The 44,243-nt window shown below is 69.9% G+C and carries 48 protein-coding genes and 1 tRNA gene (1 of these 49 running past the window's edge); 12 read left to right on the plus strand and 37 right to left on the minus strand.

The features are described 5' to 3' along the window. From gltX to ABMQ42_RS13995, 6 genes are all read right to left on the minus strand, one after another. On the minus strand, positions 1–888 hold the 5' portion of the coding sequence (gene gltX, locus ABMQ42_RS13970; protein ID WP_349723595.1) for a glutamate--tRNA ligase. 633 nt of this gene lie to the left of the window's left edge; 888 of the gene's 1,521 nt are visible here — the first part of the coding sequence; it begins with the start codon at positions 886–888; its stop codon lies beyond the left edge, outside the window. A gap of 10 nt (positions 889–898) precedes the next feature. Beyond that, a complete protein-coding gene (locus ABMQ42_RS13975; protein WP_349723596.1) occupies positions 899–2,164 on the minus strand; it encodes an MFS transporter in 1,266 nt (421 codons plus the stop codon). Beyond that, the gene (locus tag ABMQ42_RS13980; RefSeq protein ID WP_349723597.1) at positions 2,161–2,928 is read right to left on the minus strand and encodes a fumarylacetoacetate hydrolase family protein; all 768 of its coding nucleotides are present in this window, start codon (positions 2,926–2,928) and stop codon (positions 2,161–2,163) included. Before ABMQ42_RS13980 ends, ABMQ42_RS13975 begins: the two co-directional genes overlap by 4 nt. Before the next feature lie 25 nt (positions 2,929–2,953). After that, the gene (locus tag ABMQ42_RS13985) at positions 2,954–4,051 is read right to left on the minus strand and encodes a branched-chain amino acid aminotransferase (RefSeq protein ID WP_349723598.1); all 1,098 of its coding nucleotides are present in this window, start codon (positions 4,049–4,051) and stop codon (positions 2,954–2,956) included. A 39-nt stretch (positions 4,052–4,090) separates the two neighbouring features. Then, positions 4,091–5,143: a 3-isopropylmalate dehydrogenase gene (locus ABMQ42_RS13990; protein ID WP_349723599.1), complete on the minus strand. Its 1,053-nt coding sequence runs from the start codon at positions 5,141–5,143 to the stop codon at positions 4,091–4,093. A gap of 82 nt (positions 5,144–5,225) precedes the next feature. Then, positions 5,226–6,770 (minus strand): MFS transporter, encoded by a 1,545-nt coding sequence (locus tag ABMQ42_RS13995; RefSeq protein WP_349723600.1) that lies wholly within the window; start codon positions 6,768–6,770, stop codon positions 5,226–5,228. Positions 6,771–6,826: 56 nt separating this feature from the next. On the opposite strand from ABMQ42_RS13995, the gene ABMQ42_RS14000 reads away from it, so the two are divergent. After that, a complete protein-coding gene (locus ABMQ42_RS14000; RefSeq protein ID WP_349723601.1) occupies positions 6,827–7,369 on the plus strand; it encodes a TetR/AcrR family transcriptional regulator in 543 nt (180 codons plus the stop codon). A gap of 15 nt (positions 7,370–7,384) precedes the next feature. Here the strand turns inward: ABMQ42_RS14000 and ABMQ42_RS14005 are convergent, their stop codons facing one another. From ABMQ42_RS14005 to ABMQ42_RS14060, 12 genes are all read right to left on the minus strand, one after another. After that, the gene (locus ABMQ42_RS14005) at positions 7,385–8,932 is read right to left on the minus strand and encodes a 5-oxoprolinase subunit B/C family protein (protein ID WP_349723602.1); all 1,548 of its coding nucleotides are present in this window, start codon (positions 8,930–8,932) and stop codon (positions 7,385–7,387) included. 6 nt (positions 8,933–8,938) lie between these two features. After that, positions 8,939–9,703, minus strand: a complete 765-nt coding sequence (locus ABMQ42_RS14010; RefSeq protein WP_349723603.1) for a LamB/YcsF family protein — start codon at positions 9,701–9,703, stop codon at positions 8,939–8,941. A 72-nt stretch (positions 9,704–9,775) separates the two neighbouring features. Further along, positions 9,776–11,380, minus strand: a complete 1,605-nt coding sequence (gene serA, locus ABMQ42_RS14015; RefSeq protein ID WP_349723604.1) for a phosphoglycerate dehydrogenase — start codon at positions 11,378–11,380, stop codon at positions 9,776–9,778. Positions 11,381–11,519: 139 nt separating this feature from the next. Next, complete coding sequence (locus ABMQ42_RS14020) at positions 11,520–11,873, minus strand: hypothetical protein (protein ID WP_349723605.1); 354 nt, start codon at positions 11,871–11,873, stop codon at positions 11,520–11,522. After that, positions 11,870–12,385, minus strand: a complete 516-nt coding sequence (locus ABMQ42_RS14025; RefSeq protein WP_349723606.1) for a DNA polymerase III subunit gamma/tau — start codon at positions 12,383–12,385, stop codon at positions 11,870–11,872. The genes ABMQ42_RS14020 and ABMQ42_RS14025 overlap by 4 nt, the downstream gene beginning before the upstream one ends. A 9-nt stretch (positions 12,386–12,394) precedes the next feature. After that, entirely contained in the window at positions 12,395–13,132 is a 738-nt protein-coding gene (locus tag ABMQ42_RS14030) for a copper homeostasis protein CutC (RefSeq protein ID WP_349723607.1), read from the minus strand. A gap of 80 nt (positions 13,133–13,212) precedes the next feature. Then, positions 13,213–14,289, minus strand: coding sequence for a ketol-acid reductoisomerase (gene ilvC, locus ABMQ42_RS14035; RefSeq protein ID WP_349723654.1), 1,077 nt, complete (start codon positions 14,287–14,289; stop codon positions 13,213–13,215). Continuing rightward, entirely contained in the window at positions 14,286–14,795 is a 510-nt protein-coding gene (gene ilvN / locus ABMQ42_RS14040) for an acetolactate synthase small subunit (protein ID WP_349723608.1), read from the minus strand. The genes ilvC and ilvN overlap by 4 nt, the downstream gene beginning before the upstream one ends. A gap of 12 nt (positions 14,796–14,807) precedes the next feature. Beyond that, positions 14,808–16,607 carry an acetolactate synthase large subunit gene (locus ABMQ42_RS14045; RefSeq protein ID WP_349723609.1) on the minus strand — a complete coding sequence of 600 codons (1,800 nt, stop codon included), beginning with the start codon at positions 16,605–16,607 and terminating at the stop codon, positions 14,808–14,810. Between the two features lie 45 nt (positions 16,608–16,652). Beyond that, on the minus strand, positions 16,653–18,353 hold the full coding sequence (ilvD, locus tag ABMQ42_RS14050; protein ID WP_349723610.1) for a dihydroxy-acid dehydratase: 1,701 nt from the start codon (positions 18,351–18,353) through the stop codon (positions 16,653–16,655). Next, positions 18,346–19,146 carry a trehalose-phosphatase gene (gene otsB / locus ABMQ42_RS14055; protein WP_349723611.1) on the minus strand — a complete coding sequence of 267 codons (801 nt, stop codon included), beginning with the start codon at positions 19,144–19,146 and terminating at the stop codon, positions 18,346–18,348. The genes ilvD and otsB overlap by 8 nt, the downstream gene beginning before the upstream one ends. Then, positions 19,143–20,549, minus strand: coding sequence for an alpha,alpha-trehalose-phosphate synthase (UDP-forming) (locus ABMQ42_RS14060; protein WP_349723612.1), 1,407 nt, complete (start codon positions 20,547–20,549; stop codon positions 19,143–19,145). The genes otsB and ABMQ42_RS14060 overlap by 4 nt, the downstream gene beginning before the upstream one ends. A gap of 98 nt (positions 20,550–20,647) precedes the next feature. On the opposite strand from ABMQ42_RS14060, the gene ABMQ42_RS14065 reads away from it, so the two are divergent. Next, complete coding sequence (locus ABMQ42_RS14065; protein ID WP_349723613.1) at positions 20,648–20,902, plus strand: hypothetical protein; 255 nt, start codon at positions 20,648–20,650, stop codon at positions 20,900–20,902. A gap of 21 nt (positions 20,903–20,923) precedes the next feature. Here the strand turns inward: ABMQ42_RS14065 and ABMQ42_RS14070 are convergent, their stop codons facing one another. The 3 genes from ABMQ42_RS14070 to ABMQ42_RS14080 are packed head-to-tail and all read right to left on the minus strand — an operon-like array spanning position 20,924 to position 23,540. Beyond that, the gene (locus ABMQ42_RS14070; RefSeq protein ID WP_349723614.1) at positions 20,924–22,108 is read right to left on the minus strand and encodes an acetyl-CoA C-acetyltransferase; all 1,185 of its coding nucleotides are present in this window, start codon (positions 22,106–22,108) and stop codon (positions 20,924–20,926) included. Beyond that, the gene (locus tag ABMQ42_RS14075) at positions 22,105–22,758 is read right to left on the minus strand and encodes a CoA transferase subunit B (RefSeq protein ID WP_349723615.1); all 654 of its coding nucleotides are present in this window, start codon (positions 22,756–22,758) and stop codon (positions 22,105–22,107) included. The genes ABMQ42_RS14070 and ABMQ42_RS14075 overlap by 4 nt, the downstream gene beginning before the upstream one ends. A gap of 2 nt (positions 22,759–22,760) precedes the next feature. Next, on the minus strand, positions 22,761–23,540 hold the full coding sequence (locus ABMQ42_RS14080) for a CoA transferase subunit A (protein WP_349723616.1): 780 nt from the start codon (positions 23,538–23,540) through the stop codon (positions 22,761–22,763). Positions 23,541–23,656: 116 nt separating this feature from the next. Here ABMQ42_RS14080 and ABMQ42_RS14085 point away from each other — a divergent pair, with 116 nt between their 5' ends. After that, complete coding sequence (locus tag ABMQ42_RS14085; RefSeq protein ID WP_349723617.1) at positions 23,657–24,442, plus strand: IclR family transcriptional regulator; 786 nt, start codon at positions 23,657–23,659, stop codon at positions 24,440–24,442. Here the strand turns inward: ABMQ42_RS14085 and ABMQ42_RS14090 are convergent. The 9 genes from ABMQ42_RS14090 to ABMQ42_RS14130 are packed head-to-tail and all read right to left on the minus strand — an operon-like array spanning position 24,411 to position 32,980. Continuing rightward, positions 24,411–25,322, minus strand: coding sequence for an alpha/beta hydrolase (locus ABMQ42_RS14090; RefSeq protein ID WP_349723618.1), 912 nt, complete (start codon positions 25,320–25,322; stop codon positions 24,411–24,413). The genes ABMQ42_RS14085 and ABMQ42_RS14090 overlap by 32 nt on opposite strands. Then, positions 25,319–26,071 (minus strand): 3-hydroxybutyrate dehydrogenase, encoded by a 753-nt coding sequence (locus ABMQ42_RS14095; protein ID WP_349723619.1) that lies wholly within the window; start codon positions 26,069–26,071, stop codon positions 25,319–25,321. Before ABMQ42_RS14095 ends, ABMQ42_RS14090 begins: the two co-directional genes overlap by 4 nt. Further along, positions 26,068–26,757: a TetR/AcrR family transcriptional regulator gene (locus tag ABMQ42_RS14100; RefSeq protein ID WP_349723620.1), complete on the minus strand. Its 690-nt coding sequence runs from the start codon at positions 26,755–26,757 to the stop codon at positions 26,068–26,070. The genes ABMQ42_RS14095 and ABMQ42_RS14100 overlap by 4 nt, the downstream gene beginning before the upstream one ends. Further along, entirely contained in the window at positions 26,741–28,327 is a 1,587-nt protein-coding gene (locus ABMQ42_RS14105) for a class I adenylate-forming enzyme family protein (RefSeq protein ID WP_349723621.1), read from the minus strand. The genes ABMQ42_RS14100 and ABMQ42_RS14105 overlap by 17 nt, the downstream gene beginning before the upstream one ends. Then, entirely contained in the window at positions 28,324–29,433 is a 1,110-nt protein-coding gene (locus ABMQ42_RS14110) for a branched-chain amino acid ABC transporter permease (RefSeq protein WP_349723622.1), read from the minus strand. The genes ABMQ42_RS14105 and ABMQ42_RS14110 overlap by 4 nt, the downstream gene beginning before the upstream one ends. Then, positions 29,430–30,308 (minus strand): branched-chain amino acid ABC transporter permease, encoded by an 879-nt coding sequence (locus ABMQ42_RS14115; protein WP_349723623.1) that lies wholly within the window; start codon positions 30,306–30,308, stop codon positions 29,430–29,432. The genes ABMQ42_RS14110 and ABMQ42_RS14115 overlap by 4 nt, the downstream gene beginning before the upstream one ends. Continuing rightward, complete coding sequence (locus tag ABMQ42_RS14120; RefSeq protein WP_349723624.1) at positions 30,305–31,018, minus strand: ABC transporter ATP-binding protein; 714 nt, start codon at positions 31,016–31,018, stop codon at positions 30,305–30,307. Before ABMQ42_RS14120 ends, ABMQ42_RS14115 begins: the two co-directional genes overlap by 4 nt. Continuing rightward, positions 31,015–31,779: an ABC transporter ATP-binding protein gene (locus ABMQ42_RS14125; protein ID WP_349723625.1), complete on the minus strand. Its 765-nt coding sequence runs from the start codon at positions 31,777–31,779 to the stop codon at positions 31,015–31,017. The genes ABMQ42_RS14120 and ABMQ42_RS14125 overlap by 4 nt, the downstream gene beginning before the upstream one ends. A 1-nt stretch (position 31,780) precedes the next feature. Then, the gene (locus ABMQ42_RS14130; RefSeq protein ID WP_349723626.1) at positions 31,781–32,980 is read right to left on the minus strand and encodes a substrate-binding domain-containing protein; all 1,200 of its coding nucleotides are present in this window, start codon (positions 32,978–32,980) and stop codon (positions 31,781–31,783) included. A gap of 134 nt (positions 32,981–33,114) precedes the next feature. Here ABMQ42_RS14130 and ABMQ42_RS14135 point away from each other — a divergent pair, with 134 nt between their 5' ends. From ABMQ42_RS14135 to ABMQ42_RS14160, 6 genes are all read left to right on the plus strand, one after another. Next, a complete protein-coding gene (locus tag ABMQ42_RS14135; RefSeq protein WP_349723627.1) occupies positions 33,115–33,549 on the plus strand; it encodes a MarR family winged helix-turn-helix transcriptional regulator in 435 nt (144 codons plus the stop codon). Further along, positions 33,546–34,775 (plus strand): MFS transporter, encoded by a 1,230-nt coding sequence (locus ABMQ42_RS14140; RefSeq protein ID WP_349723628.1) that lies wholly within the window; start codon positions 33,546–33,548, stop codon positions 34,773–34,775. Before ABMQ42_RS14135 ends, ABMQ42_RS14140 begins: the two co-directional genes overlap by 4 nt. Before the next feature lie 160 nt (positions 34,776–34,935). After that, positions 34,936–35,343 carry a class Ib ribonucleoside-diphosphate reductase assembly flavoprotein NrdI gene (nrdI, locus tag ABMQ42_RS14145; RefSeq protein WP_349723655.1) on the plus strand — a complete coding sequence of 136 codons (408 nt, stop codon included), beginning with the start codon at positions 34,936–34,938 and terminating at the stop codon, positions 35,341–35,343. 166 nt (positions 35,344–35,509) lie between these two features. Next, positions 35,510–36,331 carry a histidine phosphatase family protein gene (locus tag ABMQ42_RS14150; RefSeq protein ID WP_349723629.1) on the plus strand — a complete coding sequence of 274 codons (822 nt, stop codon included), beginning with the start codon at positions 35,510–35,512 and terminating at the stop codon, positions 36,329–36,331. Between the two features lie 33 nt (positions 36,332–36,364). Beyond that, complete coding sequence (locus tag ABMQ42_RS14155; protein WP_349723630.1) at positions 36,365–36,622, plus strand: hypothetical protein; 258 nt, start codon at positions 36,365–36,367, stop codon at positions 36,620–36,622. Between the two features lie 68 nt (positions 36,623–36,690). Beyond that, the gene (locus ABMQ42_RS14160) at positions 36,691–37,173 is read left to right on the plus strand and encodes a hypothetical protein (RefSeq protein WP_349723631.1); all 483 of its coding nucleotides are present in this window, start codon (positions 36,691–36,693) and stop codon (positions 37,171–37,173) included. Between the two features lie 108 nt (positions 37,174–37,281). Here the strand turns inward: ABMQ42_RS14160 and ABMQ42_RS14165 are convergent. Then, a tRNA-Lys gene (locus ABMQ42_RS14165) sits at positions 37,282–37,353 on the minus strand. Positions 37,354–37,451: 98 nt separating this feature from the next. Here ABMQ42_RS14165 and ABMQ42_RS14170 point away from each other — a divergent pair. Together ABMQ42_RS14170 and ABMQ42_RS14175 are read left to right on the plus strand one after the other, a co-directional pair. Then, on the plus strand, positions 37,452–38,264 hold the full coding sequence (locus ABMQ42_RS14170; RefSeq protein ID WP_349723632.1) for an inositol monophosphatase family protein: 813 nt from the start codon (positions 37,452–37,454) through the stop codon (positions 38,262–38,264). Beyond that, positions 38,261–38,830, plus strand: coding sequence for a DcrB/PsbP domain-containing protein (locus ABMQ42_RS14175; protein WP_349723633.1), 570 nt, complete (start codon positions 38,261–38,263; stop codon positions 38,828–38,830). The genes ABMQ42_RS14170 and ABMQ42_RS14175 overlap by 4 nt, the downstream gene beginning before the upstream one ends. Here the strand turns inward: ABMQ42_RS14175 and ABMQ42_RS14180 are convergent, their stop codons facing one another. Further along, the gene (locus ABMQ42_RS14180) at positions 38,831–39,988 is read right to left on the minus strand and encodes an SLC13 family permease (RefSeq protein WP_349723634.1); all 1,158 of its coding nucleotides are present in this window, start codon (positions 39,986–39,988) and stop codon (positions 38,831–38,833) included. A gap of 454 nt (positions 39,989–40,442) precedes the next feature. Here ABMQ42_RS14180 and ABMQ42_RS14185 point away from each other — a divergent pair, with 454 nt between their 5' ends. Further along, positions 40,443–40,721 (plus strand): hypothetical protein, encoded by a 279-nt coding sequence (locus ABMQ42_RS14185; protein WP_349723635.1) that lies wholly within the window; start codon positions 40,443–40,445, stop codon positions 40,719–40,721. Here ABMQ42_RS14185 and ABMQ42_RS14190 read toward each other — a convergent pair. From ABMQ42_RS14190 to ABMQ42_RS14210, 5 genes are all read right to left on the minus strand, one after another. Next, positions 40,718–40,984, minus strand: coding sequence for a hypothetical protein (locus tag ABMQ42_RS14190; protein WP_349723636.1), 267 nt, complete (start codon positions 40,982–40,984; stop codon positions 40,718–40,720). The genes ABMQ42_RS14185 and ABMQ42_RS14190 overlap by 4 nt on opposite strands. Before the next feature lie 417 nt (positions 40,985–41,401). Then, entirely contained in the window at positions 41,402–41,896 is a 495-nt protein-coding gene (locus tag ABMQ42_RS14195) for a holin (RefSeq protein ID WP_349723637.1), read from the minus strand. A gap of 2 nt (positions 41,897–41,898) precedes the next feature. Further along, positions 41,899–42,354, minus strand: a complete 456-nt coding sequence (locus ABMQ42_RS14200) for a hypothetical protein (RefSeq protein WP_349723638.1) — start codon at positions 42,352–42,354, stop codon at positions 41,899–41,901. Continuing rightward, positions 42,351–43,514 carry a glycoside hydrolase domain-containing protein gene (locus ABMQ42_RS14205; protein ID WP_349723639.1) on the minus strand — a complete coding sequence of 388 codons (1,164 nt, stop codon included), beginning with the start codon at positions 43,512–43,514 and terminating at the stop codon, positions 42,351–42,353. Before ABMQ42_RS14205 ends, ABMQ42_RS14200 begins: the two co-directional genes overlap by 4 nt. A 64-nt stretch (positions 43,515–43,578) precedes the next feature. Beyond that, positions 43,579–44,243, minus strand: a 665-nt coding sequence (locus tag ABMQ42_RS14210; protein ID WP_349723640.1) for an alginate lyase family protein, incomplete at its 5' end; no start/stop codon positions are given.

Raw genomic sequence — 44,243 nt, forward strand, 5'->3', positions numbered from 1 at the left:
CGCCAGGTAGTTCAGCAGACCCTCGTGGATGAACCCCTTCTCGCGCTGCAGGAAGAGGTCGGCCTTCGGGTCACGCTTGGAGAGCTTCTTGTTGCCGGTCTCCCCCAGCACCAGCGGCATGTGGCCGAAGCGCGGCATGAAGGTCGTGACACCGGCCTTGATGAGGGCGTCGTACAGCACCAGCTGGCGGGCCGTCGACGGCATGAGGTCCTCGCCGCGGATCACGTGCGTGACGCCCATGAGCGCGTCATCGACCGGGTTCGTGAACGGGTAGAGCGCCTTGCCGCCCGCACGCACGAGCACGAAGTCGGGGAACGATCCTGCCGGGAACGTCACCTCGCCGCGGATGAGGTCCACATAGGTGAGGTCTTCGTTCGGCACCCGCAGACGCCACGCCGGCTCACGGCCCTCGGCGCGGAAGGCCGCCTTCTGCTCGTCGGTCAGATCGCGGTCGTGGTTGTCGTAGCCGAGCTGCTTGGCGCGGCCGTTGGCCTCGTTGCGGGCGTCGATCTCTTCGGCCGTCGAATAGCTCTCGTACACGAGACCGGCGTCCATCAGCTTGGCGAGCACATCCGCGTAGATCTCGGTGCGCTGCGACTGACGATACGGGCCGTGCGGCCCGCCCTTCTCGACGCCCTCGTCCCAGTCGATCCGCAGCCAGGTCAGCGCATCGACGAGCTGGCGGTAGCTCTCCTCGCTGTCGCGGGCGGCGTCGGTGTCTTCGATGCGGAACACGAGCTTGCCGCCGGTGTGGCGCGCGTAGGCCCAGTTGTACAGCGCGGTGCGCACCATGCCCACGTGCGGCAGGCCGGTCGGCGACGGGCAGAAACGGACGCGGACGTCGGAGCCGGAAGCGGTCGTGGTCAGAGGATGGGGCGATGCAGGCACGCCCTCCAGTCTATGACGCGGGCCGTTCCTCCCCCACTGCCGGCGGACGCGTGCGACCGAGCGGTGCCAGCGCCGTGACGACGGCGACGATCGCCAGGGCACACAGTGCCAGCCCGCCGTAGCCGATCCATGACAGCACGAGCCCGGCGACGATCGCACCGATCGCCCCGACCAGGCTCATCACGAAGTCGTTGCGTCCCTGCCGGCGCGTGCGGCGGTCTTCGGCCGACGCCTCGGTCAGCAGCGCCGCACCCGACACGGTCGTCGCACTCCAGCCCAGCCCCAGCAGGATCAGCGCCACCGTCACCGCGGCGGCCGAATGCTGACCCAGAGCGGCGGTGACGAGGGATGCCACGAGCAGCGCCTGCCCGACGAGGATCGTCGCGACGCGGCCGAGTCGGTCGGCGAGGATGCCGAAGACCGGCGACAGCGCATACATCCCGGCGATGTGCAGGCTGATGGTGAGCCCGATGATCTCGAGCGTGGCGCCGGCGTGGATCAGGTGCACCGGCGTCATCGCCATCACCGACACCATCACGCCGTGGGCGCCGGCGATCGCCAGCATCGCGTACCGCGCGGCGCCGGGCCGGTCGGCATGCGCGACCCGCGCGCCCGCGGCGCCGTGATGGGCGGTGATGCGCTGGGCGAGCCGCAACGGGTCGGGGCGCAGCAGCGCGAGATACAGCACGATGCCCAGCGCCTGGGCGACGATCGTGAACAGGTACGGTCCGGTCAGCGACGGCATGCCCAGCGCATCGCCGATGACCTCGCCCGGCCCGACCAGGTTGGGTCCCAGCACCGCGCCGATCGTCGTGGCCCACACCACGATCGACAGGTCGCGGCCGCGAGATGCGTCGGTGGCGAGGTCGGCGGCGGCGAACCGCGACTGCAGGTTGGCGGCCTGGCCCGCACCGACGAGGACGAACGCGATGATCAGGAGCGGGAAGCTGCGCGCCCCGGTGGCGAACACGACGAGCACGACGCCCACGATGGCCACCAGCATCCCGCTCGCCAGAGACGGCCGCCGGCCGCCGCGCCGCGCGAGAGCCGCCAGCGGCACCGCGGTCAGCGCCGTGCCGAGCGTCACCGACGCGGTCGCCCAGCCGGAGAACGCCTCGTCGCCCGAGATGTCGGCCGCCAGCACGGCGCCGAGCGACACCGTCGCACCGAAGGCCAGGCCGCCGAGGATCTGCCCGAGCGAGAGGATCCAGATCGTACGCCGTTGGACGCCGCGCAGTCGCTCCGCGTCGGGGATGCCGACGGCCGCGGCGCTCACGCCGAGCGCACGGTGTTGCGCAGCACGCCGAGTCCGCTGATCTCGACCTCGACGGTCTGCCCGCTCACGATCGGGCCGACGCCGGCCGGTGTTCCGGTGAGGATCACGTCGCCGGGAAGCAAGGTGAACGCCGCCGACGCATACGCGATGATCTCGGCGACCGAGTGCACCATGTCGCTGATCGGGCCGCGCTGGCGCACCTCACCGTCGACGCGGGTGATGATCACGGCGTCGCCGGTGGGATCGAAATCGGTCTCGATGGCCGGTCCCAGCGGGCAGAACGTGTCGAAGCCCTTCGCGCGCGACCACTGCCCGTCGCTGCGCTGCAGGTCGCGCGCCGTGACGTCGTTGGCGATCGTGTAGCCGAAGACATACTGCAGGGCGCGCTCGGCCGGCACATTCTTCGCGATCGTGCCGATGACCGCCGCGAGCTCGCCCTCGTGCTCGACGCGCTGCGACTGCGGCGGCAGCACGATCGCATCGCCGGGGCCCACGACCGAGGTGTTCGGCTTGAGGAACAGCATCGGCTCTTCGCTGACCTCGTTGCCGAGCTCGGCGGCGTGGTCGCGGTAGTTGCGCGCGATGGCGACGACCTTCGAGCGCGGGATCACCGGCGCGAGCAGGGCGGCGTCGGCCAGCGGCACGCGGTCGCCGGTGGTCTCGAATCCCGCGAACATCGGGTCGCCGGCGAGCACGACCAGGTCGGTCTCGTCGACGATGCCGTAGCGGATGGCGTCTCGGTGGCTGAAGCGTGCGATCCTCACCGCACCAGCCTACGGTCGCGCGGGTCTACGCGTCGAGGCGGACCAGCCAGCCGTGCTTGTCCTCATGACGGCCGTACTGGATGTCGGTCAGCTCTTCGCGCAGCGACAGCGCCAGTTCGCCCAGCGGCTGCGCGTCGGTGAAGTCGTGGCCCTTCAGCGTGCCGATCGGAGCCACCACGGCGGCGGTCCCGCAGGCGAACGCCTCGACGATGTCGCCGGACGCCACACCCTCGCGCCATTCGGTCAGCGTCACCGGGCGCCGCTCGACGGTGTGGCCGCGGTCCTTCGCGAGCTGCAGCAGCGACAGGCGCGTGATGCCCTCGAGGATCGAGTCGGACTCGGGAGTGACCAGCGTGCCGTCCTTGCGGACGAAGACGATGTTCATGCCGCCGAGCTCTTCGACGTTGCCCTCGGCGTCGAGGAAGACCACCTGATCGCAGCCCTGCTCGTAGGCCTCGGCCTGCGGCAGCAGGCTCGCGGCGTAGTTGCCGCCCGTCTTGGCCGCACCCGTGCCGCCCTTGCCGGCACGTGCGTAGTCCTCGCTGAGCCAGATCGAGACCGGCTTGGCGCCGCCCTTGAAGTACGCGCCCACCGGGCTCGCGATCACCAGGTACTCGACCTGGTTCGCCGGCCGCACCCCCAGGAACGGCTCGGACGCGAAGACGAACGGCCGCAGGTACAGGCTCTGATCGTCGCCGCCGGGCACCCACGCGCCGTCGACGGCGATGAGCTCGCGCAGCGACTGCGTGAAGTACTCGACGGGCAGCTCGGGCAGGGCGAGCCGGTGCGCGCTGCGCTGCAGACGGCCGCCGTTCTGGTCGGGCCGGAACGTGTGGATCGACCCGTCGGCATGGCGGTACGCCTTGATGCCCTCGAAGATCTCCTGGCCGTAGTGCAGCACGGCCGCGGCGGGATCGAGCGACAGCGCACCGTAGGGACGGACCACCGGGTCGTGCCAGCCCTCGCCCGCCGTCCAGGTCACCTGCACCATGTGGTCGGTGAAGACGGTGCCGAAGACCGGGTCGGCCAGCAGCGCGTCGCGCTCTGCGGCCGTCTTGGCTTCGGGGTTGCGGGTCACGGCGAACTCGAGCGGGGCGAGTGCGGTGTCTGTGGTCATGTCCATTCCAGTCTTCGATGCGCGGGCGGCGCTGCCGCCTTCAGATTACGCCTGGACGCGGGCGACGATGTCGTCGCCGATCTGCGTCGTGGTGCGGGATGCCGCGCCCCGGGCCGCGATGTCCTGTTCGACCGCCTGCGCGATGCGGGCGGACTCGGCCGTCAGCCCGAGGTGATCGAGCATCAGCGCGATGGAGAGGATCGCGGCGGTGGGATCGGCCTTCTGCTGACCCGCGATGTCGGGAGCCGAACCGTGCACGGGCTCGAACATCGACGGGAAGGCGCCGTCGGGATTGATGTTGCCCGAAGCGGCGAGACCGATGCCACCGGTGACGGCGCCGGCCAGGTCAGTGAGGATGTCGCCGAAGAGGTTGTCGGTGACGATCACGTCGAAGCGACCGGGGTTCGTGACCAGGAAGATGGTCGCTGCATCGACGTGCAGATAGTCTACGGCAACGCCCGGGTGCTCCCCTGCCACCTCGTCCACGATCCGCTTCCACAGCGAACCCGCATTGACCAGCACATTCGTCTTGTGCACGAGGGTGAGCCGCTTGCTCCGCCGCTCGGCGAGGTCGAACGCGTAGCGCACCACGCGCTCGACACCGAAGGCCGTGTTCACGCTCGTCTCGTTGGCGACCTCGTGCGGCGTGCCGCGGCGGATCGACCCGCCGTTGCCGACATACGGGCCCTCGGTGCCCTCGCGCACGACGACGAAGTCGACATCGCCGGGGTTCGCCAGCGGTCCGGGGGCGCCGTCGAACAGCTTCGAGGGCCGCAGGTTCACGTAGTGGTCGAGCTCGAAGCGCAGCTTGAGCAGAAGCCCGCGCTCGATGTTGGCGTCCTTCAGCCGGGCGTCGCCGGGGGTGCCGCCGACGGCGCCGAGCAGGATCGCGTCGTGCTCCTTGATCGCGGCGAGGTCGTCGTCGGTCAGCGTGTCACCGGTCGCGAGGTAGCGGGCGGCTCCGAGAGCGAAGCGCGACTTCTCGAACGTCACCTCGCTGCCGGCGGTCGCGGCATCCAACACCTTCTCGGCCTCGGTGATCACCTCGGGACCGATGCCGTCACCGGGGATGACGGCGAGCTTCACGACACGCGACATGGCACTCCTCACAGGCTCCGGCGCCGCGTCACAGCGCTCACGGCGCGCCTCCCCCAGCCTATCGACCGCGCGACGGGTGCTTTCACCGCATGTCGCCGCGAGACCTGCCCAGCGTCGTCGCCGCGACGACCGCGGCGGCCACCACCAGCACCGCCCCGATCGCTGCGGCGATCGACACGCCGTGGTCGAAGGCGACGGCGGCGGCCGTGCGCACCGCCTCTCCCACGGTGCCGCCCACCTGCTCGGCGACCGCCACCGCCCCGGCGAGCGTCTCGCGCGCGGCATCCGCCAGCGACGGAGTCAGCGATGCGGGCAGGTCGATCGTGGTGCGGTAGACCGCCGTGAGAAGACCGCCGATGATGGAGGTGCCGAGCACCGTTCCCACCTCATAGGCCGTCTCCGACACGGCGCTCGCCGCTCCCGCCTTGTCAGCGGGCGCCGCCGAGAGGATGAGCTCGTTCGACACCGTCTCGGCCGCGCCCACGCCGATTCCCAGACTCACCGAGGCGAGGATCGTGGGCAGAAGCGTGTCAGGACCGGTCGTCAGCGCGATGCCGATGTACCCGGCGGCCGAGAAGGCGAGTGCCACGGGGATCACGATCCGCGGCGAGAACCGCGAGGCGACAGGCACCACGAGCAGGCCGGAGAGGATCATGGCCGCCAACGACGGCACCAGGGCCAGCCCCGCCTCCATCGGCGAGAGCCCGATGATCAGCTGCAGATGCTGGGCGACGAAGAAGAGGAACCCCACCAGCGCGAGCACGCTCAGCAGGTTGACCAGCAGCGCACCGGTGAAGGCGCCTCGCCGGAACAGCCCCATGTCGAGCATGGGTTCGTCGGCACGCAGCTGCCGCCGTACGAAGAGCACGCCGAACACCGCGCCGACGACCAGCAGCGGCACGACCGCTCCGCCCAGGCCCACGACCGCCATCTCCTTGATCGCATACACGGTCGGCAGCATCAGGCCGACCGAGAGCAGGATGCTGATCGGGTCGACGCGGCCGGGCTTGGGGTCACGGCTCTCGGGAACGAGCAGCGGAGCGAGGATCAGCAGCGGGATCAGCACCGGAACCGCCATGAGGAACACCGAGCCCCATGCGAAGTGCTCGAGCAGGAACCCGCCCACGATCGGCCCGAGGGCCGCCCCGGCGGAGAACATCGCCGCCCACACGGCGATCGCCAGGCGCCGCTGGTCGCGGTCGGTGAAGATGCTGCGGATCAGCGAGAGCGTCGACGGCATCAGCATGGCACCGAACACCGCCATGCCGGCACGGCCAGCGATCAGCCAGGCGGCCGACGGCGCGAACGACGTCACCGCCGAGACCACGGCGAATCCGGTCGCCCCGATCAGCAGCATCCGGCGCCGTCCGAACCGGTCGCCGAGGGTGCCCATCGTCACGAGGAGCGCGGCGAGCACGAGCGGATACGCATCGATGATCCACAGCTGCTGGATGCCTGTCGGCTCGAGGTCGAGGGCGATCGCCGGCAGCGCGAAGCTGAGCACGGTGTTGTCGACCGACACCAGCAGCACCGGCAGCATCAGCACCATGAGCGCCGCCCACCCGCGCCATCCCACCCGCGCCGGGCGCTCGTCGTGCACGGGTGCGGTGATCTGTTGTGTCGTCATCTCTTCCTCCAGCAGTACGTAACTGTACCAGCCAGACGGTATAGTATCATGGCGGGATGAGCCGTCCTCCCCGTGCCCGCGACCTCGTCCTCGATGCGTACGAGGAGATCCTCATCGCCGGCGGCGAGCGTGCGGCGACGATGGATGCCACGGCCCGCGCCGCGGGCGTGTCGAAGGGCGGCCTGCTCTACCACTTCGCGTCGAAGGAAGCGCTCGAGGAGGGGCTCATCGAGCGTCTCCGCGCGCTCGTCGACGCCGACGTCGCACAGATCGCGGCGGCACCCGAAGGACCGGTCGCCTATTTCCTGCGCACATCGGTGACGGACGGCAGTCCCCTCGATCGGTCGATGCTCGCCGTCTCGCGCCTCGCGCAGACCGGCAGCCCTGCCGCCGGCGCCGCGCTCGCCGAGGTGCGCGCCCGGTGGGCCGCGTCCGTGCGGCCGCACGTGCGGGACGAGGCATCCCTCGCCCTCGTGCTGCTGGTGTCGGACGGCCTCTACTTCAACAATCTGCTCGAGGAGGGCGCGGTCTCCCCCGTACCCACGGACGCCGAACTCGAGGCGCTCATCGCTCTCGTGGAGAGCGCCACCGGCCACTGACCGAGCGCGTCCGGATCAGCCGGCAGAACCTGCGACCCGGAAGCGCACGCGTGCGCCCGGCGGGATCTGGCCGGCCAGATCCCGTGCACGATCGGTGAGGGCCGCGATGATCGGATAGCCGCCGGTCAGCGGATGGTCGGGCAGGAACACGACGGGCTGCCCGTCGGCAGGCACCTGGATCGCACCGGTCACCGCGCCTTCGCTGGGCAGTTCACCGGCCACGGCGCGCTCGAGCGGACGGTCGCCGCGCAGCCGGATGCCGACACGATCGGACTGCGGCGTCACCTCCCACTCCTGCTGAATGAGAACCGCCAGCGCGCCCGCGGTGAACCAGTCGTCACGCGGACCCAGCGTGATCTCGAGCTCGACGAGCGCGCCGGGTGCGGGGAGCGCGCGATGCGACGGGTACGGGTCGACGGCGCCCTGCACGTCCTCCCCCACCCGGATGAAAGCGCCGACCTCGAGCGGATCCGGCCCCAGCCCGGCGAGCGTGTCGGTCGAGCGACTGCCCAGGGTGCGTCCGACGTCCAGACCACCGCGCACCGCGACGACCCGCCGCAGGCCGGCCGTCGGAAAGCCGAGGTGCAGTTCGTCGCCGTCGAAGGTTGCGAACGGCGCATCGGCCTCCGCCGCACGCGGGGCGCCACCGGCGCCCACCAGCGCAAGATCGCCGCGCGCGCCGGTGACGGCGGCGACCCCGTCGCCGTGGAGACGCAGCACCGCAGCCCCCACGATCTCGAGAACGGCCGCACCCGGTGCGTTCCCGACGGCGCGATTCGCGTCGCGCAGCGCGACGCGGTCCGCCGCCCCGGACGCGGTGACGCCGATCGCGGCGTGACCGGTGCGTCCGGCATCCTCGATCACGGTCTGGAGCCCGGGCTGCACCACCTCCACGGCGCGCGCCGTCGCGGTCGGCACCGCGGTCGCGGGTACCGGCGGCACCGCGCTCACCGCCAGCCGTTCAGCGCGTTCGAAGCGCACCGCCACACCGGGCACCAGCAGCGCCGCGGGGTCACGCGAGGCATCCCACAGGACGGCATCGCTGCGCCCGATGAGCTGCCACCCGCCGGGCGTCTCGCGCGGATACACGCCGGTGAACCGACCGGCCAGAGCGACCGAGCCGGCCGGCACGCGGGTGCGCGGCGAGGAGCGGCGCGCGACGTCGAACAGCGGATCGTCGCCGACGATATAGCCGAACCCCGGGGCGAACCCGAAGAACGCGACCTGCCAGCGCGCGGCCAGGTGACGCGTGATGAGGGCCTCCGCCGAGACCCCCAGCTGCGCCGCGACATCGCCCAGGTCGTCTCCGTCATAGCGGACCGGGATGACCACCTCACCCGCCGGCTGCTCCGACACCGCCGCCACCTGCGTCTCCCGCAGCCGCGCCGCGAGTTCGGCCGCCGACACGTGCAGCGGGTCGAATTGCACGAGGACCGTCCGTGCGCCGGGCACGCGCTCGATGATTCCGGTCACGTCGCTCCACGCGCGGTTCAGGCGCATCGCCTCGTCGAGATCGGCTGCCTCGACCAGCAGCGCCCGGTCGGACGCACGGAGGATGCGCATACGGGCTCACGCCCTCGCGAACGGGGCGATCTCAATGCCGGCCGCCTGCAGCCGCCGCTTCGTCTCGGCCGCCATCTGCACCGCACCGTCACTGTCGCCGTGCACGCAGATCGAGTCGGCCACCACCCGCACATCGGTGCCGTCGATCGCCTGCACCAGACCGTCGGAGACGAGTCTCACCATCCGCTCCGCCACGATGGCCGAGTCATGCAGCACCGCGCCGCGCTGCGTGCGCGGCACGAGCCGCCCGTCCGGGAGATAGGCCCGATCCGCGAACGCCTCCGCCGCCGTGCGCAGCCCCGAGGCCTCCGCGATATCGAGGACTGCGCTCCCGGCCAGCCCGAGCAGGATGAGCTCGTCGTCGACGGCCCTGATCGCCGCGACGACGTCACGTGCACGACGCTCGTCGTGGGCGATGGTGTTGTACAGCGCGCCGTGGGGTTTGACGTAGGCGACGCGGCCGCCCACCGCCGAGGCGAGACCCATCAGGGCGCCCAGCTGATACTCGACGTGCGCCTGCAGCGTCGCCGAGTCGATGTCGACGTCCACCCGCCCGAAATTGTCGTAGTCGCGATACCCCGGGTGCGCCCCGATCACAACGCCGCCGGCCACCGCCGCCGCAAGCGTCTCGCGGATCCCCTCGGGACTGCCGGCGTGGAATCCGGATGAGACGTTCGCGCTGGTGACGAGCTGCAGCATGCGCGCATCGTCGCTGACGACACGCTCCGGAACGTTCTCGCCCAGGTCGGAGTTCAGGTCGATGGTCGTCATGCTGTCAAGGCCCGCCCGATGTCGTTGTGACATTCAGTGTAGGGCGGGTCGGGCACGCACCCGCGCGCGGCGTCAGGCCTCGACGATCTCGATCTGACGCAGCAGATCGGCACCGATCTCGGCGCGGATCTTCTCCACGAGCGCGTCCGGCACCGGAGAGTCGACCGTCAGCACCGACAGCGCGCGACCCGTGCTGTCGGGGTGCGCGACCTGCAGGCCCTCGATGTTGATGCCGGCGTCGCCGAGCAGCTGACCGTAGATCGCGACGATGCCCGGCTTGTCGGCGTAGCGCATGACGAGGTGCTCGCGGGCGAACGGGACCTCGATCTCGTAGTCGTTGATGCCGACGACCTTGGGGACCATGCGGGTGCCGGCGAGCGTGCCGGCGACGGTCAGCACGGTGCCGTCGGACAGCGATCCGCGCAGGATCGTGATGTTGCGGTACATCGGGCTGTCGGCCTCAACGATCAGACGCGTCTCGATGCCGCGCTGCTCGGCGAACAGCGGGGCGTTCACGTACGAGACGTTCTCGCTGACGATGTTCGTGAAGATGCCCTTGAGCGCCGCGAGCTTGTAGACGCTCACGTCGTAGGCGGCCAGCTCGCCGCGCACCTCGATGTCGAGGCTGGTCAGTGCGCCCTGCGTGAGGCCCGTGAAGAACTGGCCGAGCATCTCGACCAGCGCGATGCCCGGGCGCACGAACGGGTCGATGACGCCGCCGGCGACGTTCACGGCGTCGGGCACGAGGTCGCCCTCGAGGGCGAGCTTGACCGAACGCGCGACCGAGACGCCGGCCTTCTCCTGCGCCTCGCCGGTCGACGCGCCGAGGTGGGGCGTCACGATGATGTTTTCGAGGCCGAGCAGGCGCTGGGCGGAGCCGCCCTCGGCCGGGGGCTCGCTCGTGAAGACGTCGACGGCGGCACCGGCGATCGTCTTGCTCGTCAGTGCCTCGTAGAGCGCGTCTTCGTCGATCAGCCCGCCGCGCGCGACGTTCACGATGTAGGCCGTGGGCTTCATCAGGGCGAACTGCGCGGTGCTGATCATCCCCGTCGTCTCGGGGGTCTTCGGCATGTGCACGGTGACGAAGTCGCTCTGGGCCAGCAGGTCGTCGAGCGACAGAAGCTCGACCTGCAGCTGCTGGGCACGCGCCGGGGTCACGTAGGGGTCGTAGGCGACCACGCGCACGCCGAAGGCACGCAGTCGCTCGGTGATGAGGGTGCCGATGCGGCCGAGGCCGACGATGCCGACCGTCTTGTCGAAGAGCTCGGTGCCGGTGTATGCGCTGCGCTTCCACTCGCCGCGCGCCAGCGAGGCGTCGGCGGCGGGGATGTGGCGGGCCAGACCCAGGATGTGGGCGATCGTCAGCTCTGCGGCGGAGATGATGTTCGAGGTCGGCGCGTTGACCACCATGACGCCGGCGGCCGTCGCGGCCTTGATGTCGACGTTGTCGAGGCCGACGCCCGCGCGGGCGATGACCTTGAGCTTGGTGCCCGCGCCGATGGCCTCGGCATCCATCTTCGTGGCCGACCGGATCAGCACGGCGTCGGCTTCTGCGAGAGCCGTGAGCAGCGCGGGCCTGTCGGTCCCGTCGACCTGCCGGATCTCGAAGTCGGGTCCCAGCGCATCGACGGTGGCGGGAGACAGCTGCTCAGCGAGAAGGACGACAGGCTTGGTCATTCGGGACCCTTCGGAACGACGCATCGCGCACGGCGCACGACGACGATGATGGGGGGATGCCGCGCCGCACGCCTTCGGGGCGAGACACTGACACCCTACCGTGCCCGCGACACGCCGCCCGACAGTGTGACGTCGCGGGTCACCCCAGAAGCTGGCCGCCGTAGGCGTATGCGTAGCCGAGCACGTTCAGCCAGAAGACCGCCGCCAGCGCAAGTCCCGCCAGCATCACGAGGCTGAGCGGCCCGGCGGTGCGGCGACGCCCTAGCGCGACGGCGGCGACGAAGACGACGATGGGGAAGGCCACGGCGAACAGCAGCACGAACCAGCCGAGCGCACTGAGCCCGAGCGATCCGCCCGCCTGCACCACGAGGAAGGCGACCGCGTTCCAGACGATGTACGCATACAGCAGCCCGAAGACCCCGAGGATCGTCGCCCGCAGCCACGATGGGGTCGTGCCGGGCGTGCGCGCGGGCTTCTCGGTTGCGTCGGTCATGCGATCCCTCCCATGAGAAGCGGCCACGGCACCAGCACGACGGCGCCGGCGACCAGCCACACCCAGCGCACCCACGCACGACGTCCCTTCGACAGCACTGCCACCGTCAGGAACCAGATCGCCGGTGCGAGGATCGCCAGCCAGGTCATCACCGTGTTGCCGGCCGTCCACATCGCCGGGCCCTGCCCATCCGACGCCATCATCATGCCGGCGACGCCCAGCAGCCGGAGCCCGCCGATGATCCAGCCGATCGTATAGAGCAGGTACACGCCGCCGAGCATGCCGAGCCCGATGAGAGCACCGTTGCCGAGCGCCGCCGGGTCGGCGGCAGCGTCAGGCACGTCTTCGACGGCGCCGACGTGCTGCGGGGCGGGTGCAGCCGCCCCCTCGGTGACAACGCGGTCCGCGCCCGTGCCCTTGGCCACCCACCCCGCCGGCAACTGCGGCGCCGGCTCGTCGTCGCCGTCCCAGCGCAGGGCGTCGTCGTCATCAGGGGTGTCGGGGACGGCCATGGTCGAAGTCTAAGACACCGCCCCCGAGCGCAGCGCGTCGGCCGCTGCACGGACCACCGCCGGATCGGTGACGTCGAATCCCCCCGCTCCCCCGCCGGGGCCGCTCGGTGCCGCATCGGCGGACCGTGCACGCGCCGACAGGTGCACGGCATCCACACCGGCATCTCGCAGCACGGCGACGTCTTCGGGGCGCACGCCGCCCCCGGCCATGATCTCGATGCGGCCGTCGGCACGGCCGACCATGGTGCGCAGCACGTCGGCGCCGTCGATCGTTCGGGACGCACCACCCGAGGTGAGCACCCGGGCGACCCCCTCGGCCATCAGCACATCCAGCGCGGCGAGCGGATCCGCGGAGGCGTCGATCGCCCGGTGGAACACCAGGGACGCAGAGCCGGCGGCTTCGCGCCAGCGGGCCAGGGTCGCGGCATCCACCCGTCCGTCGACCGTGAGGCAGCCGACGACCACGGCGCCGACGCCGAGCGAGACCAGATAGCGGATGTCTGCGGCGACGACCCCGGCCTCGTCGGCGTCGTACACGAATCCGCCCGGACGCGGGCGGACCAGGGGCGCGATCGCCCCGGCATCTCCGGTCGCCTCGATCACGCGCTGCACGATGCCCGCCGACGGCGTCAGGCCGCCGACCTCGAGCGCCTGGCAGAGCTCGACGCGATCCGCCCCCTCGGCGAACGCGACGCGCGCTCCGGCGGGGTCCTGAACGGCGATCTCGAGCTGCGGCGCGCGGGTCATCCCCTCAGCGTACGCAGTCGCGCCCGTACACGCCGAACGGGCCGGAGGATCGCTCCCCCGGCCCGTTCGACGACACGGACTCAGCGCGCGGCGGAGCCGTCGGTGTAGTCCTCGTCCTGCTGCTTCCAGGCGAACAGGGCGCGCAGTTCGCGGCCGACACCCTCGATGGGGTGCTGCTCCTCCTTGGCACGCAGCTGCGTGAACTCGGGGGCACCGGCGTCCTGGTCGTCGATGAAGCGCTGTGCGAACGCGCCCGACTGGATGTCGGCCAGCACGCCCTTCATGTTCTCCTTGACGTGCGGGTCGATGACGCGCGGGCCGGAGACGTAGTCACCGTACTCGGCGGTGTCGGAGATCGACCAGCGCTGCTTGGCGATGCCGCCCTCCCACATCAGGTCGACGATGAGCTTCAGCTCGTGCAGGACCTCGAAGTACGCGATCTGCGGCTGGTAGCCGGCCTCGACGAGCGTCTCGAAACCGTACTGCACCAGGTGCGACATGCCGCCGCACAGCACGGCCTGCTCGCCGAACAGGTCGGTCTCGGTCTCTTCGGTGAAGGTGGTCTTGATGCCACCGGCACGCAGGCCCCCGATCGCCTTCGCGTAGGACCAGGCGGTGTCCCACGCGTGGCCCGAGGCGTCGACCTCGACCGCGGCGATGATCGGCACACCACGGCCGGCCTCGTACTCGCGACGCACGGTGTGGCCCGGGCCCTTGGGCGCGACCATGATGACGTCGACGCCCTCGGGCGCTTCGATGTAGCCGAACCGGATGTTGAACCCGTGCGCGAACAGCAGGGTCTTGCCGGGGGCGAGGTGCTCCTTGATCGAGTCGGCGTAGATGCCGCGCTGGTGCTGGTCGGGCGCGAGGATCACGATCACGTCGGCCCAGTCGGCGGCGTCGGCGACCGACTTGACCTCGAAGCCGGCGTCTTCGGCCTTCTGGATCGACTTCGACCCCTCCTTGAGGGCGATGACGACCTCGACGCCCGAGTCGCGCAGGTTCAGCGCGTGGGCGTGGCCCTGCGAGCCGTAGCCGACGATCGCGACCTTCTTGCCCTGGATGATGGACAGGTCGGCGTCGGCGTCGTGGAAGATCTCAGTTGTCACTTCGTCTTTCTCCTTGTTTGTGGTCTGTGTGTGGGTGGTGGGTGTCAGCCGCGCAGGACGCGTTCGGTGATGCTCTTGCCGCCGCGACCGATCGCGACGAGACCGGACTGCGCCAGCTCCTTCACGCCGAACGGCTCGACGGCGCGCAGGAACGCCTCGACCTTGCCCTTGTCACCGGTGATCTCGATCACCAGCGCGTCGGGCGCGTAGTCGACGACCGACGCGCGGAACAGGTTGACGACCTCGAGCACGTTCGAGCGGATCGCGTTGTCGGCGCGCACCTTCACGAGCATGTGCTCACGCTGCACGGACGCGGCGAAGTCGAGCTCGACGATCTTGATGACGTTCACGAGCTTGTTCAGCTGCTTTGTCACCTGCTCGAGGGGCTGCTCGTCGACGTCGACGACGACGGTGATGCGGGACAGGCCCGGCACCTCCGTCACGCCCACGGCGAGAGACGTGATGTTGAACCCGCGGCGGGCGAAGAGCCCCGCGACACGGGTCAGGAGGCCCGGCTTGTCCTCGACGAGGAGGCTCAGCACGTGGTTCGGCATGTCGGTTCCTCCTCAGTCTTCCTGCTCGAACGCCGGGGCGTGGTCGCGGGCGTATTGCACATAGCTGTTGCTGACGCCCTGCGGCACCATCGGCCACACCATCGCGTCGGCGCTCACGACGAAGTCGATCACCACGGGGCGGTCGTTCGTCTCGAGGGCCTGCTGGATCGCGGCATCCACGTCCTCCTCCTTCTCGACGCGGATCGCGAGGCAGCCGTACGCCTCGGCCAGCTTCAGGAAGTCGGGCACGTGGATCGAACCGTGGCCGGTGTTCAAATCGGTGTTCGAGTGGCGGCCGTTGTAGAACAGGGTCTGCCACTGGCGCACCATGCCCAGCGAGGAGTTGTTGATGATCGCGACCTTGATCGGGATGTCGTTGATGACGCAGGTCGCGAGCTCCTGGTTGGTCATCTGGAAGCACCCGTCGCCGTCGATCGACCACACCACGCGGTCGGGCTCGGCGACCTTCGCGCCCATGGCGGCGGGCACCGAGTAGCCCATGGTGCCGGCACCGCCCGAGTTCAGCCATGCGTTGGGTCGCTCGTACTTGATGAACTGCGCGGCCCACATCTGGTGCTGGCCGACGCCGGCCGCGTACACGGCCTCGGGGCCGGTGAGCTCGCCGATGCGCTGGATCACGTGCTGGGGCGAGAGCAGTCCGTCGCTCGTGGGGGCGAAGCCCAGCGGGAACTGATCGCGCAGGCCGTCGAGATACGACCACCACTCCTCGATGTCGGGGCGCCCCTCGGCCGTGCGGTCGCGGAAGGCCACGTCGAGGTCGACGAGCACGTCCTTCAGATCGCCCACGATCGGCACGTCCGCCGTGCGGATCTTCGAGATCTCCGCGGGATCGATATCGACGTGCACGACCTTCGCGTTCGGCGCGAACAGCTCGGACTTGCCCGTGACGCGGTCGTCGAACCGCGCGCCGAGGGCGACGATCAGGTCGGCCTCCTGCAGGGCGAGCACCGCCGGCACCGTGCCGTGCATGCCGGGCATGCCGAGGTGCTGGGTGTGCGAGTCGGGGAACGCGCCGCGCGCCATCAGGGTGGTGACGACGGGAGCGCCGGTCGACTCGGCGAGGGTGAGCAGCTCGGGCGCCGCACCGGCGCGGACCACGCCGCCGCCCACGTAGAGGACGGGTTTGGTGGATGCCGCGAGCAGACGCGCCGCGGCCTGGATCTGCTTTCCGTGGGCCTTGGTGACGGGCCGGTACCCGGGCAGGTCGATCTTCGGCGGCCAGATGAACGGCGCCTCGGCCTGCTGTGCGTCCTTGGTGATGTCCACGAGGACGGGGCCGGGACGGCCCGTCGAAGCGATCTCATACGCGGCCGCGATGGCACCGGGGATGTCCTCGGCGCGCTTGACCAGGAAGGAGTGCTTCGTGATCGGCATCGTGATGCCGACGATGTCGGCCTCCTGGAACGCGTCGGTGCCCATCAGCGTGCTGAACACCTGGCCGGTGATGGCCAGCATCGGCACCGAGTCCATGTAGGCGTCGGCGATCGCGGTGACGAGGTTCGTGGCGCCCGGACCGGACGTGGCGATCGCGACGCCGACCTTGCCGGACGCCGAAGCGTAGCCCTCGGCCGCGTGGCCGGCGCCCTGCTCGTGACGGACGAGGATGTGACGGATCTGCGACGCGTCCATGAGCGGGTCGTAGACGGGAAGGATGGCACCGCCGGGCAGGCCGAAGACATCGGTGACACCGAGCATCTCCAGCGAGCGGACGACCGCCTGCGCCCCGGTGAGCACGGGTGCGGCGGTGCGGGAGGGCGGCCGTGGAACGGCCGCAGCGGTGTCTGCGGGCATGGTTGTTCTTCCTCTTGTCGGACGGTACAGCGGATGAAAGGCGGCCTAGCTCGTGACCGCGCCTTGGGCTGCGGAGTGGACGAGCTTCGAGTATTTGGCCAGAACGCCTCGGGTATAGCGCGGGGGAAGCGGCTCCCAGCCGGAACGGCGGGAACTCAGCTCGGTCTCATCGACGAGTAGGTCGAGAGTGCGAGCCGCGATATCGACCCGTATCAGATCACCATCGCGCACGAAGGCGATCGGACCTGCGTCCACCGCCTCGGGTGCCATATGGCCGATGCACAGGCCGGTTGTGCCGCCGGAGAATCGACCGTCCGTCAAGAGTAGTACATCCTTGCCGAGACCCGCGCCCTTGATGGCCGCCGTGATGGCGAGCATCTCGCGCATGCCGGGGCCGCCCTTGGGTCCCTCGTACCGGATCACCACCACATCGCCGGCGTTGATCCGCCCGGCCTCGAGCGCATCCATCGCCGCCCGCTCGCGCTCGAAGACGCGGGCAGGGCCCTCGAACACCGTGGCGTCGAAGCCGGCGGTCTTCACGACGGCGCCCTCCGGCGCGAGGCTGCCGTGCAGGATCGTGAGGCCGCCCGTGGCGTGGATCGGGTCATCGAAGGTGTGGATGACCGTGCCATCGACCGGATCGGGCGCCAGCGCCTCGAGGTTCTCGGCGAGCGTCTTGCCGGTGACGGTGAGTGCGTCGCCGTGCAGCAGCCCCTCGTCGAGCATCGCCTTCATGATGACGGGGATGCCGCCGTGCTTGTCGACGTCGTTCATCACGAACCGGCCGTACGGCTTCATGTCGGCGACGTGCGGAACCTTGTCGCCGATGCGGTTGAAGTCGTGCAGAGTGAGGTCCACATCGGCCTCGTGCGCGATGGCGAGCAGGTGCAGCACGACGTTGGTGGATCCGCCGAGCGCCATCGCGAGGGCGATGGCGTTCTCGAACGCCTCGATGGTCAGGATGTCGCGGGTCGTGATGCCCTGTCGCAGCAGCTCCACCACGGCCTCGCCCGAACGGTGGGCGAACTGGTCGCGCCGGCGGTCGGCCGACGGCGGCGCCGCCGAACCGGGCAGGCTCAGGCCCAGGGCCTCGGCGACCGAGGCCATGGTGTTCGCGGTGTACATGCCGCCGCACGCACCCTCGCCGGGTGCGAACGAGCACTCGATGCGCTTCAGGTCCGCCTCGCTCATGCGCCCGGCCATGCACGCGCCGACGCCCTCGAACGAGTCGATGATCGTGATCTCCTTCTCCGTGCCGTCGGAGAGCTTGACCCAGCCCGGTGCGATCGACCCGGCGTACAGGAACACGCTGGAAAGGTCGAGCCGGGCGGATGCCATGAGCATGCCGGGGATCGACTTGTCGCAGCCCGCGAGCAGGACCGTGCCGTCCAGCCGCTCGGCCATGACGACGGTCTCCACCGAGTCCGCGATCACTTCGCGGCTCACGAGCGAGAAGTGCATCCCCTCATGGCCCATCGAGATGCCGTCCGAGACCGAGACCGTTCCGAACTGCAGCGGGTAGCCGCCGCCGGCATGCACGCCCTCCTTGGCGCCCTGGGCCAGACGATCGAGGCTCAGGTTGCAGGGCGTGATCTCGTTCCAGCTCGAGGCGATGCCGATCTGGGGCTTGTCCCAGTCGTCGTCGCCCATTCCGACCCCGCGCAGCATCCCTCGAGACGTCGTCGCCTCGATGCCGTCGGTGACGGCGCGGCTGCGAGGCTTGATATCGACCTCTGCCTCAGACATGCTCGCAGTCTATTCCGCCGCGGGCGCCGCGCTCCTCCGCCAGGCGCGCCAGCAGCGCCGCGAAGGCCGGGATGTCGTCGACCACGACGTCGGCGGAGGTGGATGCCACGGCTCCGACATGCACGCCCAGGTCGCCGTCCTCCAGGCTGCGCATGGCGTCCTCGTCGGTGATGTCGTCACCCGCGAACAGCACCGCGTCGGCACCCGTGAGCTCGCGCAGGTGGGCGATCGCGGTGTCCTTGCCCTCGTCGCGGAACGCGTACTCCACGATGTTGTGGCCGGTGCGCCGGCGCCAGTGCGGCGCGGCAGAGGTCACGATCTCGTCCACCGCGGCGTTCGCCTTCGCCGCGTCGGGCGGGGCGGCCTTTCTCGTGTGCACCCCGAATCCGAACGTCTTCGGCTCGATCCAGACACCGGGCAGCGTCGCCGTGGCGTGCTCCGCCTCGGCGCGCAGCCGGTCGCGCAGCGCGACGTCGACGGGATCGTCGGCGGGCTCGACCGTGCCCGTTTGCGGCGTCCAGTACTCGGCGCCGTGCGAGCCGGCGAGCAGGATCGGCGAGTCGTCGCCGTGCTCGGCGATGATCCGCAGGTCCGACAGGCTCCGCCCCGACACCAGCGCGACCCAGGTGCAGGGCAGCGCCGTCAGCGCGTCGACCGCCGTGCGCGCGGCGGGTAGCATGCGCGCCGCCATGGGGTCGTCTTCCAGGGGCGACAGCGTGCCGTCGAAGTCGAGGGCGACGAGCAGTCGCGGGGCACTGACGAGACGGTCGAGCAGCGTGGCGTCCACGGTCACGAGGCGTTCGCCTTCCGCGCCTGGGCGAGCGCGTCGAGGAAGTCCCGCGACCAGGCGGCGACATCGTGCTCGAGCACGCGCTTGCGCAGCGAGCGCATGCGCCGCCCCTGCTCGGCCGGTGCCATGTCCACCGCGCGCATGACCGCGTCCTTGACGCCCTCGATGTCGTGCGGGTTGATCTGGATGGCGCTGCTGAGCTCATCGGCGGCGCCGGTGAACTCGCTCAGCACCAGGACGCCCCGATTGTCGGTGCGGGTGGCGACGTACTCCTTGGCGACGAGGTTCATCCCGTCGCGCAGCGAGGTGACGAGCATGACGTCGGCCGCCAGATAGAGCGCCACCATCTCCTCGCGCGGGAACGCCTGGTGCAGGTATCGGATGGCGGTGTGCTCCATGGTGTCGTAGGTGCCGTTGATCCGACCGACCATGAGCTCGATCTCGTCGCGCAGCTGCACATAGGCGTCCACCCGCTCGCGGCTGGGACTGGCCACCTGCACGAGCGTCGCGCGCTCCACCGACAGCCGCCCGTCGCGCAGCAGCTCGCCGAACGCCTTCAATCGATGGCGGATGCCCTTCGTGTAGTCGAGGCGGTCGACGCCCAGCAGGATCTTCTCGGGATTACCGAGGTCCGCACGGATCTCCGCCGCGCGGGCGCGCACGTCCTCGCGCTGCGCGAGTTCGATGTACGACGACGCGTCGATCGAGATGGGGAACGCCTTGGCGATCGCCACACGCGTCGAGCCGTCGTCGTTCTGCACCTGGATGCCGCCGGCCCGCGTCTGCGAGCGGAGCTGCCGGCGCGCGGCCCGGGCGAAGTTCGAGGCGTCGGCCGGGCGCTGGAACCCGATGACGTCGGCGCCGAGCAGTCCCTCCACCACCTGTCGCCGCCATGGGAGCTGCGAGAAGAGGCCATATGCCGGGAACGGAATGTGGTGGAAGTAGCCGATCGTCACGTCGGGGCGGCGCTCGCGGACCATCTTCGGCACGAGCTGCAGCTGGTAGTCCTGCACCCATACCGTCGCCCCCTCGGCCGCGGCATCCACCGCCGCCTCGGCGAACCGCCGGTTGACCTCGACGTACGTGTTCCACCACTCACGGCGATAGCGCGGGGCGGCGATGACGTCGTGGTAGAGCGGCCAGATCGTGTCGTTCGAGAACCCCTCGTAGTACTCCGCGACGTCCTGTGCGCTGAGCGTGACGGGCACGAGGTGCACGCCGTCGAAGTCGAACGGCTCGAGCGCCATGTCGGGCTTTCCCGGCCAGCCGACCCACGCGCCGTCTGCGCGGCGCATCACCGGCTCGAGAGCGGCGACGAGCCCGCCGGGCGAGGTGCGCCATCCGCCGTCGTCGTCACGGTCGACGGGAAGACGGTTGGCGACGACGACGAGGTCAGCACGGTCCATGTCAGAGCCTGCCTTTCGGTGCACCGGTGGCTTTCAGGCTACCGCGCGCCCCAGCCGCGTCGTGGCATCGCAGGGCCGACCGGCGCTACCGTGGGGGGATGCGCAAGTACCTCTTCGGCACCGGGATCATCGGAGCGTTCACCAGCGGCCTGTCGATGCTCAAGGCGATCCGTGGGGGCGAGCCGTTCACGTGGCGCACGGCACTGGCATGGCTGAGCTGGGCGATCACGGCGGCTCTCGCCGTCGGCGCCATCGTCGACATCCGGCGCGCCGGCACCGGCCACCTCGCTCCCGAGGACTCGCCGGTGGCCGGCCACGAGAAGAAGTACCTCAAAGAGCACCTCGAGAAGTGACCGGCCGCCAGCACTCAGCGCTCAGCGCGTGAGGATCAGCGCGTCGCCCTGACCGCCGCCGCCGCACAGCGCGACCGCCGCCGTACCGCTCCCCCGGCGCACGAGCTCGTGCACCATGTGGACGACCAGCCGGTTGCCGCTCGCGCCGATCGGGTGGCCGATCGCGATACCGCCGCCGTGGATGTTGACGATGTCGTCCGAGAGACCCAGTTCGCGCTGTGAGCGTGCGACGACCGCACCGAACGCCTCATTGATCTCGACGACGTCGAGATCGGCGATCTCGATGCCCTGCTTGGCGACGGCCTTCGCGATGGCGCGCGCCGGCTGCTCGTGCAGCGAGTTGTCGGGGCCGGCGACCTGACCGCTCGCGCCCACGACCGCCAGCACCTCCCATCCGTTCGCGTCCGCATGCGACCGCGTCGTCAGCACGACGGCGGATGCGCCGTCGGAGATCTGCGACGAGTTGCCGGCGGTGATCGACCCGCCCTCGGCGAACGCCGGGCGCAGCTTCGCGAGCGACTCGACGGTCGTCTCCGGGCGGATGCCCTCGTCGCGCGACACGACGACCGGCTCGCCGCGCCGCTGCGGGATCGACACCGGCACGATCTCTGCGTCGAAGAGACCGGCCTCCCAGGCGGCCGCCGCGCGCTGGTGCGAACGGGCCGCGACGGCATCCTGATCCTCACGGGTCACCGCGAACTTCGCATTGAGCCGCTCGGTGGAGGCCCCCATGCTCTCGCGGTCATACGCGTCGGTGAGGCCGTCGTACGCCATGTGATCAAGCACCTCGATCGTGCCGTACGACCACCCCTCGCGCGAGCCCATCAGCAGGTGAGGCGCGCGCGTCATCGACTCCATGCCCGCGGCCACGACCACCGTGGCGTCGCCGAGTCGCAGCATCCTCGCCCCGTCGATCACCGCCGTCAGCCCGGAGAGGCAGACCTTGTTGACCGAACCGGCGTGCACCGTCCACGGGATCCCGGCGCCGACGGCCGCTTGACGCGCCGGATTCTGCCCGGCACCGGCGGCGAGGACCTGCCCCACGAGCACGGCGTCGACGGCGTCGGCGGCGATTCCGCCCTTCTCCAGCGCTCCGGCGATGGCCGCACTGCCCAGCTGCACGGAGGTGAGGGGTGCCAGCTGGCCCTTCAGCCGTCCCTGCGGGGTGCGGGCGGCCGCGACGATCACCACGTCGTCGGTGTTCATGCGTTCTCCTTGAGATCGTCAGAGATGGTCAATGCGGGTTCGGTCGCCGCCACGACCTCGTCGACGGTGACGCCCGGCGCGAGCTCGACGAGCACGAGACCGTCGTCGGTCACGTCGATCACGGCCAGGTCGGTGATGATGCGGTCGACGACGCCCTTGCCGGTCAGGGGCAGCGAGCACTCCTCGACGATCTTCGCCGAGCCGTCCTTCGCGACGTGCTCCATCAGCACGATCAGACGCCCCGCGCCGTGGACCAGGTCCATGGCTCCCCCGGGGCCCTTCACCATCTTGCCGGGAATCATCCAGTTGGCCAGGTCGCCGGTGCGCGACACCTGCATGGCCCCCAGGATCGCCGCGTCGATCTTGCCGCCGCGGATCATGCCGAAGCTCGTCGCCGAGTCGAAGAACGAGGCGCCCGGCAGCAGCGTGACGGTCTCCTTGCCCGCGTTGATGAGGTCGGGATCGACGTTCTCCTCCGTCGGGTAGGGACCGACCCCGAGGATGCCGTTCTCCGACTGCAGCACGAGGGTGACGCCCTCGGGCACGTAGTTGGGCACAAGGGTGGGCAGGCCGATGCCGAGGTTGACGTAGGCGCCGTCGGGCAGCTCACGGGCGGCGCGGGCCGCCATCTGCTGACGTGTCAGGCCCATGTTCATGCTCCTTCCGCGGGCGTCGCCACCGTGCGACGCTCGATGCGCTTCTCGATGTCGGTGCCGACCTCCACGATGCGGTGCACGTAGATGCCGGGCAGGTGGACGGCGTCGGGGTCGATCTCACCGGGTTCGACGAGCTCTTCCACCTGCGCGATGCACACGCGACCGCTCATCGCCGCGAGCGGGTTGAAGTTGCGCGCCGCCTTGTTGAACACGAGGTTGCCGTGCCGATCGCCGCGCAGCGCGTGCACGAGCGCGAAATCGGCCACGATCCCCTCTTCGAGCACGTAGTCGCGGTCGCGACCGCCGACCGTGAAGGTGCGGGTCTCCTTGACGGGGGATGCCACGGCCACCCCGCCGCTGCCGTCATAGCGTCGCGGCAGGCCACCCTCGGCCACCTGCGTGCCGACGCCCGTCGGGGTGAAGAAGGCGGCGATGCCCGCGCCTCCGGCCCGCAGCTTCTCGGCCAGGGTGCCCTGCGGCGTCAGCTCGAGCTCGAGGTCTCCTTCGAGGAACTGCCGCTCGAACTCCTTGTTCTCGCCGACGTACGAAGAGGTCATCTTGCGGATGCGCCGCTGGTTCAGCAGCAGCCCCAGCCCCCAGTCGTCGACCCCGCAGTTGTTCGAGATCACCGACAGGTCGGTCGTGCCCTGCGCCAGGAGCGCCTCGATCAGCGCCATCGGGTTGCCGCTCAGGCCGAAGCCTCCGACGGCGATGGACGCCCCGTCGGGGATGTCGGCGACGGCCTCTGCCGCGCTTGCCACCTGCTTGTCGATCACACGGACCTCCTCGTCGTGATGCGCCGCTGCGGCGCCGTCTCCATCGTCTCGCCGAAGCGGCGCGTCCGCACCCCGTCGTTTGCGATGTGGATGCCGCACGTTCTACTGTTCACATTATGGACACGCATGCCACCGTCCCGGGCGCCCAGGCCGTCGCCCGTGCCGCCGCACTCCTGCGTCTGGTCACGGCCGCCGGCGATGTCGGCGTGGCCACGGCCGAGCTCGCACGGCAGGCGGAGCTGACCCGTCCGACCACGCACCGGCTGCTGACCGCGCTGCGCCATGAGGGGCTCGTCGATCAGGACGACCGGACCGGATCGTGGATGCCGGGGCCCGAGCTGTTCCTGATGGGGAACGTGGCCGCGGCGCGGTACGACATCACCGAGATCGCACGCGACATCGTGCGCTCCCTCTCGGTCCGCACCGAGGAGAGCGCGTTCCTCTCGGTGCGGCGCGGCGATGAGACGGTGTGCCTCGTCAACGAGGAGGGCAGCTTTCCCATCCGCTCGTTCGTGCTGCACGAGGGCAAGCGGTTCCCCCTCGGCGTCGCGTCCGCAGGGCTTGCCATCCTGGCGTTCCTGCCGCCCCATGATGTGGACGCCTACTTCGAGCGGCATCCCGAACTGTCCGACCGCTACGGTGCCGCGCACGGCGAGACGCGCATGCGGGCGCGCCTGCGTGAGACCAAGGAGCGCGGCTACTCCCTGAACCCGGGGCTCATCGTCGAGGGCAGTTACGGGATCGGCGCCGCCGTGTTCACCCGCGAAGGCCACCCGCAGTGGGCGCTGAGCCTGAACGGGGTCGAATTCCGGTTCGGGCCCGACCGCCTGCCCGAGCTGGGGCGTACGCTTCTCGCGCACGCCCATCAGCTCACGACGCGGATCGCGTCGTCACGGCGCTGACGGCCGCGGCGATCTCGGGCGCGACCACGTCGGCGCCCCCGGGCGACATCACGATCGTGTAGTGGTTGAACCCGTCGATGCGCCGGTGCGCCACCGCCGGATGGGCGGCGAGCAGCCGGCCCAGGTGGGCGGGGGCGTAGAGTCCCGGTTCCTCGTCCTGCAGGCCGCGCGGCACGGTCAGCAGCCGGACCGGGTGCTGCAGCCGTGCGAGCGCGTCGGGGACCGCGCTGCCCGTGTTCATGTCGACGGTGTCGTCCACGACGGTCGCGTAGGCCGTGGCGGGGCGCAGCGCCCCGGCGCCGTCGTCGACGAGGTCGTACGCCAGGTACTGCTCCAGCTCGGGCGTCCACGCCTGCCGGAACGCCGGGTGTGCCCGCCAGAAGTCGAGGTAATCCTCGGTGGAGGCGAACCTCATGTCGAGCCGCTCCGCGGTGGGACCGAGCACGAGGCGGATCGCGGTGTCGGGGTCGAGCCCGGCGGGCACGTCCAGCGGGAAGCCGCCGTCGACGAGGACCAGTGACGAGACCCGGTCGGGGTGCAGGTCTGCGAGGACGACCGAGACGAACGCGCCCATCGAGTGCCCGACCACCACCGTGCGATCGATGCCCAGGGCGTCCAGCACCGCGACCATGTCGGCCGCGTGCGCCGCCATGCCGGCGGGCCCGGTCAGCGTGTTGCTGCGCCCGCGGCCGCGCAGGTCGGGGGCGATCAGTCGCACGCCCGACAGCCGCTCCGCGACGAAGGGCCACGCGAGGTGCGACGAGGTCACACCGTGGATGAGGAGCGCGGTCGGCGCATCGGCCGCGTCGGCCTCCCAGACGCCGACATGCAGCATCCCGCCGTCGACCGGAACATCGACCTCGTGCCGTTCGCGACTCATCGTGCCGTCCATCCGCCGTCGATCGTGTACGAGGCGCCGGTGGTCATGCCGGAGTGCGGACCGACGAGCCAACCCGCGAGCGATGCGACCTCTTCGGGTTCGACGAGGCGCTTGACGGCCGTCTCGGTGAGCATGATCTTCTCGACGACCTCGGACTCGGGGATGCCGTGCACCGCCGCCTGGTCGGTGATCTGCTTCTCGACCAGCGGCGTGCGCACATAGGCGGGGTTGATGCAGTTGCTCGTGACCCCGTGCTCGGCGCCCTCCAGCGCGGTGACCTTCGACAGTCCTTCGAGCGCGTGCTTGGCGGTGACGTAGGCCACCTTGAAGGCGCTGGCGCGCAGCCCGTGCGCGCTCGAGATGTTGACGACGCGTCCCCAGCCGCGCTGGTACATCGTGGGCAGCGCCGCACGGATGAGCAGGAACGGCGCTTCGACCATGAGCCGCTGGATGAGCCGGAACGCGTCGGGGTCGAACTCGGTGATGGGCGCAACCCGCTGGATGCCCGCGTTGTTCACGAGGATGTCGGCGTCCAGAGACAGCCCGTCCAGCGCGCAGGTGTCGGAGAGGTCGACCTCCCAGACCTCGCCGTCGAGGGGGGATGCCGCAGCTCGCGCCGCGTCGGCGTCGAGGTCCGCGATCACCACATGGGCACCGCGCCCGGCGAGCTCGCGTGCGCAGGCCAGGCCGATGCCGCTGGCGCCTCCGGTGACGACGGCCCGCTTGCCGTCGAGGTCTCGTTCGGTCATGACTCGTCGCCTTCCTTCGTGGTGCGTGCGTTCGTGCGCGATGAGAGCGCGTTGTCGATGAAGTGCATGAGGGCGTCGAAGGCCTCATCGGGCAGCGCCGCGGGCGCGGAGCCGTCTGCTGTGCGATCCCACAGCAGGTAGCGCATCCCGATCAGCTCCCCCATGCCCATCAGCGCCCAGGCTGCGACCTCAGGGTCGAGCGCCTCGTCGATCTCGCCCTCCTGCTGGGCCAGGCGCAGGCCCGCCTCATATCCCTCGACGATGCGCGTGTAATGCAGCTTGAGCATGTCGGGTGAGACGAACTCGGCCTCACGGACGACCCGATAGAGGGCGGGATGCTGCGCGGTGAAGCGGAAGAAGCCGGCGAAGCCCGCGCGCTCGGCCTCGAGCCTCGAGCTCGCCCCCGCCATGGCCTCGGCCATGGAGTGCCGCACCCGCTGGTTCAGGTCGACGACGAGCGACTCGAAGATCGTCTGCTTGCTGTCGAAGTAGAGGTAGAACGTGCCGAGGCCGATGCCCGCACGCTCGGTGATCTTCACGATCGAGGCCTCGTGATAGCCCTGGTCGGCGAACACGTGCTCGGCCGCCTCCAGCAGCCGCCGCCGCGTCGCCTCGCCGCGCTTGGTGAGCGGCCGGCCGGTCACCGACGACACGTTCAGCACGGCCTGTTCATCCTGCAGACTCATGGGCCCCCTCTTCCCAGGTCGCCCGCGCACGCTCTTTCAGACGTGATCGGGCGAACTTGTCTATCGCCGAGCGCGGCAGCTCGTCCACCGCGATGATGCGCACCGGCACCTTGAACGATGCGAGCCTTTCACGGGCGTGGGTGAGCAGCTCGTCCTGCGTGCACGATGCGCCGGGGGCGAGCTCCACGAAGGCCACGCCGCGCTCGCCCCAGACCCGGTCGGGAACGCCGACCACCACCGCGGCACGCACGGCCGGATGCGCGCCCAGGGCGCGTTCGACCTCGGCGGGGGCGACGTTCTCCCCGCCGGAGATGTAGATGTCCTTGATGCGATCCACGATCCGATACCGGCCGTCGCCGCCGCGGCGGGCCAGATCGCCGGTGCGCAGCCACTCCCCCGCGAACGCACGGCTCGTCGTCTCCGGGTCGCCGAGGTAGCCCGCGAAGACGCTCGGTCCGCGCACCCACAGCTCGCCGACGGCGCCGTCGCCCATCGGCAGGCCGGTGTCGGGATCGGCGATGCACACATCGACGTGCGGGTAGGGCACGCCCACCGTCCCCCGCGCGTGCTCGGCGTCGCCCGGGGCGACGGAGAGGACGTTCGGGGCGGCCTCGGTGAGCCCGTAGCCGGCGAGCAGCTCGACGCCGCGTTCGCGCCAGACGGCCTGCAGCGCGTCGTCCGCCGGTGCGCCGCCGACCTGGGCGACACGCAGCGACGACAGGTCGGCGGTGGCGAATCCCGGGTCGTCGGCGAGCAGCCGATACTGGGTGGGCACACCCATGAGCACGCTCACCCGCCGCTCGGAGATCAGCTGCAGCACCCGATCGGGCTGGAACGAGCGCTCCAGCACGACGGTGGCGCCGGTCCACCACGCCAGCAGGGGCTGCACGTTCCATGCCGCCACGTGGAACTGCGGCAGCGCCGACAACACCACGTCGTCGGCACGCAGGCCGATCGTGCCGGTCAGGGCGAGGTTGTTCCAGAAGCAGTTCACGTGGCTGAGCATCACGCCCTTGGGTGTGCCCTCGCTGCCCGAGGTGAAGATCACGAGCGCGATGTCGTCGTCGCGCACCTCGGCGCGCTCCGGCCGCGGGCCGAACCGCGCGGCGCGGTCGGGCGTGTGCGTCTCGACACCGACGACTCCGAGCGACGCCTGCGGGACCGGCACGGGCAGATGACGCTGCGCATCGGCGGCGGGCCCGGCGTACTCCTCCTCGACGAGGAGCAGCTGCGGCTCGGCGCGGGCGATCACCTCGGCGAGCTCGGTGGCCACCAGGCGCCAGGAGAGCGGGATGAACGCGATGCCCGCCTTCGCGCACGCGAAGAAGGCGACGACCTGGTCGATCGTGTTACCCGACACGGTGGCGATCCGGTCGCCCGGTCCGTAGCCGGCGCTCCGCAGCCGCTCGGCGAGGTCCCGCGCACGCTCCGCGAGCCGCGCATAGTCGATCGTCACGCCCCGATCGTCGATCGCGGTCTTCGCCGGCGAGGTCACGGCCCGGTCATCGAGCCACCGGCCCAGTGTGTGGGCGCCATCGGTGCCCACCGGCATCCCGTCGTCGTCCCTCATACCCGCACGTCCTGCTCGGTCACGTCGTCGGCGCGATCCGCCTCGACGAAGGCCGCGGGCGCGCGGCGGGCACGACGCCGGCGCACGAGCGCATCCGCGGTGCCCGCGATGCCGCCGGGCAGGAACATCACCACGATGATGAAGAGTACGCCCAACAGGAACAGCGGTTCTGAGAGCGGAATGCGCAGCACATCGGGGAGCCCCGCGATGGCATCGGAGCGCGCCAGCACGGTGAGCCGCTGATCGAGCAGCGTGTAGACCACGCCGCCGACGACGGCGCCCCAGCGGAAGCCGACGCCGCCGAGCACCACCATCACCAGGATCGTGATCGTGAGGTCCGCCGACACGGCATGCGGCTGCGTGCCGCTCTGCAGCAGCAGGTAGGCGATGCCGGCGAGGGATGCCGCGACCGCCGCCGCCACGAACACCACGAGCTTCGCCCGATACGGGCTCAGCCCGAGCACGCGGACGCGCAGCTCGTTCTCGCGCGCGGCGCCGGCCACATGCCCGAGGCGCGACCGGTCGATCCACAGCGCGATGAGATAGGCGATGACCACGACGACAAGTGCGAACCAGTACAGGTTGCGGGTGTTCACGACACCGACGAGCCATTCGGGCACGTGCGCCGTCGGCAGGCTCAGGCCTTCCTCTCCCCCGGTGATCTGCGCATTCCGCCGCACCAGGACGGAGGCGGCCTGCGCGAACGCGAGGGTGACCATCGCGAACGGGATGCCGTTCACGCGCAGGCTGATCGCCCCGGTGACCACGGCGATCACGAGTCCGCCGAGCACCGCGATGAGCACCGACGGCCAGAGCGGCATCTGCAGCGACTGCAGCACGATGCCCAGCCCGTAGGCCCCGGCGCCGAACGACAGCGCGTGCCCGAACGAGAGCAGCCCCGCGGTGCCCAAGAGCATGTTGTAGGAGAGCGCGAGCGCGGCGTACACCATGCACAAGGACAGGAGCGCCAGCGTGCCGGGCGTGTAGGTGGGTCCGGGCAGTACGCCGGGGATGCTGATGTTCAGCAGCGGCAGGACCGCCAGCACGACCACCACGGCGACGCCGACAACCACCGGCACGAGTGAGGTACGGGTTGCGCGGGTCATACGGCTGCCCTCCCCAGGAGGCCGGACGGACGGACGAGGAGCACGACCGCGAGCAGCACCACCACGATGAAGTCGCCGGTGCCGGCGAGGAAGAAGTTCGCGAACTGCTGCAGCACGGCCACCAGTACCGAGGCGATCGCCGCCCCGGGCAGCGAGCCGAGCCCGCCGATGATCGTCACGATGAACGCGAAGATCAGCAGCGTCTGCCCGAGCCCGCTGGACACGTACCCCGCCCATTGCGCGGCGAGGACCCCGCCGATGCCGGCGGCGGCTCCCCCGATCGCGAAGACGAGCGTGAACGAGCGGCGCACGTCGATGCCCAGCGCCGTGACCATCGACCGGTTCTCGACACCGGCACGGATGATGATGCCGTAGCGGGTGCGTCGCAGGAACAGCACCATGAGCCCCAGGACAAGCGCCGCGACGACGATGAGCAGCCAGTAGACGTTCGGCACCTTCGCGCCGAGCACCGACGTCGTGGCATCGAGCCACGCCGGGCCGGAGATGTAGACCGGGTCGGTGCCCCAGATGCCGTTGAACAGGGCGATGGCGGCGAACGAGAGGCCCACCGTGACGAGCACCTGCTCGATGTGCCGCTCGTACAGCGGACGGATGAGCGCCAGCTCGGTGAGCGCGGCGAACAGCGCGCCCACGACGGCCCCCACGAGGATCGAGAGGACGAAGCCGCCCCAGTTCGCGGCATCCAGCCTTCTCGCCACCTCCCATCCGATGAACGCGCTCAGTGACAGGAACGCCCCGTGCGCGAAGTTGAGCACGTGCATGAGCCCGTAGATGAGGCTCAGGCCCGAGGAGACGAGGAAGTACAGGGCGCCGAGTCCGACGCCGGTGAGCAGTGCGAGGACGACGGTGCTCATGCTCCGGCCCCCTGCCCTGCGTGCACGCCGAGCAGTCGGCGGGTGAGGTCGGCGTCGTCGAGGATGTCGGCGGTCGCGCCGGTGTGGACGACCCGCCCGGCCGCGATCACCACGGCGTTCTCGGCGAGCCGGCGCACGACCTGCAGGTTCTGCTCGACGAGCACGATCGGCACGGTCTGCGCGGCGCGTTCGAGGGCGGCGGCCACGTCGTCGACGACCTTCGGCGCCAGGCCCTTGGTGGGCTCGTCGACGAGCAGCACACGGTTCTCGTTCAGCAGCGCGCGGGCGAGCGACACCATCTGCTGCTGACCGCCGGAGAGCGTGCCGGCGCGCTGGGCCATCCGGCCCGTCAGATCGGGGAACAGCTCGGCGACCAGCTCTCGCCGCGGGGAACGGTCGCGCTCGGCGAGGGCGAGGTTCTCGGCGACGGTGAGCCCGGCGAACACCTCGCGGTCTTCGGGCACATAGCCGACACCGCGTCGGGCGATGCGGTGAGTGAGCAGGCCGTCGATCCGCTCGCCGCCCAGGCGGACCTCGCCGCGCCGCGAGATCAGCCCCATGATCGCCCGGAGCGTCGACGTCTTTCCGACGCCGTTGCGGCCGAGGATCGCCGTGACGCCCCGCTCGGGCACGTCGAAGCTCACGTCCTCCACGACCTGCTGCCCGGAGATCCAGGCGCGCAGCCCGCGCACCCGCAGGATGTCGGTCATGCCGCGCTCCCCAGGTACGCGCTCTGCACGAGCGGGTCGGACATGATGGTCTGCGGTGCGTCGAAGGCGATGATCTGCCCCGCGTACATGACCGCGACCTTCTCGACGAGTCCCATCAGCACGTCGATGTGGTGTTCGACCATGAGCACGGTGCACCCGGTTGCGCGGTGCAGATCGCGGATGCTGTCGACCAGGCCCGCGACATCGCCCGAGGCGACCCCGGCCATGGGCTCGTCGAGCAGGATCACCCGCGCACGCATGGCCAACAGCACGGCGATCTCGAGCTTGCGCTTGTCGCCGTGCGAGATGTCGCCCGCACGGGCATCGGCGCGATGCGACAGTCCGACGGTCTCGAGCATCTCGTCGGCCACACCGGTGGCCTCGTCGCCACGGTGCGGGAATCGCACCAGCGAGTAGCTGCCGCCCAGCCGCGCCTGCGCGGCGAGCCGCACGTTCTCGCGCACGGTCAGCTGCGGAAACAGGCTCGAGGTCTGGAAGGTGCGTCCCAGCCCCACCCGCGCACGTCGCGCGATCGAGAGCCGCGTGACGTCGTCACCGTGCATCTCGATGCTGCCCTCGGTCGGACGCACCACACCCGAGATCGCGTTGAACAGCGTGGTCTTGCCGGCCCCGTTCGGGCCGATCACGCCGACAAGAGCGCCGGGCGGCACATCGAGGGTGACGTCGTCGAGGATGCCGATGCCGCCGATCTGCAGGCCGAGGCCGCGGATACGGAGTGCGGGCGGGAGCGGGGGCGTCATCTCACTTGCCTGCTTCCGCCGGCGCGACCTCGTCGGCGGGCACGGCACCGATGAGCTCGGGCACGTACGAGCCGTCCTTCTTCACGAGCTTGGCCTGGTACATCTCCTGGATGAGCGCGTGGTCGGAGGCCCGGACGGTCGTCTTGCCCTTCGGTCCGTCGAAGCTGAAGCCCTCCAGCGCCTTCACCATCGCATCTCCATCGCCCTTGCCCTCCTTGACCGCATGCACGAGCATGATCGCCGCGTTGAAGCCGTCGGGGCTGAACAGGTCGGGCGTTCCGCCGGCCTTCTCGATGAGCTCGATCATCTTCTCGTTCACCGGGTCGGTGTTCGCGCCTGGGAAGTAGTGGCTGAGGAAGTTGATCTTCTCGCTCGCCTCGCCGTAGGCGTCGAACGTCGGCGAGTCGCCGAGCCCGGTCACCACCGGGATGCTGTCGAGCACACCCTGCTGCGAGAGCGCCTGCCACATCGCACCACTGGTCGCGCCGGCCCACGCGACGAACACCAGGTCGGGCTTCGACGAGAGGATCTGCTGCGCGAAGGGCGTGAACTCGGTCGCGTCCTCCGGGACCAGCACGCTGTCGACGGTGGCGCCCTTCGCACCCAGAATCGCCGTCACGGCGGCCTCGTTGCCCTGTCCGAACGCCGTGTTCTGCGCGAAGACCGTGATCTTCTTGCCCTGGATGTCGTCGAGGAACGTGCCGGCGGTGGCGACGTCCTGCGCACTCTGCCGTCCCGAGCGGAAGGTGTACTCGTTCAGGCCGGTGAGCGTGTCGACGGCGGCCGGACCCGAGATGAACAGCACCTTGTTCTGCGCCGCCTGCTCTGCCACAGCCAGCGCCACGCCCGACGAGGCGCTGCCCATGAGGATCTTCGTGCCCTTGCCGATGAGGTCTTTCGCCGCCGTCACCGCGGTGTCGGGATCACCGGCGTCGTCGCGATAGTCGATCTTCAGCGTGGTGCCGTCGACCGCACCGGTGCCGTCGGTCGCGTAATCGAGGCCGGCCTTGAACGCATCGAGGTACTGCTTGCCGTACCCGGCCAGCGCGCCGGTCTCGCTGGTGATGACGCCGACGCTGACCTCGCCGCCCGCGGCGGACGGATCCGTCTCGCCGGAGGCCGTCGGGGCGCATGCTGCGAGGGCGACGGCTGCTGACGCCGTCAGTGCTGCGAGGAGCACGAGTTTCTTGGTGGCCCGCATGGGAGTGCCTTTCGCCGTTGGAAGGATTATGAAACCCGATTCAGGTACTGGGAATGCTACGGACCGCGGCATCCATCTGTCAACATGACGTCGATGGATTCGTCGGTTATATAACTGCGGTATATACTTTTGGAATGCCGCCGCGCTCACAGGACATCGCCGAGATCGTGACCGCCGCGCACACCCTCACACGGCTCGCCGCCCTCGAGACCAAGAACAGCGCGCCCGCCACGCAGTGGCGCGCACTCAGCGTCCTGGACTCGAACGGCCCGATGCGTCTCGGCGAGCTCGCCCGCCAGAGCCGCGCGACCCAGCCGGGCATGACCCGCCTCGTCGGCCAACTCGCCGATGCCGGGCTCGTCAGCCGCGAACATGACCCCTCAGACTCCCGTGCGACCGTGATCGGCATCACCGATGGCGGTCGCGAGAGCCTCGCCGCGTGGCGGATCGAACTGCGTGACGCCCTCGCGCCGCTGTTCGCCGACCTCAGCGACGAGGAATGGGCGGTGCTCTCCCGCGCCGCCGGCATCCTCAAATCACACATCACCCCTACAGGAGCCGCTCGATGACATCCGCTTCATCAACAGGATCGATCTGGCGCCAGCCGCCACAGGTCTGGGCCGTCGCGTTCGCGTGCGTGGTCGCCTTCATGGGAATCGGCCTCGTCGACCCGATCCTCCCCGCCATCGCCGAGTCCCTGAAGGCCGACGCCGTGCAGACCGAGCTGCTGTTCACGAGCTACCTGCTCGTGACCGGTGCCGCCATGCTCATCACGAGCTGGGTGTCGAGCCGCATCGGCGCCAAGGCCACCCTGTTGACAGGGCTCGCACTCATCGTCGTCTTCGCGCTGCTGTGCGCGCTCAGCGGCAGCGTCGATGCGATCATCGGCTTCCGCGCCGGCTGGGGGCTGGGCAATGCCCTGTTCATCTCCACCGCCCTCGCGACGATCGTCGGTGCCGCCTCGGGCGGCAGCGAGGCCGCGATCATCCTCTACGAGGCCGCACTGGGCGTCGGCATCGCGATCGGCCCGCTCCTGGGTGGCCTGCTCGGCGAGATCGCCTGGCAGGGACCGTTCTTCGGCGTCGTCGTGCTCATGGCCATCGCCTTCATCGCCGTGCTCGTGCTGCTGCGCACCAAGGGCGAGAAGCGCGACCCGATGCCGCTCTCGGCACCCTTCCGCGCGCTGCGCATCCCGGCGCTGGCGATCCTCGCGGTGGCGGCCCTGTTCTACAACATCGGCTTCTTCGTGCTGCTGGCGTTCTCGCCGTTCGTGCTCGGGTTCTCTGCCATGGGCATCGGCTTCACGTTCTTCGGCTGGGGTGTCGCCCTCGCCATCACGAGCGTCTGGATCGCGCCGATCCTGCTGCACCGGATGTCGCGCACCACCGTCATGTTCATCGTGCTGCCCTTGCTGGCGATCGACCTGATCGTCGCGGGCATCCTCGTCTCGTCGATCGTCGCCCTGGTCATCTGCATCATCGTCGGCGGCCTGCTGCTGGGCATCATGAACACCGTGCTCACCGAGGCGGTCATGGAGGCGACCGATCTCCCCCGCGCCGTCGCCTCGTCGGCGTACTCGGCCGTCCGCTTCATCGGCGGCGCCATCGCGCCGCCGATCGCCGCGGGCCTCTGGCACGCGTTCAACGCGTCGGTCCCGTACTTCTTCGCGGGCGCCTCGGTGCTGATCGCGACCCTCGCGATCGCGCTGGGGCGCAAGGTGCTGGCACGCATCGACATCCATGAAGCGGATGCCGCGGAAGAAGGCGCCGCCGTCCTCATCGGCGACGCGGCCTGAGCGAGCGATCCGCGCAGACAACGGCGTCTGCGCGGGCGCTCTTCCCCTCCCCCTGAATCTCGCGGTCATTACTCACGGTCGCGGCCGGAGCCGCGGCATCCCGCTTCGGACTAGCGTGTCTGCCCAGACGGGGTGAGCGGAGCAGATCGTGCAGGTGCCGGTGTATTTCTCCTCGAGCGGGTCGGGGATGGTCAAGCAGTTCGCGACGCGGCTGGGGCGCCCCGTGTTCGATCTCAGCGACCGCGACGTGCGCCGATCGGTGCCGGATGGGCCGTGGGTGCTGCTCACGCCGTCATACAAGACCGGCAACCCCGACAACGACACCCTGCCCGAGCCGGTGCGCAGGTTTCTGCGCAATCCGCTGACGCGCCGCCGTCTGGTGGGCATCATGGGCTCGGGCAACCGCAACTTCGGCGCGCACTACCAGGCGGCGGCGCACCACGTCGCGCGCGCGTCGGGCCGGCCGATCCTCTTCGAGTTCGAGCTGCAGGGCACGCCGTGGGATCTCGAACGCGCGCGGGAGATCCTCGCCGAGCTGGACGTGCGATTCGCCGAGGCCGACGACTGACCACCCCGAAACGGCGCAACACTACACCTGCGGCACCCTTGAGCGCGAGGCCGACGGTCCGATACCTGGCGACGGCCGACAGCTCGTGACGGGCCGCCACGGCCGCTCCTACTCTGTCGACGTCCACGCCACCGCGGCGAGGGCGGAATCGTCAAAGGAGATGATCATGCCGGAACTCACTCGTCGCACCATGCTCACAGGAGGCCTCTCAAGCGGTGCCCTCGCCGTCGGTGCGCTGCTCGTGGGCAGCGACCCCGCACTCGCTGCCATCGGATCATCCGCCGGCCGCAAGTCCGGTCCGCACACGACGACGGCCATGGTGTACCTGCTGCGCCACGGAGAGACCTGGCTGAACGTCGTGGGTGCGGCGCAGGGCTGGAGCGATGCACCGCTGACGAAGACCTGGGCGCCGACGGCGAACCTCATCGGCAAGAACCTCGCCCAGAGCGAGGGGCGGTTCACGGCCGCGTTCAGCGGCGACATGGGCCGGCACTACGAGACCGCGACGCGGGTGCTCGCCGGGGCCCGGTCGTCGTTGCGCGTGACCCGCGACGAGCGCCTCCGGGAGGTCGCGTTCGGCGGATTCGACGGAGGCGACGGCGCCGTGATGTGGACGGCGGCGGCCAACAAGCTCGGCTACGCCAGTCAGAGCGCGGCGCTGAAGGCGGGCGCGACGATCCTCGATCTCGTGGATGCCGCTGCCGCTCTGAATCCGGATCCCGAAGAGACCGTCGCCGAGACATCGGCGGAGGTGGCCGATCGCATGGAAGAGGGGCTGAACGACATCGTGCAGAAGTCCGCGCGCAGCGCGAACGCGAAGATCCTCGTCGTCTCCAGCGGCCTGTCGATCGCGGCGCTGTTCACCAAGTGGGGCATCGACGACCAGATCCCCGCGGGCGGCCTGAAGAACGGATCGGTGAGCAAGCTCCAGTGGGATCGCGGCAGCTGGTCCGCGTTGAGTGTCGGCGACGTCAGCTTTCAGAGCTGACGTCGCGCGGGCTGGCCGTGTAACCTCGCCCGCATGGGCACCGACCTCGCCGAGGACCTGGCCGCGCTGCTGTACCGCGTCGACCCTCTCGGGCTCGTGCCGATCGGCGTGCCGGCCGACGAGTATCGAGCCGAGGCCGAGGCGATTACGCGGCGCCTCGGCGAGGTGCGCACCGTCGAAGACCTCGAGCGCATCGCCCACGAGGAGTTCGTGGCGTGGTTCTCGCCTGAGCTCGCCGGTGCGCGCGACCGCTACACCGCCCTCGCCCACGAGGCCTGGACGCTGATCTGAGCCGAAGACATGCGGGCGCGACGCCCGCTGTCGCCTCGCCCCCCGTGCAGCGCCTGTAACGTCAAGACATGCCCCACCGCAGCGTAAAGCTGACAGCACTGCTCGCGGCCGTCTCGCTCGCCGCCGCGGCGCTCGCCGGATGCACCGCCACGCCACAGCCCGCGGCCGGGCAGACCGAGACCGAGGCCGCGCAGACCGCGCAGGCGGCGGACACCGGCCACGACGCCGCCGTGCCAACGCCGTCACCGACGCCTGAGACGCCGTGCGAGGCCGCAGCGAATGCTTCAGGGATCGCCGACACCGGGCCGCGTGCACACGCGAGCGGGGAGGTCACGCTCGACTCGAACGGCTATCCCGTCACGTACACGGTCGCGCCCAACGATGCCGCGGGCGCTGTCGTCGAGCGGCTGTGCATCAACCTGACGATCCTGGCCAGCCTGAACCAGGGACTGTGTCCGTGGGTCACCAGCAACCCGCAGCCCGGCGATGTGTGGAACCTCGATTCGCTCGACCCGGTCGCACTCCACGAGTTCGACGAGAAGGATTGCTGAGCCGCACGGCACGTTGCGCGCCCCTTGCACGGCGGGCCGGTCCGTGCAACGAAAAACCTCGGTAACCAGTGCTGATCTTCAGCCCGTTACCGAGGTTTCTCCCTGCTGTGCGCCCCCTGGGATTCGAACCCAGAACCCATTGATTAAGAGTCAATTGCTCTGCCGTTGAGCTAGAGGCGCTCGGTTCACCGGAGCGGCGAACCGAGAGTCAACACTAGCACCCAGATCGGCTGGCAACGAAATCGAGCGGGACATCGACGCCCGGCTATCCTGAACGGGTGACCCCCCAGACTTCCCCCGCCGAGTTCGAAGACGATCTCGCGCTCGCCCTGCGGCTGGCCGACGCGGCCGACGAGGTGTCTATGGAGCACTTCGACGACCCCAGCCTCGGCGTTCTCCTCAAGGCCGACGCGACCCATGTGACCGACGCCGATCTGGCGACCGAACGCGCGATCCGCGACATCCTCACCGCACAGCGCCCGCGAGACGGCGTGTTCGGCGAGGAATACGGCACGAGCGGATCGACGTCACGCCAATGGATCATCGACCCCATCGACGGCACCGCGAACTACATGAAGGGCATCCCCATGTGGGCGACGCTCATCGCCCTCGTCGTCGACGGTGTGCCGCAGGTGGGCGTCGTGAGCCAGCCCGCACTGGGGCGCCGCTGGTGGGCGGCCACGGGCCAGGGCGCGTGGACGCACGGTCCCGACGGCGACCCGCGACGACTGCACGTCTCGAAGGTCGACGCGCTCGAAGAGTCGAGCGTGAGCTTCCAGAGCATCGCCCAGTGGGACGAGGCGGGGCACCTGGACGCTCTCCTCCGCCTCAGCCGCACGGTGTGGCGCGACCGTGGCTACGGCGACGCGTGGCCCTACATGCTGCTCGCCGAAGGACGCCTGGAGATGGTGGCCGAGTTCGACGTCAAGGAGTACGACATCGCCGCCCACGTCCCGATCGTGCGTGAAGCCGGCGGCCGGTTCACGGACTTCGACGGGCGGGATGCCGTGGACACCCGCTCCTCGCTCGCGACCAACGGCCTGCTCCATGACGCCTACCTGCGCCTGCTGCACGGACCGGACGCCCTGTGACGCACCGCCGCACACGAGCGATCGCACTCGTCATCGGCCTGGGAGCGCTGCTCACCGGGCTCACCGCCTGCAGCGGTGATTCCGGGACCTCGGCCCCCGAGACACCGGGCGCGTCCGCCCCGATCGCCGGTTCGCAGGTGACGCCCACGCCCACCGTCACCGATGCGGCCACGGAGGCGCCCGCGAACCTCAGTTGCGAGGGCATCCTCCCCGCTGAGACGGTCGAGGCGTTCACCGAGGCCGGCTGGACATCGCGCCAGGACCCCTTCTACGTGGGCAACACCGAGCTGAGCGGCGGGCTGCAGTGCATCTGGGGCAACCCGAAGGTGGCCAGCGACGACGTACAGGTGTACGGATGGGCCCCGATCACGGACGACCAGGCTCAGCAGGTCACCGACGAGCTCACGGCGCAGGGCTGGGTCGCATCCGAGGAGAACGGCGCAACCTACTTCGTGGCACCCGACAACGCACCGATGGGCATGGCGTACCGCCTCACCGACGACCAACTGACGGTGTCGGATACGAAGCAGGGCCTCCTCCTCATCGAGTGGCCTCCGGCCGGCTGATCACGCCGTCACCGCCAGCGCGAGGGTCCCGGCGACGACGCTCAGCGGTGCCGCGATCGCTCCCCACGCGATGACACGTCGCCACGGCACGTGGACGCCCATCGCGACGAGCCGGTCATGCCAGAGGAGCGTCGCCAGCGACCCCCAGGGCAGGATCAGCGGCCCCGCGTTGACGCCCACCAGCAGCGCAGCGAGACGCACCGGATCGCTTCCCACCGCCGGCTCAAGTGCCAGGTAGGCCGGCAGGTTGTTCACGAGATTCGCGGATGCCGCGCCCGCCGTCGCCGTGCGCAGCAGGTCTCCCGTTCCTGTGCCGCCGCCGACGAGCACGGCCAGGGCGTCGCCCAGGCCGAGCGCGTGCAGCGCATCGACGGCCAGGAAGAGACCCGATACGAACACCACCAGCCGCCACGGCAACAGCCCGAACCGCAGCGATCGCCGCTGACGTACGGCGAAGACGGCCAGCAGCACGAGAGCGGCGCCGACCGCCGGCATCCACACCGGCACTCCGCTCACCAGCAGAGGGAACAGCACCACCAGGGTCACCGCGCTCCAGCGGTACAGCACCGCGTCGCCCACCGTCGCGGGTGCCACGACCGCGTAACGTGCGCGCAGATGGTGTCCCGCGACAGCGAGGATCACGAGCAGCGACATCACCAGCGCGGCCACTGCCGACGGCCACATCAGCGCGGCGAACTTCGCCGGGGTCGGATCGCCCATCGCCCGCTGCGCCAGCAGATTCGTCAGATTCGACACGGGCAGCAGCAGCGACCCGGTGTTCGCCGTCCACACCGTGGTCAATGCGAACGGCAGCGGGTTGAGCCCCGACTGCCGCGCGAGAGCCACGACGATCGGGGTGAGGAGCACCGCCGTCGTGTCCAACGACAGGAAGACGGTGCACACCGTCGCGGCGACGACCACCAGCATCCACAGCACCCACGCCCGACCGCGCCCCCAGCGGGCGACGTGGCGTGCGAGCACCGTGAACACACCGGCCACCGCCGCAAGCTCGGTCACGACGGTGATCGCGATCACGAACAGCAGCACCGGCCACACGCGATCCCACAGCACGAGTGCGTCGGAGAAGGGAAGGATGCCGGTGGCCAGGGCCACCGCGCCCAGCACCAGCAGCACTCCCCCGACGGCGACCGTCTTCATCCGCACTCTCCTGGGCCCCGACCTGGTCTGCGACAAGCGAAGCCCCTCGGTCCCGCACAGGGATCGAGGGGCTTCCTCCGAGCGACAGCGGTTCGTGGAGATGGGGGGAATCGAACCCTACGCGAAGCCCCGTGACGACGCCGCTCCCCCGGAATCATACGGCGGATGGGGTCGTCTCGGGTGGCGTCGGGAGGGGTTATCAGCGGTCGAGTGTGGGCAGAATGTGGGCACGAGGGATATGCTTCCCTTCCCCGGATGCATTGGTTCCGGGCATAACTGAAGAGAGGAGGTAATCCGATGAGTCGACTTTCAGAGCTCGCGGCCGAGGCCGATGCCGCGGAGTACGAAGAAATGGGCTACGAGGAGCACGAGCAGCTCGCAGACGAGCCGTGCTGACACCCACGACGAGACGCCCCCTCACGGCATGTCCGTGAGGGGGCTTGCTCTGTGGGGCATGCACCCCGACACCGCGCTGAGCGTGGCCCTGGACGCGATCTGTGCCCGCCACCAGCATGAGCCTGGCGCGGGCGTGGCGATCGTTGAGCTGCGCGCCGCTGCCGGCGACCGTCTCGACATCCTGCACCAGACCATAGGTGAGTGGGTGGGGTACTTCGACGACGAGTCACGGCACGAGTACTGTGCCGAGCTGCTCGACGCGTTCCCCGCCGCAGCCGCACACGTCGACGTCGGGCGCCGCCGGCGCGGACACGTGCACAGCACCACCGGGTATTAGTCGCCCTTGCGACGAACCGCCGAGATGACCTGCGCGGACCCGCCGAGGATGGCTGGCATGAACCCGATGATCGCTGCGCCGCCTTTGTCCATCAGGATCAGCACCACACCGGCGATGAGACCGCCGAACGTGATCAGCTGCGCGCCGACCGCACCCCACCGAACGCCCGTGGACTCAGCCTTCGTCAGCCGCGTCAACGCTTCCGCGCTCGCTCGCTCCTTCGCGAGATGAGCATCGATGATCTGGCGCGCCGATCCCGGCACGACGGAGTCGTAGCCGCTTAGCGTTCCCGGGTCTGGGAGCGGTCCGCTGAATGATGCGAGAGCGACTTCGACTGTGACGTCCTCCGGTAGGCCGGCTGGGACGACGTCTTCCGCGTCAGCAGGCCCATCATCTCTCGAAGCCGAGACGGGTCGCCGGTCACGCCGACGTACGCCCCATGCATCACTGCCCGGCCGATCTGTGGTCTCATCGGCTGCTTCATGCTCCAAGCCTAACCCGCCCAGCCCCAGGTGTCTTGTTCCCCATGCCGCGACTGTAGCGCACCCGTCCGACGCTCGTCGATACCAAGTCGTCTCGCAGCCGGGATACGACGAAAGACGCCCCCGCCGCGCATCCATCGGGGGATGCGCGGCGGGGGCGTCTGGGTCATGTGTGGAACCCGATCGGCAGTGTACCGATCAGTCGGTGAGCTCGCTGGGGTCGATGCCCTTCGCGGCGGCCGGGACGGTGGTCACGACCGGAACCGTGTCGCCATCGGCGGTGCCGGCGTCGATCGGCGGAGCGGTCGGATCCTGCGGCAGAGTGGCGAGGATCAGGCGCACCAGGGATGTCAGCGCGGCGATCGCGGCCGCCTGCAGCACCGTCGACCATGCCACATCGGTCAGCAGCGTCGCGCCGAGGAAACCGGCCGCGAGCGCCTGCGCGAACGTCTTCACGACGCGCTCCACGGCGGCCAGCCACCAGGGCAGGTCCACGCCGTCCGCCTCCGGGATGCCTGCGAGCGATGTCAGCAGCGATGCGACGAAGCCGAGCGCCCCGGCCGAGGCGATCGTCAGCCACGGCACCGAGGTGAGCAGCGCACCGCCGAGGTACGGGAGTGCGATCGCGAGCGCCGTGTAGACGGCGCGCAGCACGGCCGCCTCCCACCAGGTCACAGAGGTGATGGTCTTCATGGTCAGTTCTCCTTCTGGGTGATTGCGTCGCGTACCCACGCGATGTCTTTGCGGATCCCGCGGATGTCGGATGCCTGCCCGGCGAGATCCACCCGGGTCTGCTGTTGGTCCTCGCGCAGCTGCACGATGTCGTCGCCGTTCTTCCGGTGCGCGCGCTCGAGGTGGTCGAGCTTGGTGATCAGCGCGTCGAGCTTCTCCTCGCTGCGCGCCGACATGTCAGCCAGCGACGACCCGTGATTCGGGTGCAGCTGGGTGAGGGCGCGCTGGGCGAACGCGGCCCCGGTCGTCACCGTCCCGCCGATGCCCGCCGCGATGATCCGCCCGAGCGTGTCGTCCAGCAGCGGCTTGCCGTGGTCGTCGTACGTGGACCCCATCCAGGCGAGCACCAGCACGGTGAGCAGCCCGCCCACGACGACGATCACGGCCGTGGGCCAGATCGGCGGGCGGGGCTTACTCACGTGACGGGCTCCGTCCACGCCGCCTTCCACGTCTCCGGCCCGATCAGGTTGTCGACCTGCAGCCCCTTCTCCTTCTGGAACTCGCCGGCGATGAACGCGGTATTGCCGGTCGGGGTGGTCGCGCCCTCCGGGCCGTAGAGGCCATCGACGGTGATGTTCCAGCCGCGATCCGCCATGCGCTGCTGCCACCGCTTCAGATCCGCACGGTGCGAATGCCAGCCCGACACAGACTGGGCGCCGAGCCCTTCGGGGCCGAAATAGGAGCCGCTCGGCAACGGATACTTCGGTGGCGTCGTCGGCTTCGGGCCCCTCGACTTCGCGGGCTTGGCCGGCTTGACGGGCTTCTTCGGGGCCGGCGACGCAGCGAGACGTGCCTCGGTGACCGAGCCGACGATCGCATCCTTCGTGATGCCCTGATCGCCCTGGAACTCGTACAGGGCCGCGATCGTGCCCGCACCCATCTGGTCGTCGACACCGTGCGGGCCAACGCTGTACCCGTGCGCTGTGAGGCGCTGCTGCACCCACTTCACCGACCGGTCCACGGTGATGTCGCCGGGCTGGTAGCCGGTCGATGCCGGGGCCGATGCAGCGCCGACCTGGCCATAGGCAGACTTCAGCGCGCGGGTGTAGTCGACGGCGGCGCCGTCGATGCTCTGGCTGTTCCACCACTGGTACAGGTGCGCGTGAGACGAGACGTGGCCGCCGGACCACGCGTACGTCTGCCAGAAGAACGATGCCTTGCCCGCTTTCGCGGCCCGCTCGATGACGTAGTAGCCGCCGTAGAGACCGATCCGTGCCCGCGGGATGACCGTCGCGATCCCGTCGAGGGTCGCGTGAATCTTCGCCTGGTCGACCTCGGACGCGTCCCAGTCGGCGGAGAAGTAGATCACCGCGTCCGGGTAGCCGAGCGCGGATGCCGCGGCCTGCGCGACCTTGCCGAGGTTCACCCCGGCATCCCTCCCACCCTTCAGCTCGGTTCCGGACGCCTCGTAGTTCAGCACGACCGCCAGCCCGGCACGCGTGTACGTGTCGAGCTCGGCGCGGGTGCAGGACTTGCCCCCGAAGTTGCCGATGTACCGACAGACGAACCGCTTGCCCGCTTTCACGAGCGCCTGCGGGGATGGTCGCCCCCACGAGAAATCCACGCCTTCTATGGCCATTGGTCTTTGTCCTTCCAGTGGAGAGAGCCCCACCGGTCGGTGAGGCTCGAGGTTGCGTGTCGGGTCAGCCGAATAGGGGCCGGCCGCGGTAGGCGAGGATGCCTTGCCGGAACCCGAAGTAGTCCTGCGTGGTCGTGTACGTGTCGATCAGCAGCTGGCTGTCGTCGGTGGGCCACAGGGCGTGCAGCGGGTCGACGTGCGCCTGAATCCGTGGGGTGCCGGTCGGCTGCCAGTACGGGAACGCTTCCGGGTGCGCCGTCCAGTACGCGACCTTCTGCCACGTCTCCCGGAACGTGGACCCGTCAGGGCCCGTCCAGTCGTACAGCCACTCCCCACTGAACCGTGCGATCTCCGCCGCCTGCGTGGCCGCGTTCAGGTAGAAGTTGCAGTAGTAGAGGCTGTTGCTGCCACGATCGATCTCGGAGACCGGCACATTCCCGGCGATACAGGTCGCCATCAGATCCGACCAGCGGAACAGTGCCTTGTCGAACACGGCCCGGTCGCCGAGGAACGCGCCCGACGCGAGGTTGAGCACGACCCCCCACATGGCCCGGTTCTCGGTCTGCTTGTACGCGGTCGAGTAGTTCAAGCCCGTGACCGTCATCGCCCGCATGGCCGTGTCGAACTCTTCCGTATACGCGTCCGAGTCGCGCACCAGCATCGCCGCCTGCAAGAACATGGGCCACTTGTTCGACCAGTTCAGCCGCGACTCTCCGTCGTCGGTGATCG

Source organism: Microbacterium sp. KR10-403 (genome assembly GCF_040196215.1).
Classification (GTDB): domain Bacteria; phylum Actinomycetota; class Actinomycetes; order Actinomycetales; family Microbacteriaceae; genus Microbacterium.

What these genes read in the sequence shown, in the direction of transcription:
- ABMQ42_RS14140 (WP_349723628.1), top strand. Translation starts at nt 33,546, where the DNA reads ATGACATCCGCTTCATCAACAGGATCGATCTGGCGCCAGCCGCCACAG.
- ABMQ42_RS14060 (WP_349723612.1), bottom strand. Translation starts at nt 20,549, where the DNA reads ATGGACCGTGCTGACCTCGTCGTCGTCGCCAACCGTCTTCCCGTCGAC.
- ABMQ42_RS13990 (WP_349723599.1), bottom strand. Translation starts at nt 5,143, where the DNA reads ATGTCGCGTGTCGTGAAGCTCGCCGTCATCCCCGGTGACGGCATCGGT.
- ABMQ42_RS13995 (WP_349723600.1), bottom strand. Translation starts at nt 6,770, where the DNA reads ATGACGACACAACAGATCACCGCACCCGTGCACGACGAGCGCCCGGCG.
- ABMQ42_RS14130 (WP_349723626.1), bottom strand. Translation starts at nt 32,980, where the DNA reads ATGCGGGCCACCAAGAAACTCGTGCTCCTCGCAGCACTGACGGCGTCA.
- ABMQ42_RS14150 (WP_349723629.1), top strand. Translation starts at nt 35,510, where the DNA reads ATGCCGGAACTCACTCGTCGCACCATGCTCACAGGAGGCCTCTCAAGC.
- ABMQ42_RS14185 (WP_349723635.1), top strand. Translation starts at nt 40,443, where the DNA reads ATGCACCCCGACACCGCGCTGAGCGTGGCCCTGGACGCGATCTGTGCC.
- ABMQ42_RS14105 (WP_349723621.1), bottom strand. Translation starts at nt 28,327, where the DNA reads ATGAGGGACGACGACGGGATGCCGGTGGGCACCGATGGCGCCCACACA.
- ABMQ42_RS14075 (WP_349723615.1), bottom strand. Translation starts at nt 22,758, where the DNA reads ATGGGCCTGACACGTCAGCAGATGGCGGCCCGCGCCGCCCGTGAGCTG.
- ABMQ42_RS14000 (WP_349723601.1), top strand. Translation starts at nt 6,827, where the DNA reads ATGAGCCGTCCTCCCCGTGCCCGCGACCTCGTCCTCGATGCGTACGAG.
- ABMQ42_RS14065 (WP_349723613.1), top strand. Translation starts at nt 20,648, where the DNA reads ATGCGCAAGTACCTCTTCGGCACCGGGATCATCGGAGCGTTCACCAGC.
- ABMQ42_RS14020 (WP_349723605.1), bottom strand. Translation starts at nt 11,873, where the DNA reads ATGACCGACGCAACCGAGAAGCCCGCGCGCACGCCCGGCACGACCCCA.
- ABMQ42_RS14125 (WP_349723625.1), bottom strand. Translation starts at nt 31,779, where the DNA reads ATGACGCCCCCGCTCCCGCCCGCACTCCGTATCCGCGGCCTCGGCCTG.
- ABMQ42_RS14085 (WP_349723617.1), top strand. Translation starts at nt 23,657, where the DNA reads ATGGACACGCATGCCACCGTCCCGGGCGCCCAGGCCGTCGCCCGTGCC.
- ABMQ42_RS14115 (WP_349723623.1), bottom strand. Translation starts at nt 30,308, where the DNA reads ATGAGCACCGTCGTCCTCGCACTGCTCACCGGCGTCGGACTCGGCGCC.
- ABMQ42_RS13985 (WP_349723598.1), bottom strand. Translation starts at nt 4,051, where the DNA reads ATGGACATGACCACAGACACCGCACTCGCCCCGCTCGAGTTCGCCGTG.
- ABMQ42_RS14180 (WP_349723634.1), bottom strand. Translation starts at nt 39,988, where the DNA reads ATGAAGACGGTCGCCGTCGGGGGAGTGCTGCTGGTGCTGGGCGCGGTG.
- ABMQ42_RS14025 (WP_349723606.1), bottom strand. Translation starts at nt 12,385, where the DNA reads ATGGCCGTCCCCGACACCCCTGATGACGACGACGCCCTGCGCTGGGAC.
- ABMQ42_RS14010 (WP_349723603.1), bottom strand. Translation starts at nt 9,703, where the DNA reads ATGACGACCATCGACCTGAACTCCGACCTGGGCGAGAACGTTCCGGAG.
- ABMQ42_RS14030 (WP_349723607.1), bottom strand. Translation starts at nt 13,132, where the DNA reads ATGACCCGCGCGCCGCAGCTCGAGATCGCCGTTCAGGACCCCGCCGGA.
- ABMQ42_RS14195 (WP_349723637.1), bottom strand. Translation starts at nt 41,896, where the DNA reads ATGAAGACCATCACCTCTGTGACCTGGTGGGAGGCGGCCGTGCTGCGC.
- ABMQ42_RS14110 (WP_349723622.1), bottom strand. Translation starts at nt 29,433, where the DNA reads ATGACCCGCGCAACCCGTACCTCACTCGTGCCGGTGGTTGTCGGCGTC.
- ABMQ42_RS14100 (WP_349723620.1), bottom strand. Translation starts at nt 26,757, where the DNA reads ATGAGTCTGCAGGATGAACAGGCCGTGCTGAACGTGTCGTCGGTGACC.
- ABMQ42_RS14095 (WP_349723619.1), bottom strand. Translation starts at nt 26,071, where the DNA reads ATGACCGAACGAGACCTCGACGGCAAGCGGGCCGTCGTCACCGGAGGC.
- ABMQ42_RS14090 (WP_349723618.1), bottom strand. Translation starts at nt 25,322, where the DNA reads ATGAGTCGCGAACGGCACGAGGTCGATGTTCCGGTCGACGGCGGGATG.
- ABMQ42_RS14120 (WP_349723624.1), bottom strand. Translation starts at nt 31,018, where the DNA reads ATGACCGACATCCTGCGGGTGCGCGGGCTGCGCGCCTGGATCTCCGGG.
- ABMQ42_RS14160 (WP_349723631.1), top strand. Translation starts at nt 36,691, where the DNA reads ATGCCCCACCGCAGCGTAAAGCTGACAGCACTGCTCGCGGCCGTCTCG.
- ABMQ42_RS14045 (WP_349723609.1), bottom strand. Translation starts at nt 16,607, where the DNA reads ATGCCCGCAGACACCGCTGCGGCCGTTCCACGGCCGCCCTCCCGCACC.
- ABMQ42_RS14135 (WP_349723627.1), top strand. Translation starts at nt 33,115, where the DNA reads ATGCCGCCGCGCTCACAGGACATCGCCGAGATCGTGACCGCCGCGCAC.
- ABMQ42_RS14005 (WP_349723602.1), bottom strand. Translation starts at nt 8,932, where the DNA reads ATGCGCATCCTCCGTGCGTCCGACCGGGCGCTGCTGGTCGAGGCAGCC.
- ABMQ42_RS14155 (WP_349723630.1), top strand. Translation starts at nt 36,365, where the DNA reads ATGGGCACCGACCTCGCCGAGGACCTGGCCGCGCTGCTGTACCGCGTC.
- ilvN (WP_349723608.1), bottom strand. Translation starts at nt 14,795, where the DNA reads ATGCCGAACCACGTGCTGAGCCTCCTCGTCGAGGACAAGCCGGGCCTC.
- serA (WP_349723604.1), bottom strand. Translation starts at nt 11,380, where the DNA reads ATGACCAAGCCTGTCGTCCTTCTCGCTGAGCAGCTGTCTCCCGCCACC.
- ABMQ42_RS14205 (WP_349723639.1), bottom strand. Translation starts at nt 43,514, where the DNA reads ATGGCCATAGAAGGCGTGGATTTCTCGTGGGGGCGACCATCCCCGCAG.
- ilvD (WP_349723610.1), bottom strand. Translation starts at nt 18,353, where the DNA reads ATGTCTGAGGCAGAGGTCGATATCAAGCCTCGCAGCCGCGCCGTCACC.
- ABMQ42_RS14070 (WP_349723614.1), bottom strand. Translation starts at nt 22,108, where the DNA reads ATGAACACCGACGACGTGGTGATCGTCGCGGCCGCCCGCACCCCGCAG.